At 73.5% G+C, this 57,671-nt stretch carries 46 protein-coding genes and 2 tRNA genes (1 of these 48 cut by a window edge); 25 read left to right on the top strand and 23 right to left on the bottom strand.

Features of this window, described 5'->3' with window-relative positions; genetic code table 11:
* Positions 1–334 precede the first annotated feature (334 nt).
* From FRADC12_RS08915 to ligD, 4 genes are all read right to left on the bottom strand, one after another.
* A complete protein-coding gene (locus FRADC12_RS08915; protein ID WP_045876314.1) occupies positions 335–562 on the bottom strand; it encodes a DUF3107 domain-containing protein in 228 nt (75 codons plus the stop codon).
* Between the two features lie 241 nt (positions 563–803).
* Positions 804–1,427 carry a TetR/AcrR family transcriptional regulator gene (locus FRADC12_RS08910; protein WP_045876313.1) on the bottom strand — a complete coding sequence of 208 codons (624 nt, stop codon included), beginning with the start codon at positions 1,425–1,427 and terminating at the stop codon, positions 804–806.
* Positions 1,428–1,573: 146 nt separating this feature from the next.
* Complete coding sequence (locus FRADC12_RS29400; protein ID WP_045879286.1) at positions 1,574–1,774, bottom strand: hypothetical protein; 201 nt, start codon at positions 1,772–1,774, stop codon at positions 1,574–1,576.
* A 228-nt stretch (positions 1,775–2,002) separates the two neighbouring features.
* The gene (gene ligD, locus FRADC12_RS08900; RefSeq protein ID WP_084010530.1) at positions 2,003–3,004 is read right to left on the bottom strand and encodes a non-homologous end-joining DNA ligase; all 1,002 of its coding nucleotides are present in this window, start codon (positions 3,002–3,004) and stop codon (positions 2,003–2,005) included.
* A 272-nt stretch (positions 3,005–3,276) separates the two neighbouring features.
* On the opposite strand from ligD, the gene ku reads away from it, so the two are divergent.
* From ku to FRADC12_RS08885, 3 genes are all read left to right on the top strand, one after another.
* On the top strand, positions 3,277–4,320 hold the full coding sequence (gene ku, locus FRADC12_RS08895; protein ID WP_045876312.1) for a non-homologous end joining protein Ku: 1,044 nt from the start codon (positions 3,277–3,279) through the stop codon (positions 4,318–4,320).
* A 474-nt stretch (positions 4,321–4,794) separates the two neighbouring features.
* Entirely contained in the window at positions 4,795–5,970 is a 1,176-nt protein-coding gene (gene moeZ, locus FRADC12_RS08890) for an adenylyltransferase/sulfurtransferase MoeZ (RefSeq protein WP_045876311.1), read from the top strand.
* Between the two features lie 133 nt (positions 5,971–6,103).
* On the top strand, positions 6,104–6,652 hold the full coding sequence (locus tag FRADC12_RS08885; protein WP_232303683.1) for an MGMT family protein: 549 nt from the start codon (positions 6,104–6,106) through the stop codon (positions 6,650–6,652).
* Positions 6,653–6,766: 114 nt separating this feature from the next.
* Here FRADC12_RS08885 and FRADC12_RS08880 read toward each other — a convergent pair whose 3' ends face one another.
* Positions 6,767–7,516, bottom strand: a complete 750-nt coding sequence (locus FRADC12_RS08880; RefSeq protein ID WP_045876310.1) for an SDR family NAD(P)-dependent oxidoreductase — start codon at positions 7,514–7,516, stop codon at positions 6,767–6,769.
* A gap of 122 nt (positions 7,517–7,638) precedes the next feature.
* Here FRADC12_RS08880 and FRADC12_RS08875 point away from each other — a divergent pair, with 122 nt between their 5' ends.
* Together FRADC12_RS08875 and FRADC12_RS08870 are read left to right on the top strand one after the other, a co-directional pair.
* Positions 7,639–11,019, top strand: coding sequence for an ATP-dependent helicase (locus FRADC12_RS08875; RefSeq protein WP_045876309.1), 3,381 nt, complete (start codon positions 7,639–7,641; stop codon positions 11,017–11,019).
* On the top strand, positions 11,016–14,720 hold the full coding sequence (locus FRADC12_RS08870) for an ATP-dependent helicase (RefSeq protein ID WP_052710769.1): 3,705 nt from the start codon (positions 11,016–11,018) through the stop codon (positions 14,718–14,720). Before FRADC12_RS08875 ends, FRADC12_RS08870 begins: the two co-directional genes overlap by 4 nt.
* On the opposite strand, the gene FRADC12_RS08865 is transcribed toward FRADC12_RS08870, so the two are convergent.
* A complete protein-coding gene (locus tag FRADC12_RS08865) occupies positions 14,717–15,493 on the bottom strand; it encodes an endonuclease/exonuclease/phosphatase family protein (protein WP_045876308.1) in 777 nt (258 codons plus the stop codon). The genes FRADC12_RS08870 and FRADC12_RS08865 overlap by 4 nt on opposite strands.
* Positions 15,494–15,624: 131 nt before the next feature.
* Between FRADC12_RS08865 and FRADC12_RS08860 the strand changes: the two genes are divergently transcribed.
* The gene (locus FRADC12_RS08860; protein ID WP_502685239.1) at positions 15,625–16,761 is read left to right on the top strand and encodes a PucR family transcriptional regulator; all 1,137 of its coding nucleotides are present in this window, start codon (positions 15,625–15,627) and stop codon (positions 16,759–16,761) included.
* A 40-nt stretch (positions 16,762–16,801) separates the two neighbouring features.
* Here the strand turns inward: FRADC12_RS08860 and FRADC12_RS08855 are convergent, their stop codons facing one another.
* Positions 16,802–17,800, bottom strand: coding sequence for a nucleoside hydrolase (locus FRADC12_RS08855; RefSeq protein ID WP_045876306.1), 999 nt, complete (start codon positions 17,798–17,800; stop codon positions 16,802–16,804).
* A gap of 300 nt (positions 17,801–18,100) precedes the next feature.
* On the opposite strand from FRADC12_RS08855, the gene FRADC12_RS08850 reads away from it, so the two are divergent.
* Positions 18,101–19,399 carry a M16 family metallopeptidase gene (locus tag FRADC12_RS08850; protein ID WP_045876305.1) on the top strand — a complete coding sequence of 433 codons (1,299 nt, stop codon included), beginning with the start codon at positions 18,101–18,103 and terminating at the stop codon, positions 19,397–19,399.
* A 70-nt stretch (positions 19,400–19,469) separates the two neighbouring features.
* Positions 19,470–20,807, top strand: coding sequence for a M16 family metallopeptidase (locus FRADC12_RS08845; protein ID WP_045876304.1), 1,338 nt, complete (start codon positions 19,470–19,472; stop codon positions 20,805–20,807).
* A 59-nt stretch (positions 20,808–20,866) separates the two neighbouring features.
* Here FRADC12_RS08845 and FRADC12_RS08840 read toward each other — a convergent pair whose 3' ends face one another.
* Complete coding sequence (locus tag FRADC12_RS08840) at positions 20,867–22,216, bottom strand: ANTAR domain-containing protein (protein ID WP_502685238.1); 1,350 nt, start codon at positions 22,214–22,216, stop codon at positions 20,867–20,869.
* Between the two features lie 149 nt (positions 22,217–22,365).
* Entirely contained in the window at positions 22,366–22,605 is a 240-nt protein-coding gene (locus FRADC12_RS08835) for a mycoredoxin (RefSeq protein ID WP_045876302.1), read from the bottom strand.
* A 181-nt stretch (positions 22,606–22,786) separates the two neighbouring features.
* On the opposite strand from FRADC12_RS08835, the gene FRADC12_RS08830 reads away from it, so the two are divergent.
* The 4 genes from FRADC12_RS08830 to FRADC12_RS08815 all read left to right on the top strand — a co-directional run bounded on the left by FRADC12_RS08830 (position 22,787) and on the right by FRADC12_RS08815 (position 28,099).
* Positions 22,787–24,979 carry an ATP-dependent DNA helicase UvrD2 gene (locus tag FRADC12_RS08830; protein WP_045876301.1) on the top strand — a complete coding sequence of 731 codons (2,193 nt, stop codon included), beginning with the start codon at positions 22,787–22,789 and terminating at the stop codon, positions 24,977–24,979.
* A gap of 276 nt (positions 24,980–25,255) precedes the next feature.
* The gene (locus FRADC12_RS08825; RefSeq protein WP_157488747.1) at positions 25,256–25,774 is read left to right on the top strand and encodes a hypothetical protein; all 519 of its coding nucleotides are present in this window, start codon (positions 25,256–25,258) and stop codon (positions 25,772–25,774) included.
* Between the two features lie 110 nt (positions 25,775–25,884).
* Positions 25,885–26,160, top strand: a complete 276-nt coding sequence (locus FRADC12_RS08820; RefSeq protein ID WP_283215138.1) for a WhiB family transcriptional regulator — start codon at positions 25,885–25,887, stop codon at positions 26,158–26,160.
* A 337-nt stretch (positions 26,161–26,497) separates the two neighbouring features.
* A complete protein-coding gene (locus FRADC12_RS08815) occupies positions 26,498–28,099 on the top strand; it encodes an alkaline phosphatase family protein (RefSeq protein WP_045876298.1) in 1,602 nt (533 codons plus the stop codon).
* 21 nt (positions 28,100–28,120) lie between these two features.
* On the opposite strand, the gene FRADC12_RS08810 is transcribed toward FRADC12_RS08815, so the two are convergent.
* The 4 genes from FRADC12_RS08810 to FRADC12_RS08800 all read right to left on the bottom strand — a co-directional run bounded on the left by FRADC12_RS08810 (position 28,121) and on the right by FRADC12_RS08800 (position 33,478).
* Positions 28,121–29,734, bottom strand: coding sequence for an ABC1 kinase family protein (locus tag FRADC12_RS08810; RefSeq protein WP_045876297.1), 1,614 nt, complete (start codon positions 29,732–29,734; stop codon positions 28,121–28,123).
* 74 nt (positions 29,735–29,808) lie between these two features.
* Entirely contained in the window at positions 29,809–31,008 is a 1,200-nt protein-coding gene (locus FRADC12_RS08805; protein ID WP_045876296.1) for a thiamine biosynthesis protein ThiF, read from the bottom strand.
* A 225-nt stretch (positions 31,009–31,233) separates the two neighbouring features.
* Positions 31,234–31,395: a DUF5679 domain-containing protein gene (locus tag FRADC12_RS32100; protein ID WP_198152834.1), complete on the bottom strand. Its 162-nt coding sequence runs from the start codon at positions 31,393–31,395 to the stop codon at positions 31,234–31,236.
* Between the two features lie 718 nt (positions 31,396–32,113).
* On the bottom strand, positions 32,114–33,478 hold the full coding sequence (locus tag FRADC12_RS08800) for a zinc-dependent metalloprotease (RefSeq protein ID WP_045876295.1): 1,365 nt from the start codon (positions 33,476–33,478) through the stop codon (positions 32,114–32,116).
* Between the two features lie 173 nt (positions 33,479–33,651).
* Between FRADC12_RS08800 and FRADC12_RS08795 the strand changes: the two genes are divergently transcribed.
* From FRADC12_RS08795 to FRADC12_RS08785, 3 genes are all read left to right on the top strand, one after another.
* On the top strand, positions 33,652–34,206 hold the full coding sequence (locus tag FRADC12_RS08795; RefSeq protein ID WP_084010528.1) for a molybdenum cofactor biosynthesis protein MoaE: 555 nt from the start codon (positions 33,652–33,654) through the stop codon (positions 34,204–34,206).
* Between the two features lie 77 nt (positions 34,207–34,283).
* On the top strand, positions 34,284–34,856 hold the full coding sequence (locus FRADC12_RS32095) for a hypothetical protein (protein ID WP_045876294.1): 573 nt from the start codon (positions 34,284–34,286) through the stop codon (positions 34,854–34,856).
* 85 nt (positions 34,857–34,941) lie between these two features.
* Complete coding sequence (locus FRADC12_RS08785; RefSeq protein WP_045876293.1) at positions 34,942–35,982, top strand: YlbL family protein; 1,041 nt, start codon at positions 34,942–34,944, stop codon at positions 35,980–35,982.
* A 147-nt stretch (positions 35,983–36,129) separates the two neighbouring features.
* On the opposite strand, the gene FRADC12_RS08780 is transcribed toward FRADC12_RS08785, so the two are convergent.
* Positions 36,130–36,639, bottom strand: a complete 510-nt coding sequence (locus tag FRADC12_RS08780) for a PPA1309 family protein (RefSeq protein WP_045879281.1) — start codon at positions 36,637–36,639, stop codon at positions 36,130–36,132.
* A gap of 248 nt (positions 36,640–36,887) precedes the next feature.
* Between FRADC12_RS08780 and FRADC12_RS08775 the strand changes: the two genes are divergently transcribed.
* Positions 36,888–39,890, top strand: coding sequence for a UPF0182 family membrane protein (locus FRADC12_RS08775; protein ID WP_045876292.1), 3,003 nt, complete (start codon positions 36,888–36,890; stop codon positions 39,888–39,890).
* A gap of 89 nt (positions 39,891–39,979) precedes the next feature.
* A tRNA-Met gene (locus FRADC12_RS08770) sits at positions 39,980–40,056 on the top strand.
* Positions 40,057–40,130: 74 nt separating this feature from the next.
* Here FRADC12_RS08770 and FRADC12_RS08765 read toward each other — a convergent pair.
* A complete protein-coding gene (locus tag FRADC12_RS08765) occupies positions 40,131–42,128 on the bottom strand; it encodes a primary-amine oxidase (RefSeq protein WP_045876291.1) in 1,998 nt (665 codons plus the stop codon).
* A gap of 193 nt (positions 42,129–42,321) precedes the next feature.
* On the opposite strand from FRADC12_RS08765, the gene FRADC12_RS08760 reads away from it, so the two are divergent.
* A tRNA-Met gene (locus FRADC12_RS08760) sits at positions 42,322–42,398 on the top strand.
* Between the two features lie 58 nt (positions 42,399–42,456).
* Here FRADC12_RS08760 and FRADC12_RS08755 read toward each other — a convergent pair.
* Positions 42,457–43,056, bottom strand: a complete 600-nt coding sequence (locus tag FRADC12_RS08755) for a TetR/AcrR family transcriptional regulator (protein ID WP_045879280.1) — start codon at positions 43,054–43,056, stop codon at positions 42,457–42,459.
* A gap of 93 nt (positions 43,057–43,149) precedes the next feature.
* On the opposite strand from FRADC12_RS08755, the gene FRADC12_RS08750 reads away from it, so the two are divergent.
* Positions 43,150–43,473, top strand: coding sequence for a DMT family transporter (locus FRADC12_RS08750; protein WP_045876290.1), 324 nt, complete (start codon positions 43,150–43,152; stop codon positions 43,471–43,473).
* 144 nt (positions 43,474–43,617) lie between these two features.
* Here FRADC12_RS08750 and FRADC12_RS08745 read toward each other — a convergent pair whose 3' ends face one another.
* The gene (locus tag FRADC12_RS08745; RefSeq protein ID WP_045876289.1) at positions 43,618–45,036 is read right to left on the bottom strand and encodes an aminotransferase class III-fold pyridoxal phosphate-dependent enzyme; all 1,419 of its coding nucleotides are present in this window, start codon (positions 45,034–45,036) and stop codon (positions 43,618–43,620) included.
* A gap of 239 nt (positions 45,037–45,275) precedes the next feature.
* On the opposite strand from FRADC12_RS08745, the gene FRADC12_RS08740 reads away from it, so the two are divergent.
* Positions 45,276–45,764 carry an Lrp/AsnC family transcriptional regulator gene (locus FRADC12_RS08740; protein WP_045876288.1) on the top strand — a complete coding sequence of 163 codons (489 nt, stop codon included), beginning with the start codon at positions 45,276–45,278 and terminating at the stop codon, positions 45,762–45,764.
* Between the two features lie 387 nt (positions 45,765–46,151).
* Positions 46,152–46,430 (top strand): hypothetical protein, encoded by a 279-nt coding sequence (locus tag FRADC12_RS08735; protein WP_045876287.1) that lies wholly within the window; start codon positions 46,152–46,154, stop codon positions 46,428–46,430.
* A 42-nt stretch (positions 46,431–46,472) separates the two neighbouring features.
* Here FRADC12_RS08735 and FRADC12_RS08730 read toward each other — a convergent pair whose 3' ends face one another.
* The gene (locus FRADC12_RS08730; protein ID WP_084010527.1) at positions 46,473–47,849 is read right to left on the bottom strand and encodes an NAD(P)/FAD-dependent oxidoreductase; all 1,377 of its coding nucleotides are present in this window, start codon (positions 47,847–47,849) and stop codon (positions 46,473–46,475) included.
* A gap of 442 nt (positions 47,850–48,291) precedes the next feature.
* Between FRADC12_RS08730 and FRADC12_RS08725 the strand changes: the two genes are divergently transcribed.
* From FRADC12_RS08725 to FRADC12_RS08715, 3 genes are all read left to right on the top strand, one after another.
* Positions 48,292–49,722, top strand: coding sequence for a gamma-aminobutyraldehyde dehydrogenase (locus FRADC12_RS08725; RefSeq protein ID WP_045876286.1), 1,431 nt, complete (start codon positions 48,292–48,294; stop codon positions 49,720–49,722).
* Positions 49,723–49,845: 123 nt separating this feature from the next.
* The gene (locus FRADC12_RS08720) at positions 49,846–51,087 is read left to right on the top strand and encodes an alpha/beta fold hydrolase (RefSeq protein ID WP_045876285.1); all 1,242 of its coding nucleotides are present in this window, start codon (positions 49,846–49,848) and stop codon (positions 51,085–51,087) included.
* Between the two features lie 417 nt (positions 51,088–51,504).
* On the top strand, positions 51,505–51,648 hold the full coding sequence (locus FRADC12_RS08715; RefSeq protein ID WP_232303682.1) for a hypothetical protein: 144 nt from the start codon (positions 51,505–51,507) through the stop codon (positions 51,646–51,648).
* Between the two features lie 320 nt (positions 51,649–51,968).
* Here the strand turns inward: FRADC12_RS08715 and FRADC12_RS08710 are convergent, their stop codons facing one another.
* The 5 genes from FRADC12_RS08710 to FRADC12_RS08690 all read right to left on the bottom strand — a co-directional run bounded on the left by FRADC12_RS08710 (position 51,969) and on the right by FRADC12_RS08690 (position 57,296).
* The gene (locus FRADC12_RS08710) at positions 51,969–52,694 is read right to left on the bottom strand and encodes a glycerophosphodiester phosphodiesterase (protein WP_045876283.1); all 726 of its coding nucleotides are present in this window, start codon (positions 52,692–52,694) and stop codon (positions 51,969–51,971) included.
* 13 nt (positions 52,695–52,707) lie between these two features.
* A complete protein-coding gene (hisN, locus tag FRADC12_RS08705; protein ID WP_157488746.1) occupies positions 52,708–53,574 on the bottom strand; it encodes a histidinol-phosphatase in 867 nt (288 codons plus the stop codon).
* 185 nt (positions 53,575–53,759) lie between these two features.
* Positions 53,760–54,842: a ribosome small subunit-dependent GTPase A gene (rsgA, locus tag FRADC12_RS08700; protein WP_045876282.1), complete on the bottom strand. Its 1,083-nt coding sequence runs from the start codon at positions 54,840–54,842 to the stop codon at positions 53,760–53,762.
* Between the two features lie 65 nt (positions 54,843–54,907).
* Positions 54,908–56,224, bottom strand: coding sequence for a 3-phosphoshikimate 1-carboxyvinyltransferase (aroA, locus tag FRADC12_RS08695; RefSeq protein ID WP_045876281.1), 1,317 nt, complete (start codon positions 56,222–56,224; stop codon positions 54,908–54,910).
* Between the two features lie 223 nt (positions 56,225–56,447).
* A complete protein-coding gene (locus FRADC12_RS08690; RefSeq protein ID WP_045876280.1) occupies positions 56,448–57,296 on the bottom strand; it encodes a class I SAM-dependent methyltransferase in 849 nt (282 codons plus the stop codon).
* 309 nt (positions 57,297–57,605) lie between these two features.
* Here FRADC12_RS08690 and FRADC12_RS08685 point away from each other — a divergent pair, with 309 nt between their 5' ends.
* Positions 57,606–57,671, top strand: the start of a protein-coding gene (locus FRADC12_RS08685; RefSeq protein WP_232303681.1) for an alpha/beta hydrolase family protein. Its footprint extends 687 nt past the window's final position; only the first 66 of its 753 coding nucleotides appear in the window; the start codon lies at positions 57,606–57,608; the stop codon falls past the right edge of the window.

Here is a 57,671-nt window from a genome sequence, read left to right as displayed (position 1 = left end):
GGACTGGCCGCCGATCAGGGGGCGAGCAATCATTCCGGCGTCCGTTATGTGGCGTATGTCTGGGCGCCTCTTCTAGATCACCCGAGGCTCTCCCGAATTGGCCAGCAGGATCCACTGGGGGCCCAAAACAGCGATCAGCACACCCGTGCGCCCCGGCGGGAAGTAAACCAGCGGAAGGCAGCCCCAGCGGGACGCATCCCAGATCCCGGCCCTGGACCAGCGCGCGCCCCCGGACTCCGACATCGCCCCCGAACCACGTTGGGGAGGGCGCTCAGCGCCCGACCCGGTGAAGCGGCCGGCGGGCGCTCCGCGCCCGTTCCGGCCGCTTCACCCCTTAGGCGGCGCCGAAGCCGACGCGGCGGGACTCCGCCTCCGCGATCTCGACGTAGGCCAGTTTCGCGACCGGTACGACCACCCGGCGGCCCTTCTCGTCGAACAGGGAGAGCAGCCCGTTGTCCGCGGCGAGGGCGGTGGCGACCGCCTCGGCGACCTGGTCCGGGGTCTGAGCGCTTTCGAGCACCAGCTCTCGGCCGACGTTCTGCACGCCGATCTTGACCTCCACCGGGATGACCTCGCCTTCGTTAGCGCCGCGGGAGGGTGTCCCCCCGGGACGGGCCTGGTCCGACGGCGTGACGGCCGACGGACGTTCACAGGTAACACCGACGATCACAGGACACACTATGGCCCCGACGCCGTGTGTGACCGGGCTGGGTCGCCGTGTTCGCCGCTGGCAGAGCGGCCGGGTTGTCTCACCGGTCGGCGACGAGCGCCGGCCGCCCACCCGGCGGCGCCCGCCGCGCCGATCAGGCCCGCGGGTAGCCGCCGATGCCGTGCCAGGCGAGCTCGCTCATCGTCTCGATCGCGCGTTCGGAGGAGACGGTGCCGCCCCGGACCAGCCACCAGCGTGAGCAGGTCTCCGCGAGCCCGACGAGGCCGACGGCCAGCAGGTCGGCCTCGTCCTGGGTAAGGCCGGTGTCGGCGGCGATGGTCGCCGCGATCGACCGGACGCACTGGGCGAACGCGTCCTCGATCCGCTCCCGGACAGCCGGCTCGCTGCGCAGGTCGCTCTCCAGCACGAGCTGATGGGCGCCGCTGGGGTCGTTCACGAAGTCGAAGTACGCGCGGATCGACCGCTCGACCCGCAGCTGGTTGTCCGTCGTCGAGTCGAGCGCCTCGCGGACGCTGGTGACCAGCTTCTCCGCGTGCTCGTCGACCAACGCCAGGTAGAGCTCAAGCTTGCCGGGAAAGTGCTGGTAGAGCACCGGCTTGCTGACGCCGGCCCGTTCCGCGATCTCGTCCATCGCGGCGGCGTGGTAGCCCTGCGCAACGAAAACCTCACGCGCGGCCCCGAGCAGCTGGAAGCGCCGGGCCGTGCGGGGGAGCCGGGGCGTTCTGCCTGAGCGTGGCGCGGCCGGATCGGCGGTCACCAGCGCACCTCCTGTTGCTCGATCCCGACAACACTACAGACCCGGGAGCCGCGCGTGGCCCCCGGAGCCTGGGGTGCGGGGCCTGCAACAGGCTATCGGCGGAACCGACCAGGCCGGCGGCTCCACGCCCGTCCGAGGCCGATCGCCTACCGGTAGGCGTCCTCGTCGTCTTGGACCTCGACGGTCTGCTCGACGGCGTCGTACTCGTCGGCCTCGGAACCGTCATGAACGTGCGTCGGCTGCGGCGGGTCGTCGGGCAACACCTGGCGGGCCTGATCGACGGCGTCCGCGGCAGGGACGTCGACGGGAACCTGCATCTCGGTCGGGAGCTCGGTCGGTGCGGTCATGAGGCCCTCCCCGTCGTGGCGGGATCTCTCGCCGGCTGGTGTCGCGATCATCGAGCTGCCGAAGCACGGCATACCCGCGCGGAACCTCGGCATACCCAGGTCGCGTTCGGCCTGAACGTGCCTGATTCGCCGGCAGCGGCCGGCTGGGCCGTCGTCCTTCCCGTCGGATAGATCCGCCGGTTCGGTCACCGCGTCCGGTTCGTCCGTGGCCAGCGGACGGCCCGGACGTCAGGTCGCCGCGGGCGGGGGGCCGAGCAACGGGGCGAAGAGGTCGCCGTGGGCGGCCACCCGGTCGAGGACCTGGGCGGCGGTGAACACCAGGTCCGCGGGCTGGCGGGCGTTGGCGACCTCGTCCCAGGTGACCGGGGCCGACGCGGTCGGCGCGGCGCGGGCCCGCAGCGAGTAGACGGAGACCGTCGTCTTCGCCGGGTTGTTCTGTGACCAGTCCAGCAGCACCCGTCCCGGGCGCAGGTCCTTGCGCATGTTGGAAACGACGAGGTCCGGATGGTCCCGGGCCAGTCGTTCGGCGACGACGTGCATCTCGTCGCGCACCTTCATGCTCTCGCGCCCGTCGTCGACCCGGCCGTAGACCTGGAGCCCCTTCGAGCCGCTGGTCTTCACGCACAGCGGCTCGGGCATCACCTCGCGCAGCAGCAGCGCGACCCGGGCGCAGTCCAGGACGGTCGTCCCGGGGCCGGGGTCGAGATCGGCGACCACGAGGTCCGGCCGCCGGGTGGAGACGCGCCACATCGGGGTGTGCATCTCGATCGCGGCCAGGTTCGCCAGCCAGACCAGCGTCGGGCGTTCCTCGGCGACCAGGTAGTCGATCGTCCCCCGGTTCTTGCTGGAGCCGGGGGAGGGCAGCGTCGCGGTACGCACCCACTCCGGGCGGTGCGACGGAGCGTTCTTGCTGAAGAAGCCGGCGGCGCCGACTCCCTCGGGGAAGCGGACGACGGTCAGCGGGCGGTCGTCCAGATGCGGCAGCAGGACGGGGGCGATCTCGGTGTAGTAGTGGATCACCTCGGCCTTGGTGGTGCCGGCCGTCGGGTAAAGCACCTTGTCGAGGTTGGAGATCTTGAGCCGGCGGCCGTCGACCTCGACGGCGCTCGGGGCGCCACGGGGGGCCTTCCGCGCGCTCCCGCCGTCCTTCGTGGTGGTGCCGGCGCCCGAGGCCTCGCTCGGGGACTCGCGGCTCTGTCCGGGTCCGCTCGCACCGCCTGCCTCGCCCATCCCCGCCTCCCGGGCACTGCCCTCGCGTGGTGGTTCTCGTCACGGCCAGCTGGCGGTTCCACGTTCCCACGTCGACCCGGCCCGATCCACGGTCTGTCTCGCGATGTCTCGTGATCCTCCGGGCGTCCCGCCGAATGGCCACGGAGCGGCGATGAGTAGGGCCGTTCGGCTGCGTCAACCCAAACAGCCAATTCTCGTCCCTCTTCGCCGGTCAGGCGGACAGGACGCGCCGGGTGGCTCACGATGGGGTTGGAGCGACGTTAGGGGCGAACATGCGTTCGATCTGGAAGGGTGTGATCAGCTTTGGGCTCGTCTCGATCCCCGTGAAGCTGTACTCGGCCACGGAGGAGCGGGATGTCGCCTTTCACCAGGTCCGACGTTCGGACGGGTCCCGGATTCGCTACAAGCGGGTCGCGGCGTCCGATGGCGAGGAGGTGCCGTACTCCGAGATCGCCAAGGGCTACGAGCTGCCGGACGGCGAGACGGTGGTCCTCACCGACGACGACTTCGCGAACCTGCCGCTGTCGACGTCGCGGGCGATAGACGTGCTGGAGTTCGTCCCGCTGGACCAGGTCGACCCGATCTACTTCGCGAAGAGCTACTACCTGGAGCCGGACAAGACCGGCGCCAAGCCCTACGTACTGCTGCGTGACGCGCTGGAGTCCTCCGGCCGGGTCGCTCTGGTGAAGATCGCGCTGCGCCAGCGCGAGCAGCTCGCGACGCTGCGGGTGCGCGACGGCGTCTTCGTGCTGGAGACCATGCTGTGGCCGGATGAGGTCCGCGCCCCCGGCTTCGGGTTCCTCGACGAGGAGATCAAGGTCCGGCCGCAGGAGCTCGCGATGGCCAGCTCGCTGATCGAGACGCTGGCCGGCGACTTCGACCCGACGCGGTTCACCGACGAGTACCGCGCGGCACTCACTGAGATGATCGATGCCAAGATCGCCGGACGGGAGATCATGACGGCTCCGGCGGCGGAGGCGGGCGAGCCGGCCGGCGACCTGATGGCCGCGCTGCGCGCCAGCATTGAGGCGGCCCGGGCCGGGCGCCCGGGTGGCGATGCCGCGCCGGCGGGCGAGCCGGAGCCGGCCGCGTCCACGCGGGCGAGCAGGCGTGCGCCGCGGGCTGCCGAACAGCCCGACGCCGAGACGTCAGCCCAGGATGCCGAGGCCGGCGCCGACGACGCGGCGCCGACGGCGAAGGCGAAGCCCGGCGGCAGGAAGACCCCGCCGAAGAGCGCGCCCGCCAAGATCGGGCCGAAGACCGCGGCGAACGGCGCCAAGGAACCAGCCAAGACCCCGGCGCGCCGCTCCGCCTGACCCGCGGTGTCCAGCCGGCGGTAGGCCGGTCCGGCCGCCCGCGGTCCGGCCGCCCGCGGTCCGGCCGCCCGCGGTCCGGCCGCCCGCGGTCCGGGCCGCCTCCGGCCGGTCCAGCCGCGTCCGCCGGTCCGCCGCCTCTGGTCGGCCGGTCCGGCAAGATCGCTGTCCTGGTCTCCCCCTGGTTGCGAACCATCCGCCTGAACGGCCGCGCCAGGGCGCGAACGGCGATCTTGTCCGCTGGTCGCGCTGGTAGCGCTGGTAGCGCTGGTAGCGCTGGGCCGCCGTGGCGGTCGGGAACATGTGACCGGCGGCGTGCGCTGCAACGGAGCGGATCGTCGTCCCCCGCGGGGTGCGACGGCCTGTTGCCCAGCGGCTTCGCCGGCCCGTGATCTCAGGGCGGGCCTGCGGCGCTCAGACGTATGGCATCGTCGTGGGGACGCCTCAGCCGGCGATGCCGAACCGCAAGGAGCACGCGTGTCCCTTCCGCCTCTGGTGGCGCCCGCCGACGGGCTCTCCGTCGACGAGGTCCGCCGCTACTCCCGGCACCTCATCATTCCGGATGTCGCGATGGACGGGCAGAAGCGCCTGAAGAACGCCAAGGTGCTGGCGGTCGGCGCGGGCGGCCTGGGATCTCCGACGCTCATGTATCTCGCCGCCGCCGGCGTCGGAACGCTCGGCATCGTCGAGTTCGACACCGTCGACGAGTCGAACCTGCAGCGCCAGATCATCCACGGCCAGTCCGACGTCGGCCGCTCCAAGGCCGAGTCCGCGCGCGAATCGGTCCTGGAGATCAACCCGTACGTCAACGTCGTGCTGCACGAGACCCGGCTCGACGTCGACAACGTCATGGAGGTCTTCAGCCAGTACGACCTGATCGTCGACGGCACCGACAACTTCGCGACGCGCTACCTGGTCAACGACGCGGCGGTGCTGCTCGGCAAGCCCTACGTCTGGGGCTCGATCTACCGGTTCGACGGCCAGGCCAGCGTCTTCTGGGCCGACCACGGGCCGTGCTACCGCTGCCTGTACCCGGAGCCGCCTCCGCCCGGGATGGTCCCCTCCTGCGCCGAGGGCGGTGTGCTCGGCGTGCTCTGCGCGTCGATCGGCTCGATCCAGGTGACCGAGGCGATCAAGCTGCTGACCGGGATCGGTGACCCGCTGGTCGGGCGGCTAATGGTCTACGACGCCCTGGAGATGAGCTACCGCACGATCAAGGTCCGCAAGGACCCCGAGTGCCCGCTGTGCGGGAAGAACCCGTCGATCACCTCGCTGCTCGAGGACTACGAGGCGTTCTGCGGCGTCGTCTCCGAGGAGGCGCAGCTCGCCGCGGCGGGGTCGACGATCACGGCCGGCGAGCTCAAGGAGTGGATCGACGAGGGCGCCGCGATCGAGCTGATCGATGTCCGCGAGCCCGCGGAGTGGGAGATCGTGCGGATTCCGGGCGCCAAGCTCATCCCGAAGGGGGAGCTGCCGGCCCACCTGTCGGAGCTGCCGCAGGACAAGCGGGTCGTCGTCTACTGCAAGTCGGGTGTCCGCTCGGCTGATGCGTTGGCCACCCTGAAGAACGCCGGCTTCTCGTCGGCCGTGCACGTCCAGGGCGGCGTGACCGCGTGGGCCACCCAGGTCGACAAGACCCTCCCGGTCTACTGACCCCTCGCGTCCCGAAGGGGCCTCGGCGTCGCGCCGAGGCCCCTTCTCGGTTGTCGTTCCCGTCTCGTGGCCCGGCGCCCTGGCGCGCCGGCGGGTTCGGGACCTGTCGGACCTGGCTGGCATGCTCGCCCGTATGAGTGGTCGTCGGTCAGACCAGCCTGAGCGGGACGGGCACCGGCCGGATGTGGCCGGGTCGGACGAGGCGGCGCCGGGCCGGCGCCGATCGGGCGAGAACCCGTCCGGCGAGGACCGGTCGGGCAAAGCAGGGCCGGGCCGGCGCCAGTCGGCCGCGGCCGCGGCCGCGGCGAGCGCGCCGGCAAGCGTGTCCGCGGGGCTGGGTACCCGGGTGCGGGTGCATGTCGACGGCCGGCCGGGGGAGTATGCGGTCGCGGTGCTCGACACGGTCGCGCGGATACCGCCCGGCAAGGTGATGACCTACGGCGACGTGGCCGAGTACGTCGGTGGCGGCACCGGCCGGCACGTCGGCGCGGTGCTCGCCCGGTTCGGCTACCAGGAGGACGTGCCCTGGCACCGCGTCATCCGGTCGACGGGAGAGCCGAACCCGACCGCCCCAGCGGAGGCGATCGCGCTGCTGCTCGCGGACGGCACGCCGCTGCGCCCCGGCGGCGAACGCGTCGACCTTCCTACGGCCCGCTGGGACGGCGTGCCCACTGCGGACTGAACAGCGAACCGGTCCTGCCTTGTGGTCGTGACAGCAGGTAGGACTCGACGCCGCGAGGCGTGCGGTGGGTGGGTGAGCCCGTGCGGGCACTGGGCCGCCCGGCCGGCCCGTGGGTCAGCGGGCGGTGTAACCGCCGTCGGCCAGGTAGACGCTGCCGGTCACGATCGAGGAGCGGTCGGAAAGCAGGAACAGGACGACTTCGGCGACCTCGTCGACGGTGGCGAACCGTGCCATCGGGGCGAGCAGGGCCGCGCCGCGCATCTTGCGGCCTTCGCCCTGGCTGAGCATGGCCGTGTCGACGAAGCTCGGCGCGACCGCGTTGATCCGGACATTGCGGGTCGCGTACTCCAGCGCTGCCGTCCTGGTCAGCCCGATGACGCCGTGCTTGGCCGCGACGTAGGCGGCGGTGTCCGCGAAACCGACCGTGCCGAGCACTGACGCCATGTTCACGATCGATCCGCCGCCCGCAGCGAGCATCGCGGGGAGCTCGGCCCGCATGCAGTAGAAGACGCCGTTGAGGTTCGTCTCGACGACGCGGCGCCAGTCGTCGACGGGAATCTTCTCGATCGGGCTTCGGGGCAGCGAGATCCCGGCGTTGTTCACGGCCAGGTCCAGCTTCCCGAAGGTCCGGGTCGCCGCGGCGACGGCGTCCGCGACGGCGTCCGGGTCGGTGACGTCCAGGCCGAGTGCCAGGGCCGGCGTGCCCGAGCCCGCGATCTCGTCGGCGACGATCTTGGCGGCGGCCTCGTCGACGTCGGTGACGACGACGCGCGCGCCGGCCGCGGCCAGCCTGCGGGCGCAGGCCGCGCCGATACCGCCGCCCGCTCCGGTCACCAGCACGACCTTGTCCGCGCACTCTTCCATGCACAGCAGACTCCCACAGTCACCGGTTGCGATGGCCGGCCGGCCGTGCCACCCGCGCGCTGGCCGGGTTCGGCGGCTGAGGCGGTCGGGAAACTGTCGGTGGCACGTGGTCTCCTTGATTCGTGACCAGCTCGCCCAGCGCCGTCCGGCCGGCCCGGCCCGTCGTCCTGACGCGGCCGCCCGCCGCCGCGCGGCCGCCGCGCTACCGGCTCGACCGGTCCGCGCCGACGCGCTGGCCGGCGCGGCCGGCGGGGCTCGACGATGCGCAGCGAGCGGTCGTGGAGCATCCAGGCGGGCCGCTGCTGGTGCTCGCGGGACCGGGCACGGGCAAGACCACGACCCTGGTGGAGGCGGTCGCCCACCGGGTCGAGGCCGGGCTCGATCTCGGGTCGATCCTCGTGCTCACGTTCAGCCGGCGGGCCGCGCGCGAGCTCTCCGAGCGGATCACGGCCAGGGTCGGCGTCGCGCTGGGTGGCCAGGTGGCCTGGACGTTCCACTCCTGGTGTTACGCGCAGCTGCGCGCCCATCCGCTGCCGGGCGACCCGGCGCCGCGGCTGCTGACCGGGCCGGAACGGTTCACCCGGCTGCGCGAGCTGATCGACGGCTCGCGTGAGCTCGGCCGGCCGGGCTGGCCGGCGCCGCTGGAGGTCTGCCTGCGGACCCGCGGGTTCGCCGAGGAGGTCGAGGCACTGCTCGCCCGGGTCCGCGAGGTCGGCCTCGACCCAGCCGGCCTCGAGGAGCTCGCCGCCCGCGCGCACCGGCCCGACTGGGCCGCGCTCGCGCGGTTCTACACGGACTACCTGGACAACCTCGGCTACGACGGCGCGCTGGACTACCCGGAGCTCGGTCACCGGGCGGCGCGGCTGGTCGAGGACCCCGAGCGCGGCCAGCCGGTTCGGGACCGCTACCGGGCGGTCTTCGTCGACGAGTACCAGGACACCGACCCGGCGCAGGAGCGGCTGCTCGCGGCGCTGACGGCCGGCGGTGGCGACCTGGTCGCCTTCGGCGACCCGGACCAGTCGATCTACGCCTTCCGCGGCGCGCGGGTGCGGGGCCTGCTCGACTTCCCCGACCGGTTCCGCCGGGCCGACCGGTCGCCGGCTGACGTGCTGGCGCTTGGGGTGTCGAGGCGGATGTCCCCGCCGGTGCTGGCCGCGAGCCGCGAGGTCGCCAGCCGGCTGCCGGTGTCCGGGCTGCCGGTCTGGGCGTTGCGGGCGCATCGCCGCCTCGCCCCGGCGGAGCCGGACCGGGCCGGCCAGGTCGAGGCGCTGTCCTTCCCGTCGGAGGGTGCCGAGACGGAGGCGATCGCCGACCTGCTGCGCCGCGAGCACCTCATCCGGGCAGTGCCCTGGCATGAGATGGCCGTGCTGACCCGCTCGGCCGAGGCGCTGCCCGCGGTCGCGCGCGCGCTCACCGCGGCCGGCGTGCCGGTGGACCTCGCCGGCGACGAGCCGCCGCTGGCCGAGCGGCCGGCCGCGGCGCTGTTGCTCACCGCGCTGCGCTGCGCCGACGACCCGGGCTCGCTGACCCCCGCGGACGCCCGCGCACTGCTGCTTTCCCCGCTCGGCGGCGCCGATCCCGCCGGTCTGCGTGCCCTCGGCCGGGCATTGCGCGACCACGTCCGCAGCACGACCGTCGAACCCGCCGCCGCTGGCGGCGCAGATTCCGCCGGCGCCGCCGGGTCGCCCGAGGGGTGGCCGGCCGGGCTGGTGTCCTCGGCCGAGCTGATCCGGGACCTCGTCGCCGATCCAGGGTCGCTTCCCGGCCCGGTACCGGCCGAGCTGGCCCGGCCAGCCGTCCAGGTGGGGAGTCTGCTGGCCATGGTCGGGCGCCGGCTGCGGGCCGGTGCGGCCCCGCAGGACGCGCTCTGGGCGCTGTGGGAGGGCACCGCATGGCCGGCGCGGCTTCGCCGGGTGTCGGCCGGCGGCTACGGGGCGGCCCGGCGCGCGGCGGAGGGCGACCTCGACGCCGTCGTCGCGCTGTTCGACGCGGCGGCCCGGCTCGGCGAGCGCCGCGGGCCCGGCGGCGGCGCACCCGGCCTGATCGCGGACCTGACCGGCCAGGACTTCGCCGCCGATGACCAAGCCGGCGCCGAGGTCCGCCCGGACGCTGTGCGGCTGCTCACCGCGCATCGCGCCAAGGGCCTCGAGTGGGAGGTCGTGGTGATCCGCGGCGTCCAGGACGGCGCCTGGCCGGACCTGCGCGCGCAGCACTCCCTGCTCGGCACCGAGCAGCTCGACGCGCCGCGGCGCGGGGGCCTGCGCCCGCCGGAGACCCCGCGTGACCGGTGGGCCGAGGAACGCCGGCTGTTCTACGTCGCGGTCACCCGGGCTCGCCGCCGCCTGGTCGTGACCGCGGTGGACGCCGTCGGCGAGGACGGCGCGCGGCGCAGTGAGTTCCTGGCCGAGCTCGGCGTGCGGATTGCCCCCGGCGCGTCCTGGACGCCCAGGCCGCTGACGCTGCCCAGCCTGGTGGCCACCCTGCGCCGGCTCGCCACCGACCCGGCGGCGACCCCGGCGCTGCGCCAGGCCGCCCGCCGCCGGCTCGCGGGCCTCGCGGCCGTCACCGACCACGCGGACCGGCCGCTGGTCGTCGGCGCGCACCCTGACCGGTGGTGGGGCGCCCGCGAGGAGACCGCCTCCGACGTGCCGGTGTCCGCGCCGACCGAGCCGATCCCGCTGTCCGGGTCCTCGCTGTCGAGCCTGCGGGACTGCTCGCTGCGCTGGTTCCTGGAGCACGAGGCGCACGCAGGCCAGCCGGCCACAACGGCGCAGAGCTTCGGCCGGGTCGTGCACGCGCTCGCGGACGAGGTCACCGCCGGGCGCACCCCCGCCGACCTGGCGGCCCTCGACGCCCGGCTCGACCTGGTCTGGCGCCAGCTCGCCTTCGAGGCGCAGTGGCGCTCGGACCAGGAGCGGACCGCCGCCCGGCAGGCGCTCGCCCGGTTCCTCGGCTGGCACGCGGCCGAGCGTGGCCGCGCCGTCCTGGGCTCCGAGGCGCGGTTCGGCATCGACCTGACCGTCGACGGCCGCCCGGTGCGGCTGCGGGGCTCGATGGACCGGATCGAGCTTGATGACGGCGGCCGAGTGCACGTCGTCGACTTCAAGACAGGCCGGACGGCCGTCAGCCCACGGGAGGTCGCCGAGCACGTCCAGCTCGGGACCTACCAGCTCGCCGTGCGGGAGGGTGCCGTCCACGACCGGGTCACCCGGCGTGACGGGGAACCCGTCCTGCCCGGTGGGGCCGAGCTCGTCTACCTGCGCCGAGAGGACGGCGAGGACAGGACCGGCCCCGGCGCGCCCGGCGATCCGACTGGCCGGCCCCAGATTCAGCGCCAGGACGCACTGCCAGCGGGCCGGTCCTGGATCGATGAGCTGGTAGGCGACGCCGTACGCACGATCGCCACCGAGGCGTTCGCCCCGACCCCGGGCCCGGGCTGTGACTACTGCTCCTTCCGGCGCGCGTGCCCGGCGCTCGTCGAGGGCAGGCAGGTGGTCACATGAGCGAGCAGCCAACCGCAGGGCAGGCGCCGTCGCCCCCCGCGCGGCCGGGATTGCCGGGCGGCGCACGCCCGCTCGCGCTCCTTGGCTGGTCCACGCCTTCTCGCCGGGCCGACCTGCCCGTCCAGCTGACCCTGACCGGCGAGGCGGAGCCGGTCGGACCAGGGCCGTCCGCCGACCACGATGACCCGCCGCCGCCGGAGGTCGGCCCCCGGCGGTGGCTCACCAGGGAAGGGCTGCGCGAGCTGCTCGGCGTGCCGTACACCGAGGAGCAGCTCGCGGCGATCTGCGCGCCGGCCGAACCAGGGGTCATCGTCGCCGGCGCGGGCTCAGGAAAGACGTCGGTGATGGCTGCCCGGGTGGTCTGGCTGGTCGGGCACGAGCGGGTTCCGGCGGAGTCCATTCTCGGCCTGACCTTCACCCGCAAGGCCGCCGCCGAGCTGAACGACCGGATCGGCGCGGCGCTGGCGAGGCTGCGCCGCTCTGGCACCGACCCGGCCGGCGTGGCGACGGCCCCGGGCGTGGCGACGGCCCCGGGTGTGGCGACGGCCCCGGGTGTGGCGACGGCCCCGGGTGTGGCGACGGCCCCGGGTGTGGCGACGGCCCCGGACGGCGGGCCGGTCACGGCAGCGGGTGGGCTCGCGGACGCGGACGCCGTGGGCGAGCCGGCCGTGTCGACCTACAACTCGTTCGCCAGCAGGCTCGTCGCCGACCACGCGCTGCGCCTGGGCCTGGAGCCCGACTGCGCTCTGTTGCCGGCAGCGGCCCGGTACCAGCTCGCCGCGCACGTCGCCCGCGGCTACCCCGGCCGCATCGAGGCGTTCACGGGCTCGCTCGCGGCGCTCGTCTCGGCCGTGGTCGCGCTCGACGGCCAGTGCGGCGAGCACCTCGTCGACCCGGCCGAGCTGATCGCGTTCGACCGGCGCTGGCTGGCCGACGTGCTGGCCGCGCTGAACGAGGCCGCGGGCCGGCCGAAGACGGCCACCCTGTCGGCCGACCTGCGCCGGCTGGCCCGGGCGGCGCGGCGGCGGATCGAGCTGGCCTGCCTGGTCGTCGAGTACCGCGAGGCACGCCGCCGCCGCGAGCTGCTTGACTACGGCGACCAGATCCGGCTCGCGGCCGAGCTGGCCGAGCGAGTGCCCGAGGTCGGGGACCTGCTGCGCCGCCAGTTCCAGGTCGTGCTGCTGGACGAGTACCAGGACACCTCGGTGGCCCAGCGCAGGCTGCTCGCCGGCCTGTTCGGCGGCGGCCACCCCGTCACCGCCGTCGGCGACCCGGCCCAGGCGATCTACGGCTGGCGGGGCGCCTCGGTCGGCAACCTCAGGCTGTTCCCCGAGCATTTCCGCCGCCTCGACGGCGGCCCCTCGCAGGTCTACCAGCTCACCGTCAACCAGCGCAGCGGTGGACGGCTGCTCACCCTCGCCAACGCCGTGGCCGCGGGACTGCCCGTCGACGCCCGCAGCGGCACGCTGCGCCCACGCCCGGCCGTGGCCCTCGCCGGCGAGACGGTCGTGGCCCTGCACACCAGCTGGGCGCAGGAGACCGCCTGGGTCGCCGGCCAGCTCGCGCAGCGGCTGCGCGCCGCGTCGCCGGGGGACCCGTGGGAGCCGGGGCCGAGCTGCGCGGTGCTGGCCAGGTCCTGGGCCGACGTACCCGCCCTGGTGGACGCGCTGACGGCCGTGGGACTCCCGGTGGAGGTGCTCGGGCTCGGCGGCCTGCTGACCAAGCCCGAGATCGCCGACATCCGGGCCATGCTGGAGGTGCTGGACGACCCGACCGCGAACCCGGCGATGACGCGGCTGCTCAGCGGGCCACGGCTGCGCCTGGGCCCGCGTGACCTCGCGGCGCTGGGCCGGCGCGCGGCCGAGCTGGCCCGTGCGGGGCTGCCCGGCCAGCCCCGGTCGGTGCCCGCCCCGGTCGATCCCCTCGCCGAGGCGGTCGCCGACGTCGACCCGAGCGACGTCGTGTCGCTCGCCGACGCCCTGGCCGACCCGGGCGAGGAGGTCTCGGCCGAGGCCACCCGCCGGCTGCGCGCCTTCGCCGGGGAGCTCGCCGAACTGCGCGGGCACGTCGGCGCCGGGCTGGTCGAGCTGGTCCACCGGGTGGTCGAGACGACCGGCCTGGACGTCGAGCTGGAGCTGGCGGCCCCTCGTGGCGGCCGGGGCCGGGAGAACCTGGCCGCGTTCCTGCGGGTCGCGGCCGAGTTCGAACGGTCCGCGGCCGGATTCGACGACGCGAGCGGCCGGGCGTCGCTGACCTCGTTCCTTGGTTTCCTGGGCGCCGGCGAGCGGTACGAGCGGGGCCTGGACGCCGACGTCCCCAGCACCGGCCGGGCCGTGCAGGTGCTCACCATGCACGGCTCGAAGGGCCTGGAATGGGACGTCGTCGCCGTCCCGAACATCAGCCGGACCGCCTTCCCGGACGCACAGCCCGGCGACCGGTGGATCACCACCCCGGAGGTCCTCCCGACGCCGCTGCGCGGGGACGCCGCAGAGCTGCCGGTGTTCGAGGTCGCCGCCGGCCGGGCCGCCTTCGACCGGTTCGCCCGCGAGTGCCGGGAGCAGGCCGAGCAGGAGGAACGCCGGCTCGCGTACGTCGCGTTCACCCGGGCCCGCTGGACGCTGGTCGCCAGCGGTCACTGGTGGGGCCCGACGCAGAAGCTGCCCCGCGGTCCGTCGCCCTTCCTGCTTGAGCTCGCCGAGCACGCGAGCGGCGAAGGCAACGGGCGGGTCGACCACTGGGCCGACACTCCGCTGGCGAAGACGAACCCGTCGCTGGAGACACCACCGACCTTCACCTGGCCCGCACCTCTGAACCCGGTCGAGCACGCGGCCCGCCGGGAGGCGGCGGACGCCGTCCACGCGTTGCTGGTGCGCGCCCCGGCCGCGGCCCGCGTCGCCGCCGCGAGAGCCGTCGGCGGTGCGCGCGCCCCTGTCCCCGCCGATCCCGCTGCCGGCGGCCCGGCTGTTTCCGCCCCCGGCGCCGACGAGGATCCCTCGGTCCGGGACGACCGCGCCGGGATGACGGCGCAGGAGCGCGCGCTGCTCGCCGAGCTGGACCAGGAGACCCGGCTGTTGCTGGACGAGCAGCTGACCGCTCGCGCCCCCGCCCGGCTGGTGGCGCTGCCCACCGGCCTGACCGCCACCCAGGTGATGAAGCTGCGCGCCGACCCGGAGGGGCTCGCACGGGAGCTGGTCCGCCCGATGCCGCGCCGGCCCGTCCCGGCCGCGAACCGGGGTATCCGCTTCCACGCCTGGGTCGAGGAGGTCTTCGAACACCGCCCGCTGCTCGATCACGAGGACCTGCCCGGTGCCGAGGACGAATTCCTCGACGACGCCGAGCTGCGGGCCCTCAAGGACGCCTTCCTGGCTGGTCCGTACGGTGCCCGCCGGCCGTATGCCGTCGAGGCGCCGTTCGAGCTGCCCCTCGGCGGCCGGGTCGTGCGCGGCCGGATCGACGCCGTCTACGACCTCGGTGCCGGCCGCTACGAGGTGGTCGACTGGAAGACCGGCAGCACCCCGGCCGATCCGGTTCAGCTCGCCCTCTACCGCCTCGCCTGGTCACGCCTGCGCCGGATCCCCGCACACCAGGTGGACGCCGCGTTCTACTACGTCCTGACGAGCCGCGTGGTCCGTCCCGACCTGCTGACCGAGGACCAGCTCATCGAGGTGCTCGGCGCGGCCGGGCTGGGTCCGGTCCACTAGGCGAGGTCGACCACGAGGGCACGGTGGTCGGAGATCGGCGTGTGGCGGACCTCGACGGCCACGACCCGCGGGACCGGGCCGCGCCCGAGGACGTGGTCGAACTGAACCCGGGGCGCGTGCGCCGGGTAGGTGGGAGCGGCCGCCAGCCGTCGCCAGCCGGTCAGGGCCGTGGGCAGCGGACCGGGCAGGTTCAGGTCGCCGAGAACGACCGCCGGGGCGCCGGGGGAGCCCAGGGCGCGGACGAGGCGGCGCACCTGGCGGGCGTTCCAGCCGGGAACGAAGGACAGGTGCGTGGCCGCGACGGTCAGCGGGCCGTCGGGGGTCGCCAGCTCGGCGATGATCGCGGCCCTGGGCTCGTCGTCGAGCAGGATCAGCCGTGGCCGCCCCTCCGGGCCGGGAACCGCGACCGGCGCGCGCACCGGCGCCCGCCCGAGCTCCATCACCCGCCAGCCACGCACCGGCAGACGGCTGACCAGCGCTATCCCGTAGGCCGGCTCGCCGTCCAGCCGTGGCCCGGTCGCGGGCCGCCAGGACTCTCCGGGGGTGCCGTACACCGTCGCGGCGAACCGGCGTCCCGCCGGCCCGGCCCCGATTGCCTCGGCGGCGAGCGCGCACAGGTCGGCGCCGCCGGAACGCGGCTGGCCGAGGTCAACCTCCTGCAGGGCCAGGACGTCGCAGTCCAGCGAGGCGACGGCCGAGCGGAACCGGACCGGGTCGACCGTCTCGTCGTTCATCGACCGGCCGTGCATCAGGTTGAACGTCCCGAGCCGCATGAGCCGCGACCGTACCCGACCGCTCTGGGCGGGCCCGGTCGGGTGGCTACTGTGGCTGTGTGGATGCCGCTGTTCCGACGGGACAGTTTCCGGTCGGTCTGGGAACCCTGCTGAGCTCGGAACTGGCCTCGGTGGGTGAGGACATCATCGACGCGATCGCCGCCGAGGTGCCGGCCTATGCCCGTCCGCTGGAGGGTCGGTTCGGGCTGGGGGTGCGGGCCGGGGTCGCCGAGGCGCTGCGCCGGTTCCTGTCGATCGTCGACGGCGGGCCGGGCGATTCGGCGGACGTGGCGGCCAGCCGGGAGATCTACGTCCGGCTCGGGCACGGTGAGTTCCACGCCGGCCGCTCGCTGGACAACCTGCTAGCCGCCTACCGGATCGGCACCCGAGTGGCCTGGCGGCGGTTCGCCGAGGCGGCCCGGCTGCGCGGCGAGCTGGACGCCGTCGGCCTGGTGTCCCTGGGCGAGACGCTGTTCGGCTACATCGACAGCGTCTGCGCCGCGTCGGCCGAGGGCTACGCGCTGGCCCAGTCCGCGGATGCCGGTGCCCGGGAGCGGCTGTGGGACCGGATCGGTGATCTGCTGTTGTCCGGCGCCGACCCGGCGACCGTCGAGGACATCGCCCAGGCCGGCTCGCTGCGCCTGCCGGAGACCGTCGCCGCGGTCCTGGTCCCGGCGCGGGCCGGGGCCGGCGGCCGCCGGCAGCCCGGCCTGCCGACGGGCTGCCCGAGCACGACCCACGGCGCGGACCTGTGGCTGTTCGTGGCTGGCGGCGAGGTCCGCGGGCCGCGGCTGGCCGGCCAGCTCGCCGGCCGGTCGGCGGTCGTCGGTCCGACGGTGGTGTGGCCGCGCGCCGCGGCGAGCGCCGAACGGGTCCGCTGCGCCCACGCCGCACGCGCCGAGGGGCTGCTTCCGGCCGATCCCGCCGACGGGCCGCTGTTCACCGACGACCATCTGGCCGCGCTGTTGTTGAGCCGCGCCCCGGACCTGCTCGCCGATCTGGCCCGTAGCCGGCTCGCGCCACTCGACCGCCTGCCGGAGCGCAGCCGGCGCCGCCTGGCCGTCACCCTGCTGCACTGGCTCACGCTGCACGGCCAGCGTGGGCTGATCGCCGAGCGGCTGCACATCCACCCGCAGACCGTCCGGTACCGCGTCCTGCAGCTGCGCGAGCTTTTCGGTGACGCGCTCGATGACCCGGACGCCCGCTTCGAGCTGGAGCTGGTCCTGCGCGCCGGCGCGGCGGGGTTCACCCCCGAGGAGAACCAGTGAACCCGGGCCGCGCGGGTTCCTGGCACCCCAACCGCGAAGGTCAGGCGGACTCGCCCGCGAGCTGGCGGACAGCCGCGCGGAAGTAGTCGACGTCGACGGTCAGGCCGACCGCGACCGGAGCGCCGATGCCCCCGGCGTTGCCGTCGGGCCCGCTTCCCGTGGCGGGCGCCGGCTGCGGCGCCGTGCCGACGTGGCGCCAGGCCAGCTGGCGCAGGTCGACGACGGTCTGGCCCCAGGCCGCGCTGCCACCGGTGTCGACCTCGACGGGCAGCAGCTCCACGCCGAGGACGTCCGGCCGCACGGCCGCCATCGCGGCCAGCAGGTCGTGGCACGGCGTCTCGCCCTCGGCACACAGGGTGCCGGCGTTGCGGCGGTAGAACGACAGCGGTCCGTGCAGGAAGGCGGCGGCCGCGGTCTGCCGGCGGGCGAGCGCGCCGAACTCGACCTCGCGCAGCGTCGCCTGGTGCGTGACGTTGAGACCGACCATCACGGGCGGCGCCGCCCATTCGGCCGCCAGCGAGACGGCCGCGGCCAGCGGGTCGTTCGCGACGTTGGCCTCGGCGCTCGGGCGGGCGTTGCCCTCCGCGTGGGTGCTGCCGCCCATCAGCGTCAGCCGGCTCGACCGGGCCGCCGCGGTGTCGGCCCGGACGGCCGTGGCCAGGTTCGTCATGGGTCCCAGCGTCAGCAGCGACGCGCCCCGGCGCATCTCCTGGACCAGCACCTCGACGGCCGGGGTGTCCTGGTCGGCCCCGCGGCGCGGGTCCGGGAGGCCGACGTCGCCCAGCCCGTCCTCGCCGTGGATGAAGGTCGGCCGCGGGACGTGCGGCGCCGGGCCGGTCGGGTTGGCGCCGAGGTGGACCGGCACGTCCGGCCGCCCGGCGGCCTCGAGGATGATCCGCAGGTTGCGTGCGGCCTGCCGCACCTCGACGTTCCCGCCGACGGCCGTGACGGCGGCGATCTCGACGTCCGGCCGCCCGCACAACCACACGATCGCCGCCGCGTCGTCGATCCCGCCGTCGCTGTCGATGACCAGCCGCATCCGGCTCACCCTCCCACCGCCCGTCCGGGCTCCGCCTGCCGCGCCCGGCATCGCCCGGCCGTCCCCTCCATCCTCGTCAGGGTGCCTGGGGGCTTGTCGGGGTGTCGCCCGTGGCGTCGCCGCGCGGATGGCCACGCGCCGGCCGCGGTACGACGAGCCCGGCCGGTGCGACGAGCCCGGCCCGTGGACGGCCCGGGCCACACCGCAGGCGGCCAACCGGTGCCGGCGGACCCCCTCGGGGCAGTAGCGTGGCCAGATGTGTCCTCACGTACCGGCACCGGCCCGACGGCGTCAGCCACGATGACCTCCCTGCCCTCGCCCGCCTACCCCCTGGAGAAGTCCCGGCTCGACAACGGGCTGCGGGTCGTGCTCGCCCCGGACTCGACGGCGCCCGTGGTGGCCGTCGCGGTTCATTACGACGTCGGTTTCCGGTCGGAGCCCGAGGGCCGGACCGGGTTCGCTCACCTGTTCGAGCACATGATGTTCCAGGGCAGCGAACATGTCGGGAAGGCCGAGCATCCGAAGTATGTGCAGGCAGCCGGCGGCATTTTTAACGGTTCGACGCACCCGGACCACACGGACTACTACGAGCTGCTTCCGGCCGGCGCTCTCGAGTTGGCGCTGTTCCTCGAAGCAGACCGGATGCGAGCCCCGAAGATCACTCGGGAGAACCTGGACAACCAGATCGCGGTCGTTCAGGAAGAAATCCGGGTAAACGTGATGAATCGCCCATATGGCGGCTTCCCGTGGATCACTCTGCCGCCGGTCGCGTTCGATACCTTCCCAAACGCGCACAACGGTTACGGCGACTTCAGCGAGCTTGAGGCGTCCAGTCTCGACGATGCCGAGGACTTCTTCGACAAGTTCTACGCGCCCGGCAACGCCGTCCTCACGATCGCCGGCGATTTCGCCGTCGCGGAGGCGGCGAAGCTCGTCGAGCGGTACTTCGGCGACATCGCGGCCCGCGCGGTCCCCGAGCGGCGCAGCTTCGCCGAGCCGGTCCGGGCGCGGGAGCGGCGCAGCCAGCTCGTCGACAAGCTGGCGCCCCGACCAGCCCTCGCGATCGGCTACCGGACGCCCGACCCGGACACCGACCTGACGGCCTTCCTCGCCCACTTTCTGCTGACCGACGTGCTGACCAGCGGCGACGCGAGCCGGCTGGAGCGCCGCCTGGTGCAGCACGACAGGTCCGTCATCGGGATCAGCAGCTACGTGGGCACGTTCGGTGACCCGTTCGACCAGCGGGACCCGCTGCTGCTGACGATCGAGGCCCGTCACCCGGCGGAGTCGTCGGTGGACACGATCATGGGCGCAATTGACGAGGAGCTCGACCGGGTCGCCACCGACGGGCTCGACGACGGCGAGCTGGAGCGGGTCCGCGCCCGGGTGGCCTCCGGCCTGCTGCGGGAGGCCGACGACGCGCTCGGCCGGGCCCTGGCCTTCGGCGCGTTCGAGCTGCACCGCGGCCGTCCGGAGACGCTCAACGAGCTGCCCGCCCTGCTGTCGGAGGTGACCGCGGAGGCGGTCTCGGCAGCGGCCGCCGCCCTGCGCACGCAGGGCCGTTCGGTGCTGGAACTGCAGGCGGGGGCGACGGCGTGACCGGCCACCAGCGTGGCCCGGTCGCGGGCCGGCCGACGGCGGGAGCCATGACGACAGGGCGGGGAAGCCGATGACGACGACGACCGGGCGCGCGAGCATCATCCCGGCCGTCCGCCCGACACTGCCGGCCGAGCTGCCTGCGGTGGCGGAACGGATACTGCCCAACGGGCTGCGGGTGCTGGTGGTCGCGCGCGACAGCGTGCCGCTGGTCGAGCTGCGGCTGCGTATCCCGTTCGCCGGCCTGGGCGCCGACCACGCCGCCCGCGCCGAGCTGCTCACCGAGACGATCTTCACTGGGACCGCGCGGCGGGACCGGGTCGAGATCGCGACCGCGGTGCAGGCGCTCGGTGGCGCCCTGTCGACCGGTGTCGACGCCGACCGGCTGGCGATCGTCGGCTCGGCGCTGGCGACGAACCTGAACCCGCTGCTGGGCATCCTCGCCGAGGTGCTGACGGAACCGACCTACCCGGACGACGAGTTCGTCGGCGAGCGCGACCGGGTGGTCGAGGACGCCACGATGGCGCTCAGCCAACCGGCGGTGATCGCCCGGGAGGCGCTGCTCGGGCGGATGTTCCCCGGGCACCCCTACGGCAGCGCGCTCGTCGAGCCGGCGATCCTCGCCGAGGTCGGCGTCGGCGCGGTCCGCGACCTGCACGACGCCCGGATCTCGCCGCGTGGCGCGATCCTCACGCTCGTCGGCGACGTCGAGACGCAGGCCGCGCTGGACGCCGTCAGTGCCGCGCTCGGCGGCTGGACCGGCGGTGAACCCGAGAAGATGCCGACCGTGCCGACCCTGGCCACCGGCCCCATAGTCATCGTCAACCGGCCCGGCGCGGTGCAGACCAACATCCGCCTGGGTGGCGTCGCCCTCGACCGCTCCGAGCCCGGCTACCCGGCGCAACGGCTGGCGAACACCATCTTCGGCGGCTACTTCAGCTCCCGGCTGGTGGACAACATCCGCGAGGACAAGGGCTACACCTACTCGCCACGCAGCTCCGTCGACCACTACCTCGCCGGCTCCCGGTTCACCGTCGCCGCCGACGTGGCGACCGACGCGACCGGCCCGGCGATGGTGGAGATCCTCTACGAGCTCGGCCGGATGGCGGTGCTCGCGCCGTCGGCCGACGAGCTCGAAGCGGCGCGGCAGTACTCGGTCGGGACGATGGCGCTCGGCAGCGCGACGGCCGCGGGGCTCGCGTCGACGCTCTCCGGGCTCGCGGGAGCGGGAATCGGGGTCGAGTACCTGCGTGACCACCCGGCCGCGCTGACGAAGGTGACCGCCGAGGAGGTGCTCGCCGTCGCCGGCGGCCTGCTCGCGCCGACGAAGCTGGTCGCCGTGCTTGTCGGCGACGCCGAGAAGATCACCAGCGCGGTCGCGGCCCTCGGCGCGGTCACCACGGCCGGCTGACCGGGCGCCCGGTCTGGACGTGCTGGCTTCCCCGTGGGCGACCGCGGGGAAGCCCCTGCTCAGTGCCGGCTTGGGGCTGGTCGCGGCGGCGTCGGCCGCGGCGTCGGGCCACCTGGGCCGGGACCGCCGGCGGCGCCGGGGCCCGGCCGCCCGCCGAGCTCGCCCGGCAGGGTGACCCGCGGGTCGCTGACTGATTCGACGACCTGGCGGGCCAGGTCGTGGACCCGCCGTCCCATGCCGCGTGCCGTGCGCCGCAGCCGCTCGAACGCGTCCCGCGGCTTGATGTGGTGACGTTCGGCCAGCACGCCGATCGCTTGCTCCACGATGACCCGGGAGGCGAGTGCGTGCTCCAGCTGCACCACGGACAGCCGCAGCTTCTCGATCTCACCGAGCTCGCGGTCGGCGCGACGCGGGCGGCCGGGCGGGTTCAGGTCCTCCGCCAGCAGGTCGGCGAGCACCATGGCCGAGATCAGGTCTCCGACCGGCCGGACATCCGTCCCCGGTCCCTCCACGACCCAGCCCGCACTGGTGCGCCGCAGCCGTAGCTCGGCGCCGGGCTCGGGCATCGCGGCGGGCGGCGCGCTCGGGGGCTGCGCTGGCCGGGCGACTGCCGCGCGGGCTGGGGGACTCGGCCGGGGCCCCGGCCTGGGCGGCGGGCCCGGCCGAGGTGCCCGCCCCGCCCCGAACGGCATCGGCGATCCCGCGGCCCCCGGCGGAGGTGGCGAGCCGGCGGCGCCGGGTGGGGGTGGCGAAGCGGCGGCCCCCGGCGGGGTCGGGATGGGGGTTTCGCGCCCAGGACCGGGCGGCGGCGCGGGGGTGGTGCTCGTGGGTGGCATCGGCATCGATCCCGTCGACGCGGGCGGCGTCGGTGCCGCCTGCGGTGTCGTAGCCGGGAGGGCCAGCCCGGGTTGCGCCGGCGCCGGGCCGGGGCCCTGGCCGGCGGAAGCTTCCGGCCCCACTGGTTCCGGCCCTGCCGCTTCCGGACCGGCATTGGCCGGCTGGCGGACGGCGCCGGCCGGCCAGGCCGCGCCCAGCCCGTCGGCGATGCCGCGCAGCAGTGGCAGCGCGGTCGGCGCGATGTCGACGCCACCCCGGTCCAGCCCCACCAGCAGCCCGGCCAGCTCGCCCGCGTCGGTCAGCACCGGGACGACGACATGGCTGCGCACCCCGAGGCGCTCGTGCTCGTCCGTGTCCACCAGGCTCGCTTCGGCGGCGCCGGTGCCGATGGCCGGGGCACCGTCGAGGACGCGGGCGACCAGGCTCGCCGCGCGCGGGACCTGCGTGCCGGGTTCAAGGCCGGGCAGCGTCCCAGCGACCTGCAGATAGGTGGCCGTCGTCGTGGAAATCTCCACGAACGCGGTCGCCTCCATGTGGTGGAGGGCCTGCGCGGCCCGCGCTGCAGCGTCCACTGTGCTGCGCGCCTGTCCTGAGGGTGGTGACGACACAGGCCGAACTCTCCCACAAACTTCACGGGCAGTGACGGACACCGTCCCATGAGCCGGCCGTGTATGCGTCCGGAGGGCGTCGAGCGCCGATTTCTCGTTGCTCTGCGTATCCGTTATGCGGCAGAAGTGACTTTCTCGGTGACCTGGCGGAGGGACGGATTCGTCATCACGGTCCCATCCGGGAAGACGACCGTGGGTACGGTCGCGTTGCCGTTGTTCGCTTCGCGGACAAGTTGCTCAGCCGTCGGGTCGGACTCGATGTCGACGACCTGATGGCCGATGCCTGCGTCGTCCAGCTGCCGCTTTAGCCGCTTGCAGTAGCCGCACCAGCTGGTGCTGTACATCGTGAGCACTGTCGTCCTCTCGCCGTCCGCGAAGGCACACCGTACGCCGCGCACATTGGCTGCCTCGCCCGCCAATACGCGCGGGGCCGCGGCCCGGTGCCCGGCCGCCCGGGAACGGACGGCCCGTGAGGACAAACCCGCTCCCGGGCCCGGAGCTTCCCGCCAGTGGGGGTGACTACCGTGTGAACGCATGTCCGGTGAGCTGTCCGCCTCGTCCCGCCCCAGCACCCAGGCACCGGCGCCGCGGCCGGCCGGCGGCGACGCGGTGGCCGAGTCCGACGGCTGGGGCCTGGACCCGGAGCAGCGCGCGGCGGTGTTCGCGCCGCTGGGGCCGGTGTGCATTCTCGCCGGCGCCGGGACCGGCAAGACCAGGACCATCACCCGCCGGATCGCGCACCTCACCGGCCAGGGCGTGCCCGGCGGCCAGATTCTGGCCGTCACCTTCACCACCCGGGCCGCCGGCGAGCTGCGTGCCCGGCTGCGCGGCATGGACGTCGAGGGCGTGCAGGCGCGGACCTTCCACGCGGCCGCGTTGCGCCAGTTGTCCTACTTCTGGCCGAAGGTCGCCGGCACCGCGCTTCCGTCGCTGGTCGACAGCCGGATCCCCCTGATCGCGAAGGCGGCCGGCGGGCGCCGGCCGGACCGCTCCGAACTGCGTGACCTCGCCACCGAGGTCGAGTGGGCGAAGGCGACCATGGTGACCCCCGAGGACTACCCGGTCGCCGCCGGGAAGTCGGGTCGGGACACCGTCTGGCCGCCGGACGCGGTCGCGGCGCTGTACGCCGGCTACGAGAAGGCGAAACGGGCCGCCGGCGTGCTCGACTTCGACGACCTCCTGCTGCTGACGGCTGCCGTCATCGAGGAGCACTCCTGGGTCGCCACCGAGCTGCGCACCCAGTACCGCCACTTCGTCGTCGACGAGTACCAGGACGTCAACCCGTTGCAGCAGCGGGTGCTGGACGCCTGGCTCGGCGACCGGGACAGCCTGTGCGTCGTAGGCGACCCGAACCAGACCATCTACTCGTTCAGCGGCGCCTCGCCGCGTTACCTGGTCGAGTTCCCGCGCCGCTACCCGGAGGCGACGGTCGTCTCGCTGGTCCGGGACTACCGCTCGACGCCGCAGGTCGTCGCCCTGGCCAATGCCCTCCTCGACGGCACCGGGCCGGCGGGGACGGTGGCCGGCGGGCCTGGCGGCTTGGCGGCCCCCGGCGGCTCGGCGCAGGTGCCCGCGCGCAGGCCGGCGCTGGTCGCGATGCGCCCCCCGGGGCCCGAGCCGGCGCTGCTGGAGTGTGCGGACGAGGCGGCCGAGGCGAAAGCGGTGGTCGCCCGCATCGGGGCGCTGCTCGCCCTCGGCGTGCCGGCGAGCGAGATAGCCGTGCTGTACCGGATCAACGCCGCGTCCGAGGCCTACGAAGAGGCCATCGGCGCGGCCGGCCTGCCGTACCTGGTGAAGGGCGGCGAAAGGTTCTTTGACCGGCCGGAGGTCCGGGACGCCATCCGCCTTCTGCGGGCCGCGGTGCGCTCGGCCGAGGCCGACCGCCCCGCCGGGCTCGCCGAGGTCGTCGCCGACGTGCTGCGCGCGGGCGGCTGGCGGGCGACGGCGCCGACGGCCGGCGCCGAGCGGGAGCGCTGGGAGAACCTGGCCGCGCTGCACCGGCTCGCCGTCGGCCTCGCCGCCACCGAGCCTGAGGCCGGCCTGGGGCGGTTCGTCGCCGAGCTGGCCGACCGGGCCACCCACCAGCACGTCCCCACCGTCGAGGGGGTCACGCTGGCGTCGCTGCACGCGGCGAAGGGCCTCGAGTGGGACGCGGTGTTCCTGGTCGGCCTGGCCGACGGGATGGTGCCGCTCGTACACGCCCAGAGCGACGAGGAGATCGAGGAGGAGCGCCGCCTGCTCTACGTCGGGGTCACCCGGGCCCGGGTGCACCTGACGCTGTCGTGGGCGCTGGCCCGGACCGTGGGTGGCCGGCCCCGGCGGCGGTCCCGGTTCCTCGACGGGCTGCGCCCCGCGCGGGCCCGCCCCACGCCGGCCCGGGCCGCGCGGGACGAGCGGGCCGGCGACGTCCGGGCCCGCGTCCGGGCCGCGGTGCGCTGCCGGGTGTGCGGGCAGGCGCTCAGCGGGGCCGCGGCGCGCGCCGGCCGCTGCGAGACCTGCCCGAGCCGGGTCGACCGGGCCCTGCTGAACCGGCTGCGGGCCTGGCGGGCGGCGAAGGCCGAGGAGCTGCGCCAGCCAGCGTTCGTCATCCTGACCGACGCGACGCTGGAGGCGATCGCCGAGAGCCGCCCCGCTAGCCCCGCCGACCTCGTCGCCCTCCCCGGCATCGGCCAGGTGAAGCTCGACCGTTACGGCGCGGAGGTGCTGGCGCTGGTGACCGGGGTCTAGACATCTTGGTGACGCTCCGCAGGTTCTCGCTCGCGGATGGTTGATCAGTGCCCTCCCAGGTCGGGCGCTGATCGCGAGTCGTGTCGGGGGCGCGACTCGAAAAATAAGTTGTCGCGATGCGGGCGTCCCCCTACCGTTACCCGTGAACACCGCAGCGGGTGAACGCTGAGCGCTGGGGCCCGACCGGTCCGCGGCGCGCGTCCCGGCTCCGGGTGCAGGACGAGTCGACCGATGTCGGCCGCGGAAGCGGTCCGGCCACGCGAAAGGAGATGCCCCGTGCTGAACATGCCTATGGCGATCTCTGGCGTCGGCTGTGACCACGACGGCAAAGCCCTCGCGCGGATGCGGCCGGCCGATGCTCCGGCGGCTCAGATGAGCGGGCGTCTCGGCTCGGACCGGGTGCCCACGTCGCTGGCGATGACCGGCGCTCTCCGCTCGGGGCTCGCGCTCTGGCGTGACGCGTCTGGCCTCAGTGACGCCGTCGAGGCTGGCTGGCTGGCTCTCGGTGCCGCTGGGACCGCGGCCGACCACCCGCAGGTCGCGACGGCGGAGCTGCCGGCGGCAGGCGCATGGACGGGCGAGAGCTGGCGCGGCGTCGCACAGGCGCGGAAGTCCGCGGCCATGCCGGTCCTCGAGCAGGCAGCGCGCCTTTTCCGGGCCGCCGCTCCGATCACGCAGGACACGTCTGCCGCCCGCGAAGCGGCCACGTTCGCCCACCTCGACCAGGCCAAGGCGTCCAACCGACGCCAGCACGTACGCAGTAGGGGTCCGTCTCCGACGGAATCGCCGGCCTAGCGCCGGCAGCAGGCCCGAACCCGAGGCCGCGGACCCCACTGGGGACCGCGGCCTTTGTGTTTTGCCCTTCTGACCGCACCGAAGAGATTCCCGTGTCGGAGGTGACACCGGTGTTCGACCCCTCGATCATGGCCCGGATCGAGCTGGAGCGTCTCTCGCTACCCTGCTGGGACGCTGACCCCGACCTGTTCTTCGCTGAGTCCCCGACGGACGTCGAGACCGCGAAGGCCATCTGCATCGACTGCCCAGTCCGGCTGGCCTGCCTGTCGACCGCGCTCGACCGGAACGAGCCGTGGGGCGTGTGGGGCGGTGAGCTCGTGGTCACCGGAGTAGTGGTCCCGCGCAAGCGTCCCCGTGGGCGCCCCCGCAAGGTGGTCGCGGCCTGATTGCAGGCCGCGGCTCCCTGACCCAGCCAGCCGGAACCACTCCTACCAATCCAGTTCCGTCGACGAGGCTCTCCACCAGCTGGCCGTCGGCCACCCCAGTCCGGGGCGGCCGGCGGCCAGCGCCGTCTCGTCTGGATCCACCCGCTCACCTCGGGGGCGAAAGGGGCAACCGGGTGAGCCCGGGCAGGGTGGTTCGGCGCTTTCGCGGCCCGATGACCACGGCGAGGACGTGCCACAAACGGACGGTTCGCGCGGCACCAGTTGTTCGGTGTTTCGCCCTTTGCGGGCGATAGTCAGGTCGCCTGTTGGTGCAGTGGGTAACAGTAGTGTTTCGCTCGTGCCAAGCAGCGAGCGGACCTATGCCGTCCGAACCGGTTCCGTGCAGCCCGGAGCCGTGCCCAGCCCGTCCGAGGCCCTCGGCCCGGCCAGCTCACCCCGCGCGGGCCAGGCGGCGGCCGTCGCCGTGCTGACCGCCCCCGACCTGGCGCACATCGTCGACCTGGTCGCCTGGGTGGCGGACGGCTGGCTGCACGTCGCGAACGCGGCGGGTTCCGCCCGGCTGCCGGTGACGGCTCCCCAGGACGCCTGGCAGGTACTGGCCGGCCGCAACCCGGTCGGGCGGCAGGACCCGCTGCACGGCGTCCCGCGCGCCACGGCGCTCGCCGACCCGTCACCGCCGAACGAGCGCAACTCCTACCCGCTCGCCGGGCCGCGCCTGCTGTCGGTGTTCGCCGACCCGACCCGCTCGCCCGACCTGGTCGTCGTCCACACCGCCGGCCACTACTGGCCCGACCGGGGTGGCCACCTCGGCGAGCACGGCTCGCTGGACGCCGGCCAGTCCCGCGCCCCGCTGCTGTTCTCCGGCGCCGGCGTGCGCGCCCGCGGCCTGCTCGCGAGGCATGCCCGAGTCGTCGACCTCGCCCCGACCCTGGCCGCGCTCGCCGGCGCCCCGATGCCGGACGTCGAGGGCACGCCTCTCGCCGAGCTGCTGGAAGCGGAGCTGTCCGCCGCGCCGCCGCGGCACGTGGTCGGTCTGCTCTGGGACGGCACCAACTGCAGCGACCTGCTGGAGCTGGTGAGCGAGGGCGAGCTGCCCAACGTCGCCCGGCTGCTCGGGCGAGGCTGCGCGCTGACTGGCGGCGCGATCGCCGAGTTCCCCAGCGTCACGCTGACCAACCACACCTCGGCGTTGACCGGGGTCGGGCCGGGCCGGCACGGGATCCTGAACAACGTCTACTTCGACCGGGCCTCTGGTGAGCAGGTCGTCACCAACGAGGTGCGCGTCTGGCACAAGGCCTGCGACCAGCTGCGGCCGGGCGTGCGGACCGTGTTCGAGGCGATCGGGGCCGCGCGGCCCGGGGCGATGACCGCCTGCGTGAACGAGCCGATCGACCGCGGCGCGACCTACTCGACCTTCGAGCTGGTCCGCGCGATGGAGAGCCTCGACGGCCCCGGGGGCATCGCCGACCACCTGCCGGCCGACGACGGGGATCCGCACACCAGCCACGAGTGGACCGCCGCGGACTCGGACTACGCCTGGTCGAGCCGGGTCGACGCGCTGGGGCTTCGGCAGATGCTCGACCTCTGGGCGACCGGCGAGCCGCCGGCCTTCACCTGGTGGAACACCACCGCGACCGACACCGGCCACCACGGGGGCGGCCCCTACTCGCCGCAGTCGCGCGCGTCGATGCTGGACGCGGACCGGCGCCTCGGCGCCTTCCTCGACCTGGTCGAGGCTCGTGGGCTGACGGAGCAGACCGCGGTGGTGCTCACCGCCGACCACGGCAGCGAGGCGGCCAGGACGAGCTGCCTCGGTGACTGGGACGAGGCCCTGCGCGCCGCCGGCATCGACTTCCGGGACGAGGGCTACGGATTTCTCTACCTGGGGGAGGCGGCCGGCCCACTCCCGCCCGAGCCGCGCCGGTCGGCCGAGGGGTGAGCGCCGCGGCGCGCCTGGCCGTCAGGTGTCCAGGCCGCGGGAGGTCTCGGGTGGCTCGGGCTCCCGCTGGCGCGGCGCCTTCGCGGTGCGGGGCGCGCGCCGCGGCTGTGGTGGGCTGAACAGCAGCGGACCCGGCTCGGGCGCCTCGGCGTCGGCCCGCGTGCCTGCCACCGCGAGAGGGAGCTTGCGGCCCGGCCGGTTCGCCCGGGCCGCGTGCCGCGCGGCGGTCGAGCCCGGCGGCGCGAAGCCGGGCTGCCACCGCTCCATCTCCGCGCGCAGCCCGGCCGTCGCCTCCAGCTGGCAGAGCAGGCCGATGCCGCTCATCGTGACGCGGTGGATCAGCAGGTAGGACGCCGGCAGGTTGAGCTGACGGGAGACCTGGGCCGCCGGGGAGCGCCAGTCCGCGAGCCGCAGCGCCTGTTCGCGCAGCCACGCCCGCGAGAAGGTGAACTCCTCCTCGGTGAGCGCGTCGAGCAGTGGCCCGAGGCTGGCGAGGAACTCGTGCGCGTCGATCGTCGCGTTCGCCGGGATGAAGCCCTCCCGGCGCAACCCGTCGAGCACCGCGGCGGTGGCCTTGTCCTCGGCGGCGCCCTCGTCCCCGGCGGGCGCGTCGGCCTCGACGACGGAGCCGGCGGCGTCCGGGGATGTGGCCGCGCCGTGGTGGGCCGCCAGGGCGAGCCTGGTGAGCCGGCCGATCACCTCCGGCATCCCGTCTGGCAGCTGCTTGACCGCGCCGAAGTCCAGCACGCCGAGCCGGCCGTCGGCCAGCAGCCTGAAGTTGCCCGGGTGTGGGTCGGCGTGCAGCAGCCCGGCGCGGGCCGGGCCGGACCAGAGGAACCGGCACAGCATCGCGCCGGCCCGGTCACGCCGGTCCTGCTCACCCTGCGCGATGACGTCGGCCAGCGGGGTGCCGTCGAGCCACTCGCTCACGAGCACGTGGTCGGCGGCGGCCACCGGCCACGGGATCACGATGTCGGGGTCGCCCCGGTAGGCCTCGGCAAAGGCCTGCTGCCACCGGGCCTCCAGCCGGTAGTCCAGCTCCTCGGCGACGCGGGCGCGTAGCTCCTCGATCAGCGGCTTCACGTCCAGACCGGGGGCGAGCACGCCGAACAGCCGGGCGACCCGCCCAAGCTGGGTGAGGTCGGACAGCAGGGCCGGCCCGGCCCCCGGATATTGCACCTTGACGGCGACCGAGCGCCCGTCGGACCAGACGGCCCGGTGCACCTGGCCGATGCTGGCCGCGGCGGCCGGGCTGTCGTCGAACGACCGGAACAGCGCGCGCCAGTCGGGACCGAGCTCCGCGGCCAGCACCTTGTGGATGGTCGCCGCGGGCAGCGGCGGCGCCGCCTCCTGGAGCTTCGTCAGCGCCGCACGGTACGGGCCGGCGACCTCGTCCGGCAGGGCGGCCTCGAAGACGGACAGCGCCTGGCCGAGCTTCATCGCCCCGCCCTTGAGCTCACCGAGCACCCGGAACACCTGCTCGGCCGTGCGGCGCTGGACCTCGGTGGCCACGGCCTCGGCCGGCCGGCCGCCGAGCCGGCGGCCGACGCCGAGCGTGGCCCGGCCGGCGTAGCCGATGGGCAGGGTCGCGAGCCGGGCGGTGCGGACCACGGCGCGGCGCGGTATGTCGGACACCGCTCTATCGTCGCTGCCGACGGCCGATTCCGCGCGAGCTCGGCCGGAACGGTCATCCTGGCGAGTGGGATTGGTCACTCGGTGGTCGCTGAGCAGGCCTGTGCGGTGGCGGTGCGCGCTGTTCGGCAGGGACAGTCCGGGTGCAGGCGCCAGGTGCGCCGCCGGATCCGCCAGTCGGGGGTGGCGATCTCCAGCGTTCCCCCGGCGGTGGCCGGAACGGAACGGCCGCCGGCCCAGCCTGAGCCTGGAGCCGGTAGCGCCGGCCCGGTGGGGCATGCGGCTCGGGCCGGTCCCGCGTCGACGAAGGCCAGCGCCTGTGCCGCGGCGAGCGCGCCGACGAGGGTGGCCAGCGTCACCTCGCAGGCATCCGGGCCCGGCTCGGCGCGCCGGGCCAGCTGAAGCGCGAGCAGCGGCCAGGCCGCGTCCGCCGCGAACCGGTGCAGGTGCTGGCAGTGCAGGCACGGTGTCAGCCCCGGAACGACGAGGGGGCCGACAACGCCGGTCGTCTCCCGGATGCCGGCCAGCAGGTGCGGGACCGCCCGGCGCTCCAGCTCCAGCGACTCGTCCGGCCGCAGCACGGGCAGGCCGACCGGTGCCAGCACGAGCAGGTCTGGTTGGAAGGGCGCCGCGGCGCCGGTCAGCACCGGTGGGCGGGCCACCCGGGCGAGCGCGGCCATCGTCGCGACCGCGCGCGGCCGCCCGACGTCGTCGAGACCGAGGCCGCCCGGCGCGACGTCGGCCGGGCCGGTGAGGCCCGCGTCGTCGACCACGACGCGTCCGACGCCGGCGGCCGCGAGCAGGGTGGCGATCTGTGCGCCGACTCGGCCGGCGCCCTGGACGCGGACCCGGGCGAGCCGGCGGTAGGCGAGCACCCGGCGGGCACCGTTCGGGTCGGCGGTGGCAAGCGACAACGCGGCCAGGTCGGGCCGCAGCCGGTCTCGCTCGGTGGCGCTCAGCGGTGGGAGCGCGGCCTCCCGGGTGCCGGTGGGGCCGTGGCCGGATCTGGCAGCGGGGTCGAGGCCGCCGGCGCCCTCCGGGGTGGCGTCGTCGAGCAGGCCGGCCTCGCTGAGGAGGCGGACCAGCGCGGCGGTGGCGGGGTCCCCGTCGTGGGCCAGGCGGGTCTGGGTGCGCGAGCCGTCCAGCGCCGCGAGCGCGGCGGCGTGCGCGGGCGTCACGTCGGGAAGCACGAGTGCGCGGGACGGGTCGACCCCGAGCTGCAGGGTCGACCCGTCCCGCCACAGGCGGCGCAGGCCGGGCTTGAGTACCGGGCGCAAGGGCACCTCCTCGCCTGGCCGGCGCCGCCCGGTCTAGGGCCGGGCGGCGCCGGCCAGGACCGCCGACGATGCCGGCGGCGGCCGGCGAGACCCGCTGGTCCCGCCAGCCGTGCGCGGCTCGGAGCCGCACGTTCGCACACAGAGCCAGCCCTGACACGTAGCTCGGTCACGGCCTCGCCCGGCGGCCGCTTGACACCTGTCCGGTGTTGGTCGCTGGCGCCGGACTCAGGCCCTGCCGAGGATCCGGTTGATCGTCGAGCCACAGACCGGGCAGGTCCCCCGGGCCATCCGGCGGCCGGACTCGCTGATCCGGATCTCGCCCTCGTAGCTGCGCTTCTCCTTGCACTTGACGCAGTAGCCCTCGTAGCTCGCGGTGCTGTCGGCCACGCGGTCTCCCTTCCCAGGTCCGCGCCCGGCCACGTCGGCGGGTGCGGACGCCCAAGTGATGCTCTGGACAGATGCTCGAAGACGGTCGCGCCCAGGCCTTGATGCGCCGAGGCCTTGATGCGCCGAGGCCTTGGTGCGCGCCGGGCCGCGTTGGTGAGCGTCAGCCGGCGGCCGGGCCGGGCGGGATCCCGGTCATCTGACCGGGCCGTCTCCAGCGACGCGGGCCGAGCCCGGCCACGTCGCCCACCGCCCCGAATCCGGAACCCGTCGGTCTGGCCCGGTATTCGTGCGGCTGCGGAATTCATCCTGCCCAGGCAGGCTTTGGGCGCCGTCGGCGGGCAGGCGTGAGGGGTCCTGGCCAACCGCGCGTTCGGACGGCGGTGACCGCCCGGCGCGCGAGCCTAGGGTGCGCCGTTCCCTGACGGCGCGCGGACCGCGGCCACCGCGACGGCGGAGATCGGGGGTGCGCCGACCACGCAGCGCGCGAAAAGGAAACCCCCGGTAGATCCGACCTCTCCCAGCTTCCCCTTCTGGGAGAGATCGGCTACCGGGGGTTTCTCATCGATGACGCTAAGGCGATGTGGTCGGGGCGTCAACGTTCCGAAAGCCCGCCCGAAACCGGGTGGCCAGCAGGTTGAAGCAGGTTGGCACCCGTTGACCCACAGGTGTCCGCCCCGGGACGCCCTCCGCTCGGCGATCAGCGGCTGTTTATGACCCTCTACTCGGCGGACTTGGAGCCCGGCTCGTCGGGCGGCGCTTCGCCGAGCTTCTCGATCTCCGCGATCGGGTCGAGGGTGCTCGCCGACGCGCCTGAGACGAACCCGTCCGGGTTGCTCAGGTCGTCGGCCGACGGCAGCAGGTCCGGGTGGCCCCAGACGGCGTCCCGCCCGTCGGCGCCCCGCGCGGCCCGCAGCGCCTCCCAGAGCGCCGCGGCCTCCCGCAGCCGGCGTGGCCGCAGCGACAGGCCGACCAGGGTGGCGAAGGTCTGCTCCGCCGGCCCGCCCTCCGCCCGCCGGCGGCGCACCATCTCGCGCAGCCGCGGGGCGGACGGGAGGTGCTCGGCGGCCGCGGTGTCGGTCACGTGGTCGATCCAGCCCTCGACGAGCGCGAGCGCGACCTCGAGGCGCCCGAGCGCCGCCTCCTGCTCCGGGGTGGTCGCGTCGGCGAAGACGTCCTCGCCCAGCGCCTCGGAGAGCTTCTCCGGGTCGGTCAGCATGCTCGGGTCGACCATCCGCATCATCTGACCGAGCGCCTCCTGGTCGACCGTGATGCCGCGGGCATACTCCTCGACGGTGCCGAGCAGGTGCGCGCGCAACCACGAGACATGGGCGAACAGCCGGGTCGCGGCCGCCTCCCGCAGCGCCAGATAGATCCGGATCTCCTCGGCGTCGACGCCGAGCCCCTCGCCGAAGGCGGCGATGTTCGCCGGCAGCAGCGCGGCCGTCCCGGAGGGCGCCAGCGGCAGGCCGATCTCGGTCGACGAGACGACCTCGCCGGCGAGCGTGCCGATCGCCTGGCCCACCTGGGCGCCGAACAGCATCCCGCCGACCCGGTTCATCATCTCGACGACCGGGCCGCCGGCCGCCATCAGCGCGCCGAGGTCCAGGCCCGGTGGCAGGCCGGCGGCGAGCTCCGGCGGGAGCCCACCCGCGTCGCCCAGCTGCGCCAGGCCGCCGGACAGGCCGGTCCGCATCGCCTCGACGACCCTGGCCGCGACCGGGTCGCACAGCTTCTGCCAGATCGGCAACGTCGCCTCGATCCAGCGCACCCTGGTCCAGGCCTGTGCCCGCGCCCCGCCGGCCGGCAGGGCCGTCACCGGGTCTATCCAGACGTCCGCGATCCGCAGCGCGCCGGCCGCGGCCTCCTCGTCGGCGGCCGTGACCTTCGGATCCTCGGTGCCGACCGTCCGCACCGCGATCTGTTTGGCGAGCTCCCAGTTGACCGGGCCGCCCTGCCAGGACAACAGCTTCTCGAGCTCGGCGAAGAACGGCGCGGCGCCTCCGAACGGGCCGAACGGCCCCTGGCCGCCGCCGCTGTCGCCGCCCCCGCCGGGGGTGAAGCCGAACGGAAACTGGCTACTCATCAGACCCGGACCCTCGCTACACGCTGTGCGGACTACAGACTGTGCGAACTAGACCTGTGCTGGACTACGAGCCCTACTCGACACGAGTCGTGCGGACCTGAATCCGCGGACATGTGTCCACGGTAGTCCGATCAGAAGCCGACGGCCGAGCGCGCGCCGGATACCGTCGGTAGATGGACATCTCCCTGCCGGCCCCGATGGTGCGCGCGGATGCCCGGCCGCTCGTCGTCGCCGCGCTGCGGGACTCGCCGCTGTCCGTGGATGAATGCCTTGCCGCGGTCAAGCTGCCGGAAGCGGGCGGAACCGCCCTGTTTGTTGGGACCATCCGGGACCACGACGGCGGAAGGTCCGTGGTCGAGCTGGAGTACACGGCCCACCCGTCCGCCGGACGGGAGCTGGTCGCCGTCGCCCGCGAGGTCGCGGACGGCCTCGTTCCCGCGACGGAGGCCTGGGCCGACTCGCCCGGCCAGTCGCACCGGCCCGATGACAGGCACGACCACGGGGGCCGCCAGGCCGCTCGGCTCGGCCTGCTGGCCGTGGCGGTGCACCATCGGACCGGCCTGCTGACGATCGGGGACATCGCGATCGTCGCCGCCGCGTCCGCCGCGCACCGGGCCGAGGCGTTCGTCGCCTGCAGGCAGCTCGTCGACGAGGTCAAGGCCCGGGTGCCCATCTGGAAGAGGCAACAGTTCACCGACGGCACGTCGGAATGGGTAGGCGCCTGCTGACGGGGCACTTAGGATGCAGGTGGGGCTAGGACAGAGATCCCCGTCTTTCCTACTCCCGGATCGATGGCGAGGCCGCCATGTGGGTGTTGCTCATACCGGTCGTGACGTTGCTGGTGGCGCTGCTGTGGGGCGCGCTGCGCGGCCACCCGAGGCGTGCCCGGGAAGCCGCGACGATCGAGCGTTACCGCCGGATGGTCACGGCCCTGGAGCGCCCGGTCGTCACACCCGGTACGCCGGTCGACGCCGGTACGCCGGTAGACGCCGGTACGCCGGTAGACGCGGGTGAGGCGCCAGCCGTCGGCGACGACTCGGAGAGCAGGCATCTGCGGGTACCGGACGTCCTGCGTGGGCTTCGCCGGTCCCCGACACAGCCGGGACAGCCAGGACAGCCGGCCGGACGAGCGCAGACCCGGCCGGTCGAGACTCTGGGCGCCGACCTCTCGGCGGACCGCGACCCGGTCTACCCGGGGGACCGGGACGCCCCGCGAGCCGCGGCCCAGCCGCCGGCATCCCCGGTCACGCAGCCGGACGCGGTCATTCCGGCCACCCGGGCGGTCGCCGACACCACGGTCATCGACGAGCCCGAGCGTCCGGCCCCCATTGGCCGCGAGGTCTCGGCCGCGGCCGAGGCTCCCGCCGACAGCGGCTGAACCCGGGAGCCACCGCGCGGGCACTGGTATGCCGAGAAGCGACCGGAATCGGTCGCGAGCCGGTGCCGTACATAGGATGCGGGGCATGGCGCGCCGGACTCAGACCCTGCTCGTCGCGGCCGTGCTGGCGCTGGTGCTGGGCATCGCGGGGCTGTGGCTTCCGGTGCCCTTCGTGACGCTCGCGCCCGGGCCCGTCACCGACACCCTCGGTAGCGTCAAGGGCGTGTCGTTGATCGACGTGGAGGGCCGCGCGACCTACCCGACGAGTGGCCGGCTCGAGCTGACCACTGTCGAGGAGACGCCCCGGCTGAACCTGCTCGGCGCGCTGGAGGACTGGCTCGACGACGACCGCGCGGTGGTCCCTCGGGAGCTGATCGAGCCGCCCGGCACCAGCCAGGAGGAGATCCAGCAGGAGAACACCCAGGCGATGCTGGACTCGCAGACCGAGGCCACCGTCGCCGCGCTCACCCAGCTCGGGATCAAGCCGACCGGTACCGCCGTCGTCGTCTACGCGGTCCCGTCCGGGTCACCGGCGGCCGGCAAGCTCAACTCGGGCGACGTGATCACCGAGGTCGACGGGGTGGCGGTGCACTCGCAGGACGAGCTGAAGGCCCAGATCGCCAAGGTCAAACCGGGCGAGGACGTGAAGATCGGCTATCAGCGCGGCTCCGGCGCGACCGCGCTCGCCGCCGTCACGACCAAGCCGTCGCCGGACGACGGGAACCGCCCGATCATCGGCATCACGACGACCGAGCGGCAGCTGTACCCGTTCACGGTCCGGATTCGGCTCTCGGACGTCGGCGGGCCGAGCGCCGGGCTGATGTTCGCCCTGGGCATTGTGGACAAGCTGACCCCCGGTCAGCTCACCGGCGGCCGGGTCATCGCCGGTACCGGCACGATCGACCAGACCGGCGAGGTCGGCCCGATCGGCGGCATCCAGCAGAAGATCCTCGGCGCCCGCGGCTCCGGCGCCTCGGTGTTCCTGGTCCCGTCCGGCAACTGCGCCGACGCCAGGCGGATGGCCCCGCACGGCCTCACCCTGATCAAGGTCGACACCCTGGCCAGCGCCCTCGACGCCCTCAAGAAGCTCGGCACCCCCCAGCAGGCATCGATCCCTGCCTGCTGAGGCGATCGGCCGGAAACCGGCGCTTGCGCGCCTGCGGCCGCTCCGCCTGGCTCGGGCGCTAAGCGCCCTCCCCGATGTGGTTCGCGGCCGGGGGACGACGCTGAAGCGGGCGCCTGTCCAGGGTCGGAAGCTGTGGTGCGTTCCGTATCAAAGGAACGTGGCGAACAGGCCGTCGACGAGGGCGTCGGCGACGTCGGGGTCGACGACCACCTCGGTGTCGTCGACCCGGCGGCGCAGGCAGGACGAGTAGGCACCCGAGCGGGTCACCGCGACGGCGACCCGGACGTCCTGGCGCTCGGGATGCGTGGTCGCCCAGACGTCGATCTCGTAGTCCTCGTACGGGATCTCCTCCTCGGCGCTCGGCGGCAGCAGCACCAGCTCCGTGACGAGCACGCAGCCCTCGACCTCGGCCGGCCAGCCGATCGTCGACAGCACCTGCTCCAGCGGCCCCTCGGGCAGGTCCTCCTGCTCGATCGGGGTCAGCGGCCGGGATGCCGCGTCGCCCAGATGCTCGGACAGGCTCGGGTCATAGGCCAGCAGGTCCGTGGTGTGCGCGAGCGCGTAGAGCCGGCGGGGCTGGTTCCAGCCGGCCGCGGCGACATATTCCTCGAGCTCGAGCACGACCTCGGTCAGCTCCGGGAGTCTGGGGCTCGTCACGAGGCCCATCCTCTCCGATCGCCCCAGACGCCTCACCGGGCGCCCCGGCTGCTGGCGTAGGTTGCCCTTAGAGGGTCAAAGCCGCACCGCCCGTAGACACCCGGGTGAGGCGTGCGCCGGCCCGGACACATGGGATCACCGAACGCACGGGGGCACAGTGGGCGAAAGCCCGCCGAGAGCCCACAGCCGCACGGAGGATGCACGTGGCAGCAGAGCCGTCCGCGCGAGGAGCTTCGGCGCCGGGGGGAATGGCCCGTCGGCTGATCGTGGCGCGCCTTCGCGTGATCGTGCCGCTGCTCGTCCTGCTGGTGCTGGTGATCCTGTTCGTTCTGCTCACCCCCGTCTACACGGATCTGTTGTTCTACCGGTCGGTGAACTTCAGCAAGGTCTTCACCACCGTCCTGTGGACCCGGGTGCTGTTGTTCGTGCTGTTCGGCCTGGTGATGGCCGTCGTGATCGGCACGAACCTGGTGCTGGCGTACCGGCTGCGCCCCCCGCTGCGCCCCCTCTCGGTGGAGCAGCAGAACCTCGAGCGCTACCGGTCGGCCCTGGAGCCGCACCTGGTCGCCGTGCTGCTCGGGGTGGCCGCGCTGTTCGGCCTGGCCGCGGGCCTCTCGGCGTCTGGCCGGTGGCGGACCTGGCTGCAGTGGGTCAACGGGCAGAAGTTCGGCGTCAGCGACCCGCAGTTCCACCGGGACGTCAGCTACTACGCCTTCACATATCCGTTCCAGCGGTTCCTGCTCGGATTCCTGCTTTCGGCCGTGGTGCTCTCGCTGCTGGTCACGACGATCACCCACTACCTGTTCGGCGGCATCCGGATCCAGTCGCCGCGGCACGGCGACGTGCGTATCGAGACCGAACGGGTCAGCCCGGCGGCGAAGGCGCACCTGTCCGTCCTGCTGGGCCTGCTCGCGCTGCTCAAGGCGTGGGCGTACTACCTGGACCGGTTCGGGCTGGTCTTCTCCTCGCGCGGTGTCGTCTCCACTGGCGCCGGCTACACCGACGTGCACGCGGTGCTGCCCGCCAAGCTGATCCTGCTGTTCATCTCGCTGGCCTGCGCCGGGCTGTTCATCTACAACATCTTCCAGCGCGGCTGGACGCTGCCCCTGCTCGGCGCCGGCATCCTGGTGCTGTCCGCGGTGGTGATCGGCGGCATCTATCCGGCGATCGTCCAGCAGCTCCAGGTGAAGCCGAACGAGGCGTCGCGGGAGGCGCCCTACATCGCGCGCAACATCGCCGCGACCAGGGACGCCTACGGCATCTCCAGCGTCATGCCGCAGAACTACCCGGTGGCGACCAAGCTGACCGCGACGGCCGTCGCGAGCGACCCGGGCACGGTCTCCAACGTGCGGCTGCTCGACCCGAACAAGCTGTCCAAGACGTTCAAGCAGCTCCAGCAGTTCAAGGGCTACTACGGCTTCCCGGACACCCTCGACATCGACCGGTACACGGTCGGCTCCACCACCCGGGACTACGTCGTCTCGGTGCGCGAGCTGGACCAGAGCGGGCTGGCTCCGTCGCAGAAGAACTGGATCAACGAGCACCTCACGTACACCCACGGCAAGGGTTTCGTCGCGGCCCCGGCCAACAAGGTCGAGGGCGGCAAGCCGGACTTCCAGGTCGGAGACCTGCCGCAGACCAGCCCGTTCGACATCACCGAGAACCGGGTCTACTTCGGCGAGATGTCACCGGACTACTCGATCGTCGGCACGAAGCAGCAGGAGATCGACGGGCCTGGCGCCGCGCAGGGCAGCACGACGACCACCAGCTACACGGGCGACGGTGGGGTGTCGATCGGCTCGTGGTTCGACCGGGCGGTCTTCGCGGCGCGGTTCGGCGAGAAGAACATCCTGTTCTCCTCGGACATCACCGCCCAGTCGCGGATCCTGTACGAACGCAACCCGCGGGACCGGGTCGCGAAGGTCGCGCCGTGGCTCACCCTCGACGGGGACCCGTACCCGGCGGTGGTCAACGGGCGGATCACCTGGATCCTCGACGGGTACACCACCTCCGACGGCTACCCGTACTCCGAGCGCAACGCGCTCGGCCAGGTCACCGCCGACGCGGTCAGTGGGCAGAACCGCGCGAAGCAGGGCACGGGCGACGTCAACTACATCCGCAACTCGGTGAAGGCGACCGTCGACGCGTATGACGGAACGGTCACCCTCTACGCGTTCGACGAGTCCGATCCCGTACTGAAGACCTGGATGCGGGCGTTCCCCGGCACGGTCAAGCCGGCCAAGGACATTCCGGCCGAGCTGCGGGCGCATTTCCGTTATCCAGAGGACCTGTTCAAGGCCCAGCGCGACGTGCTCGCCGACTACCACGTGACCGACCCGCGGGCCTTCTACTCGCAGGAGGACTTCTGGGACGTCTCGCCCGCTCCGGACGACCAGAACACCGACCAGCCGCCGTTCTACGTCTACAGCCAGCTCCCTGACCACAAGACGCCGTCGTTCAACCTGACCTCCCCGCTGATCTCGCGAAGATCCTCGAAGCTCGCCGCGTACGTCGCCGTCTCCAGCGACCCTGGCGACTACGGCAAGTTCACGGTGCTGCGACTGCCCCAAGGCGTGACGATCAGCGGCCCGGCGCAGATGCAGAACCAGATCGAGACGAACAGTGAGGCCGCCTCGAAGCTCACGCTCTGGCGCGGTGGCCTGTCGAACACCACGATCCAGACGATCGAGGGAAACCTGCTGACCCTGCCGGTCGCCGGCGGACTGGTGTACATCGAGCCGTACTACGTGCAGGCCAGAGGGTCGGCCGGGTACCCGACGCTGCAGGGGGTCGCCGTCGCCTTCGGCGACAACATCGCGTTGGAGGACTCGCTGGAACAGGCGCTGGACACCGTGTTCGGCCCGGGCGCGGGTAAACCGGCGGCCGGCGCCGGCAGCGGGACCGGCGCCGCGGGGGTCGATACGACTGGCACGTCGACGCAGCCGCCAGCCGGCTCCGCGACCCCGAACCCGTCGCTCACCCCCGCGCCGGGGACGACCCTGAGCCCTGACCTCGTGGCCGCGATTGGGGCCGCGCAGGCGGCCACCAAGGCCGGCCAGCAGGCTCTCGCCAAGAACCCGCCGGACTGGACCGCCTTCGGGGCCGCGCAGAGCGACCTGGCCAAGGCCCTCGCCAGCATGTCGGCGCTGAGCGGCTCCGGCACGCCCAGCCCCAGTGCGGCGCCCCCGTCCGCCACCGCCAGCCCTACGGCCAGTCCCAGGGCCAGCCCCACGACCGGCCCGTCGGGCTAGCCCTCGTCAGGTGACGTCCACGTAACGGCCAGCTCACCGCCCGCGTTTTGACAGCTCCCCAACCGCGTCTGATACGGTGTCCTTAACGACGCGGGGTGGAGCAGCTCGGTAGCTCGCTGGGCTCATAACCCAGAGGTCACAGGTTCAAATCCTGTCCCCGCTACCACATGGCGAATGGCCGGTTCCTTCTGGAACCGGCCATTCGCATTTCCGCGTTCTGAATTGCCGCGGTGCCGCTCATCAGTGGCAGGTGCACAGTCCCTCGGCGCAGTGGGAGCAGCCGGTGCCGGCGGTGTGGCAGACCGGCTTCTCCGGCGGGAGGTCGAGCATCGGGTTGCCGTCGAAGAAGCCGAACGGCTTCAGATGAAAGCCGACCCTGGTCACCGGCATGACCGGCCAGTCCTCCGGCCGTACGACGTGGTGAGCGCCGGCCGTGTACCAGAGCACGACGTCGGCGTCGGTCAGCGGCCGGTCGGCCTCGACATATCGGCTCACGCCGTCGCCGCTGACGTTCTGGGCGACGTAGTCGCCGGCGGCGTACCGCTGGGCCGGGTCGTAGGCGGTGACCCACAGCTGCTTGGTGGCGAAGCCGCCGCGCCTCGACTGCTGGGAGCCGTCGACCCACAGCGGCGCCGTGTACGCACCGGGCTCCAGCTTGTACGCCGTCGGGGCGCCCAGCCGGGAGGTCCGGTCGGCGCTGGTGATCAGCCACGAGCGCCCGTTCAGTGGGTTGCCGTCCCGCCCGCCCGCCGCCTCCGACGTGATCGCGGTCCGGACCGTCCGCCAGGCGTTCCCGTGCGGGTTCGCGGGGCCCATCGGGCCGGCCGAGCAGGAGTCGACCTCGAAGACGCTGTTCCGGTCGCCGTCGACGCGCATGTCCAGCCGGATGCTGAAGTAGTGCTCGTGGTTGGGCGCGTAGAGCCCCGGCGCGATCAGGGTGCCGTACTCCGGGTCCGAGGGCAGCTCGCAGGCACCGGTCGACAGGACGCCCGTGAGCTTGATCTCCAGCTCGATAGAGCCGTCGAGGTAGAGGTTCCAGTAGAAGCCGTACTCGTAGTTCCCCACGGTGGCGAAGAACGAGATGACCAGCCGGCGGTTGCGGCGCACCTCGCCGCGCAGGGTGCGGAAGTCGGTGTGCTTCCAGCCGACGGAGGCGTCCTCCTCGTGCATGCAGATCGCGTTGGGGATCGTCGTCGGCTCGCCGTCCTGGTCGTTGACGACGCCGTCGAAGTAGAAGATCTCGCCGAGGCAGTCGCAGCCGAGGGTGAGCGAGTTGGCCAGCCAGCCCAGGCCGTACTCGCCCATGTCGAAGACGTTCTTGTTCCAGTGCGTCGGTGCCGGGTCGCCGTACGGCACATACATCTCGGCGACCGAGGCCCGGTAGAGGACCGGGCGGGTGACCCCGGCGTCGACGTAGCCGACGTCGTGCAGCACCAGGCCCTCGCGCGGGGTGAACCCGATCCGCAGCCGCCAGTTCGCCCAGGCGACGTGGTGCCCGGTGACGGTGAAGCTCGGCCCGTCCGGCTGCGTGATCACGATCGGCCGCAGCGGCTCGCGCAGCTGGGTGAAGCCCGTGACGTTGCCCGGCTCGACGAGGAGGTCGGGCTCGTAGTTGCCGCCGAGCGGGGGCAGCGGGACGACGCCGTGGTCGATGACGTCGATGACCTCCATGGTGTCGAGGTCCACGACCGCGATCAGGCCTTCGACCGGCCGGGCGTACCCGTTGTCACGCGGCGAGCTGCGTACGAACGTGAGCGGGCGCAGGATCCGGCGTAGCGCGGGATCGTCCTCGGGGCCGGTGTGGCCGGCGGCCCACGGGTCGACCATGCAGAGGCTGAAGTCGCTGACCCCGCGCCTGCGCATGGCCGCCTGCCAGCGCGGGTCGGCGCGCACGATCTCCTCGCACACCATGAACTCCGCCTGCGTGGTCGGAGCCTGCAGGCCCTCGGCGACCCGCCACGAGACGACCAGGCCCCGGGTGAGCGAGACGACCGCCTCGTAGGTGCTGCGCGTCTTCGGATTGCGCAGCAGGATCGCGACCTGCCGGTCCCACGGGGCTGCGGGCACCCAGGCGACGACGTCCGCCTTCGGCGGCTCGGCCAGCTCGACGTAGACGAAGCGGGAGCCTTCGACGAAGACCTCGGACGCCGTCAGGATCGCGGCGGCCGCGGCCACCTCGTCGGCGTCGAGTGGCTCCAGGGGATGGCCTGAGATCGCGACCGTGTCTGCGCTGGTCATGAGGTCGGTCCCTTCGGGGCGGGGTGGCCCACGCTAGGACACGCCTGTTTGCCCGCCGCGCTCGTCGCGTTTCAACCAGGGAAAACAGGTATGGCCGCCGCGCGCCCGGGACCGAGGCCGGCGTCGCCAGAAGTCCCGGGTGGCGATCAAGGTTGGCACCCTGATTCATCGGGTAGAGTGACGTCAACACCGACGCGGGGTGGAGCAGCTCGGTAGCTCGCTGGGCTCATAACCCAGAGGTCACAGGTTCAAATCCTGTCCCCGCTACCATCTGATCAAAGGCGTTCGTCTCGTTGAGGCGGGCGCCTTTGGTCATTTGTGGAGTCTTCTAGCCGACGGACGTCGTCGCCTCCGGGCGGCCGAGGGCCGTCAGGTCACGGCCGGCGGCAATCGCCTGGGCGGCGGCCGCGAGGTCGTCGACGCCCATGGCAAGCTCATCGGCCCGGTCGGTGCTCAGGTCGAGGTGGAATCCGTACAGGCTGGAGTCGACGAGCCGGACGACCCGGGCGACCCGCTCCGGGGGTGCTCCACAACGGACCAGGTAGTCCTCCAGGGCCCGCACCCATCGGTCGTTCGCCTCGCAGACGATGGCGGCGAAGCGTTCCTGACCGATCAGCCCGGTCGCCGCCGCCTGCACGTAGATGTCCGTGCAGCGGTGGAGTGGGTCGGTCTGTAGGGCCGCCCACAGGGCGTTGACCCCCTGGCGTACGCCGGTGACACCGGGAAGCGCGTCGACGGCGTCGATCGCCCGGTCCTCCGCGCGGGTGACGACGGCCGCGACGAGCTCATCGCGGCTGCCGAAGTGGTAGATGAGCATCCGGTCGCTGGTGCCGATCGCCGCGGCGACCGGGCGCAGCGTCAGACCGATGAGGCCATGCTCGAAGACATGGTCGGTGACCTGGTCGAGCAGGTCCTCTCGTCGCCCCATGAGGCCCACATCGTAGGCGTGTCGCATCCGCGACTCTGAACGTAGCGACCGCTACGCTACACTTGTAGCGATCGCTACGTTCGGAGGAACGTCATGTACGCAGCCTTTGCCCTGCTCATCGCGGCGATTGGCAGCGAGGTCACGGCCACCGCGCTGCTCCCGCGCGCGGAAGGCTTCAAGGACCCGTTGTGGTCCGCCGTCGTGCTGGTCGGCTACGGCCTGTCGATCTGGCTGCTTGCCCGGGTGGTCCGAACCCTGTCGGTGTCCGTGACCTACGCGATCTGGGCGGGGGTCGGCACCGCGGCTGTGGCCGTGGTCGGCGTGTTCTTCCTCGGCGAGTCGATGAGCTGGATCAAGACGATCTCGCTTGCCCTGATCATCGCCGGCGTGATCGGCCTGAACCTGGTAGCCGGATAGGCGGGACGTAACCCAGGTCCTGGCCCTGGAGAAGCGTCGCCCTCCGCATTTTTCCCCTGGCCCGGTTCACGTTGGTGAGGGCGTCCAGCGCCCGAGCCGGCGGACCGGGCAGAGGCGCGGAGCGCCGTCTCTGCCCGGTCCGCCTCAGCTGGTCAGGTCCTTGGCCATGGCGTCGAGGCTTTCGAGGTAGCGGTCGACGTCGGCGTCGGTGTGCTGGACGGAGAGAGTCCACTCCTCCTCGCGGCCGGGGGCCATGAGGACGCCCCGGTTGGCGTTGTACAGCCAGGCGAGCTCGGGCAGCTCCGCGTTCTGGTGCTCCATGAACGAGGTGTAGTCCCGGATCGGGGCGTCCGTGAAGTGCACGCAGCCCTTGGACGAGATGCCGACCGTGTAGCCCGCGATGCCGTAGCGGCCCAGGATCTCGTCGCAGCCGGCGATCAGACGGTCGTTGAGCCGGTCCAGGTGGACATAGGCCTCGGGGGTGAGCACCTCGGTCAGGCTGGCGCGGGCCGCCGCCATCGACAGCGGGTTGCCGTTGTAGGTGCCGACCTGCTTGACCTTGTCGGAGGCGACCACTTCCATGATCTCGTCGGTGGCCCCGATCGCGCCGGACGGCAGACCGCCGCCGAGCGCCTTGGCCAGCGTCACCATGTCCGGGGTGACGCCGAACCGCTCGGTCGCGCCGCCGGCCGCCACACACAGGCCGGTCTTCACCTCGTCGAAGATCAGGACGATGCCGTGCCGGCGGGTGATCTCCCGGACCGCCTCCAGGTACCCGGGCTCGGGCAGGATCACGCCGAGGTTCATCATGGCGGCTTCCATGATCACGCAGGCTGGCTTGCGGCCTTCGGCGATCAGCCGCTCGATCCGGGCCTCCATCGCCGGTGCGTCGTTGAACGGCACCGGGATGGTGAGGTCGATGACCGCCTGGGGGATGCCGGCGCCGTAGCCGAGCGAGTTCATGTTGTCGGCCGGGCCGATGTCCGAGTACGGCGCGCCGATCGAGACCATCACGTAGTCGTGGTGGCCGTGGTACGAGCCGAAGATCTTGACGATGGTCTCCTGGCCGGTCACACCGCGCGCGATCCGGATCGCGTCCATCGTCGCCTCGGAGCCCGAGTTGACGTAGCGCCACTGCGGCAGCCCGAACCGTCGGGCCAGCTCCTCGCTGACGATGACCGAGTCCTCGGTCGGCATCGCGAAATGGGTGCCCAGGCCGACGCGCTCGGTAACGGCCCGGATGATCGCCGGGTGCGCGTGGCCCTGCACCATCGAGCCGAAGCCGTTGTGGAAGTCGGAGTACTCGTTGCCGTCGACGTCCCAGACTCGGGCGCCCTTCCCGTGGGTGAGGTAGATCGGCCACGGGTCGCGCGACTGGTAGGACGACGGCACCCCGCCCGTCATCGTGCGCATCGCGCGCTCGTGCAGCGCGCCGGAGCCGGGCGTGGCCGCGGCCAGCCGTGCCTCCTCCTGCTCGGCCAGCCTGGCGATCCTCCCGGCGGGCGCCGCCGCCTCGACCGTCGTGGATTCGGTTGCAGCCGTGGTCGTTTCAGCCGTGGTCACGGTAGCCCTCCAAGACCCGCGTTGAGCAGTCTCAACGCTGAAAGCGTAGCCGATCGGACGGCTCTACGAGGGAATCCGCAGGAACTACCCGATATGACTGCCGCATCGTGGCGGTCACGGCAAGGTCATACGATTGCAACCGCCATCGCGCCGTGGGTCACCGTCCCAGGACGTACCGACTCCGATGGCCACAGTGCGGGGCCGGCCGGCGGCCGGACGCGCGGGCGAGGAGGAACCCGGTGCAGACACGCAAGGCGCCAGGTGGCCGCGCGTTGGCCGAACCGCTGCTGGACGACGTCAACAAGGCGATCATCGAACAGCTCCAGCAGGATGGCCGGCGGTCGTACGCCGCGATGGCCGCGGCGGTGGGACTGTCCGAGGCCGCGGTCCGCCAGCGGGTGCAGCGCCTCCTGGACGCCGGCATCATGCAGATCGTCGCGGTGACCGACCCGTTGCGGGTCGGGTTCAAGCGCCAGGCGATGATCGGCGTCCGCGTGACGGGCGACACCCGGGTGGTCGCCGACGCGCTGGCCGTGCTGCCGGAGGTCGACTACGTCGTCATCACGGCTGGGTCGTTCGACCTGTTGCTGGAGATCGTCGCCGAGGACGACGAACACCTGATCTCGCTGGTCAACGACCACATTCGCGCGCTCCCGCAGGTTCGCGAGACGGAGACCTTCGTCTATCTGCGCCTGGTCAAGCAGACCTACACCTGGGGCGTCCGCTAGCCGACGCCCGGAGGGCGCCGGCCTAGCGGACGCCGGTGGCGACTGGTGGCCGGACGCCGTGGGGTGTCCGGCCACCAGTCGCCAGTCGGGCGCTGAGCGCCCTCCCACGTTTGTTGCCAGCTGGCGTGGATGTTCGTGGTCGGCCTCCAGCGGAGGTCGGGTTCTTTGGTCGCGTTGGCGGGCCTGGTCCAGGGCGTCTGGTTGCGTCGGATCTGCTGGTGGCTGGATCGCCGTTTCGGTCGCGGGTCAGGGCCTCGATTTGGGGACGCATCGGGAAAAGGTTCACGTGAAACAACTGATGCACAACCAGTGGATCGGCTTGGGAGTCCGACTGGGGTAGGGCGGCCGGACCAGGCCTGGCTCGCCCAGGGATGGATGGGACGGCCCATGGCACTGGTCGAGCGTGACCCGTCGGACAGGACACTCGTCACCCACGTCGGCGGTGCGGAGATCACCGTCAGGCCGGAAGCGCCGGCCGGCGCCGGGGAGGCGCCGATCGTGTTGCTTCGGCTGGTGTCGCCGATGTTCGACACGTTCGCCGTCGCGTACCTGGCGCCGATCGAGGCCGCGGCGCTCGCGCGCGCCCTGCTGGCCGCCGCCGAGGCCGCCGACGGCCGCCCCGGCGGCGGTGCCGCCCATGGCTGGAGGAACCGGCCGTCCCACTAGATCCCTCCTGCGCCCAGCCTTCCCCGGTCGGGGCGAGTTGGCTCAGTGGCCGGTGAGCAGCTCCAGCGCCTTGCCGAGGTGGGAGGGGCGGCCCGTGCGGTTCTCGCGTGCGTCGGTCGCGGCGGCGCCCATCCGGCCCGCGTTGATGCCCAGCCAGCGCAGCGGCTCCGGCTCCCACTGCCGCGGGGTCCGGTTGACCCAGGGCAGCTTGGTGTTCGGAGTCTCGTGCCCGGCGATCAGTTCGGCGAGGGTCCGGCCGGCCAGCGCCGCCGCGGCGACGCCGTCGCCGACGTAGCCGCCGCCGCTGCCCAGACCGGTCGTCGGGTCGAAGCGCACGGTCGGGGTCCAGTCGCGCGGCACGCCGAGCGGGCCGCCCCAGCGGTGGGTGATCTCGGCTCGCGCGGCGGCCGGGAACAGCGTGCCGAGCGTCTGGCGCAGGTGCTCGAAGACGGTGTCCTCGCGGTCGTAGGCCGGCTTGATCCGGGAGCCGAGGTGGTACGGCGCGCCCCGGCCCCCGAGCACGATGCGCCCGTCGGCGGTGCGCTGGGCGTAGATGATCAGATGCCGGTTGTCGTTGAGGGTGAACCGCTCCCGCCAGCCGATCTCGTCCCAGACGGCGGCCGGCAGCGGCTCGGTGGCGATGATCAGCGAGTAGAGCGGGGCGATCTCGCGGGAGCAGCCGGGCAGCTCTGGCGTCCAGGCCTCCGTCGCGCGGATCACCGCGTCGGCGCGGACCGTGCCGCCCGCGAGGTCGACCCGTCCGGCCGAGATCCGGCGCGCGGCGGACTCCTCGTAGATCGAGACGCCGCGCCGCTCGGCCGCCTCGGCGAGGCCGCGGACCAGCTTGGCCGGGGACAAGGCTGCGCAGTCCGGGTCGAAGGTGCCACCGAGCGCGCCGGCGACGCGCACCCGGGCCGCGACGGCAGACGCGTCCAGCCAGCCGTCACCGGCGTCGGTCCGCAGGCGGGCCGCCTGGGCCGGCGTGGTCGCCAGGCGCAGGTAGCCTGCCTTGGCGAAGTCGCAGTCGATGCCCTCCGCGGCGGTGGTCAGGCCGACCTCGTCGATGGTCGCCGCGAGCGCCGGTCGCATCGCTTCGGCCAGCGACGCGACCGGGAACAGCGCCGAGCACCAGCCCCCGTTGCGGCCGGAGGCGCCGAACCCGGCGACCTCGCGCTCGACCACCACGATCCGCTTGTCCGGCGCGAGCCCGGCAAGATGGTAGGCCGTCCACAGCCCAGTGAAGCCGGCGCCGACGATGCACACGTCCGCGCTGACCGTGCCCGCCAGCGCGGGGCGCGCGGTCACCGGTGTGGCGAGCTGGTCGGTCCAGAGCGAGGCCACGAGGCCCGCCGAGGGCGGCGTCTTGCGGCCGGGCAGCAGCCCGGCCGTGCGGCGGAGGAACCGGCTCGCGTCAGCCACGGTGGCTGCCTACCCTTCGTAGCGATACACGCACCGGCTCTCATCCAGCCTGTCGCCGAACGGGGTGCGTCATCTGTGCCTGATTCTCGTCGTCGCCTCGTCCCGCCCGAGGGCTGGGCCGCCGCCGGATCACTGCCGGCGCTCCGCTGCGCCCGGCATCCGGCGGCTCCGCGTCGGCCCGGCGGGGCGCGGCTCCGGAGATCCCTCCGGTGAGATACCTCCACAAGCACGGTATCCGTGCTCTAGTCTGCCTTAGACCGCCGACTTCGACCGTACTACCCCGGTTTGGAGACGGCATCCGTATGTCTGGCGCAGGTCGGGCGTGTTTCGTGAACCGGGATGTGGCAGGTCCGCCGGGCCGGCGTGGGACCGTCGTGACGAACAGCGCGGCGGGTGTCACAACAGGCGTGGTCAGCAGGACGTCGGGGACTGGAGAGGTCGGATGGGCGAGGTTCTGAGCAACTTCATCGGCGGCGAGTATGTGCCGACGGCCGACGGCCGGACGATGCCGGTCATCGACCCGTCGACCGGCGAGAAGTACGCGGAGGCGCCGCTGTCGGGCGCCGCGGACGTGGACAAGGCCATGGCCGCCGCGGCGGCGGCGTTCGAGGGCTGGCGGGACGCGACGCCCAGCGAGCGGTCCAGGGCGCTGCTGAAGCTCGCCGACGCGATCGAGGAGCGGGCCGACGACCTCGTGGCGGCCGAGGTGCGCAACACGGGCAAGCCGGTCGGGCTCACTCTCAGCGAGGAGATTCCGCCGTCGGCCGACCAGGTCCGGTTCTTCGCGGGCGCGGCCCGGCTGCTGGAGGGCCGCTCGGCCGGCGAGTACATGCACGGCCACACGAGCTACGTGCGGCGCGAGCCGATCGGGGTCTGCGGCCAGGTCACCCCGTGGAACTACCCGTTGATGATGGCGATCTGGAAGATCGCTCCCGCGATCGCGGCGGGCAACGCGGTGGTGCTCAAGCCGTCCGACACCACCCCCGCGAGCACCCTGCTGCTGGCCGAGATCGCGGCCGAGTTCCTGCCGCCCGGCGTGCTCAACGTCGTCTGTGGCGACCGGGACACCGGCCGCGCCGTGGTGGCCCACCCGACGCCCGCGATGGTCTCGGTGACCGGCAGCGTCCGGGCCGGCATGGAGGTCGCCAAGGCGGCCGCGGACGACCTGAAGAAGGTCCACCTGGAGCTCGGCGGCAAGGCGCCGGTCGTCGTGTTCGACGACGTCGACCCGGCGAAGGTCGCCGAGGGCATCGCCGGCGCCGGCTACTTCAACGCGGGCCAGGACTGCACGGCGGCGACCCGCGTGCTTGCCGCGCCCGGTATCTACGACGACCTCGTGGCGGCCCTCGGGGACGCCGCCCGGGCCACCAAGGTCGGGCCGCCGTCGGACGAGGACGCGGCGTTCGGCCCGCTCAACAACGCCAACCAGTTGGCTCGCGTGTCCGGCATGGTCAGCCGCACGCCGGAACACGCCCAGGTGGTCACGGGGGGTGTGGCGCTGGACGGGCCCGGGTACTTCTACCCCCCCACGGTCATCGCCGGCCTGCGGCAGGACGACGAGCTCGCCCAGTCGGAGGTCTTCGGCCCGGTGGTGACCGTGCAGCGGTTCTCGGATGAGGACGAGGCGGTGCGGTGGGCCAACGGCGTCGAGTACGGGCTGGCGTCCAGCGTCTGGACGACCGACCACGGCCGGGCGATGCGGGTCGTCCGGCGGCTCGACTTCGGGGCGGTCTGGGTGAACACCCATATCCCGATCGTGGCCGAGATGCCGCATGGTGGTTTCAAGAAGAGCGGATACGGCAAAGATCTGTCGATCTACGGGCTCGAGGACTACACGCGGATCAAGCACGTCATGCACAATCTCGAGTTCTGAGGCTCGCGGTGGCCCTGATGGGCTGAGCCCCGCGGGCGCGAGGCGGCCGGCGACGGGCGGCGCGGCGGGTCATCCCTCGCGCCGCCCCCGTCCCCACCCCGGGGGGAAAGGCGAGTGGTCGCAATGCGGACGGCCGACGGGGACGAGACGACTGGCGCGGGCGGGGCGTCGCTGCCGGTCGCGGGCGCGGGTGGCGACCGGGCTGTCGAGGCCGGTCGCCGCCAGGCCGCCGCGGTCCGCGCGCCTGGCGTCAAGGCGACCGGCGCCGCGGGGCGCAAAGACCGGCTTTCGCCCCGGTTCCTGACCGTTCACGGCCATCGTCGGGCCTATCTGCGCGCCGGGCGCGGCTCCCCGGTCCTGCTCATCCACGGCATCGGGGACAGCTCGGCGACGTGGCTCCCGGTCCTCCCGGGACTTGCCCACCGGCACACGGTCATCGCCCCTGACCTGTTGGGCCACGGCCTTTCCGACAAGCCGCGCGGTGACTACTCGGTCGGCGGGTTCGCCTGCGGGATGCGGGACCTGTTGACGGTCCTCGGCATCGAGCGGGTCACGGTGGTGGGGCATTCGCTCGGTGGCGGCGTGGCGATGCAGTTCGCCTACCAGTTCCCGGAGCGGTGTGAGCGGCTGGTCCTGGTCGGGACCGGCGGGGTGGGACCGCAGGTCAGCCCGTTGCTGCGGCTGGCCGCCTCGCCCGGCGGTGAGGCGCTGCTCTCGCTGCTGCGGCTACCGGCGGCCCGGCTCGCCGGGCACGGGGCGATCAGTGCCCTCGGCCTGCTGGGCACCGATCTCGGCCGCGACTCGGACGAGGTGGCCCGGGTCTTCGGCGGGCTCGCGACCGGGCAGGCGCGGGCCGCGTTCCTGCGAACGCTGCGTTCCGCCGTGGACGCGCGAGGCCAGGCGATCACGATGCTGGACCGCTGTTACCTCGCCGAGGGCATGCCGACGTTGATCATGTGGGGTGCGCACGACGCGGTCATCCCGGTCGAGCACGCGCGGATTGCCCACGAGGCGATGCCGGGCAGCCGACTGGAGATCTTCCCGGAGGCCGGTCATTTCCCGCACCACACCGACCCGGACCGTTTTCAGGCTGTCCTTGCCGATTTCTTCGCGACCACGCGGCCGGGCGGCCATACCGTTCGGGAGTGGCGCGCGCTGCTGCGGTCGCGAGCCCTGCCGCCGGACGCGCCGGCCGAGGAAGCCGCCCGGCCGGCCTCGGAGCCGAGGGCCCGGCCCGACGATTCCGGAGGTCAGCCGGGCCCCGCGGGCCGAGCCGAGCCCGCGGGCCACCTCGAGCAGCCAGCCGGCGTCGAGCGGGATGCCGGCCGAACCGACCGGACCGGGCGTCTATTCAAAGCCGGCTGACGTGCGCGCTGATATCCCGAACGAACGGTTGGTGATCTTCCGTGGCGCCGGCCGTCAGGAGAAGATCGCGTGAAGCTCGGGCAGGGTGGTGACAAGCGGCACGGGTATGTTCCACATTTGGTCCCGAGGAAGCGCTACCGTAGAGCAAGCGGCGTCGGTCACTCGCATCGGTCGTTGGGAACCAGCTCGCCGGGCACCAGTTCGTGGCACAACAGTTCGCGGCGAATGCGACCTTCGTTGGTGACGGCTGCAGACACGGTCGGGTCACCTTGTTCGCCGTTGGCCCACCGGCCCCGCAATGTCTGCCCTGGGGGGAGACCCCCGGACGCCCCGATGGAACTATTCGGAGGTCGATCCTTGGCACGCCGTGCACGTCTCAGCTGGCCCGAGGAACGTCGTGACTCGAGCGAGGTTGTGGTGACCCGCTTCGACCCGGGCCGCGGCTGGACTCTCGACCAGGCTCGTGACCTGGTACGCCAGGGCTACTCGGTGGATAACGTCGCACAGCGGACCGGCTTTCCGGCGCAGATGTTGAAAGTCGCCGTGGTCGACGAGGGCTGACCGTGCACCGATTCGGCTGACCGTCGCCCACGCCCAACGTCACCCGGGCGACGGGACCTCTCGGGCACCCGTCCGGCGCCCAGCCGACGAGCCTCCTGGTGGATGATCGGGCGCTTCCGTTCGCGGCGCCCGCTTCGTCGACGACGCAGGGATCGGAAGGCCGATGAAAATTGCGTCGCCCGGTAGCGGCCTGATGTCACGCGGGGATCGACGCATGATTCCGGATGCCACCCGCCGGCTCGTCGTTGTTCCTAATACTGACTGGCGGTAGACGGACAATCCACCGGCGGCAATGTGCGCGGGCGTTCGGCGGGTCCCGATCAGGCCGAGCTGTTGGCCGTTGCCGCCACCAACCGGTCGACATGGTCGCTGTAGACCGCGTCTAGGCCGTAGCCCAGCAGCCTGCGCAGGGTCGCCGGCCGCTGGGCGTCCCAGCCGAACGCCAGCAGCCCGTGATCGTGGGCCACACCCGCCATCGCCGCGGTCGGCGCGACCCAGTCCCGTGACCGAAGATTGAGCGCGTTCGCCCCGGCTTCAACCAGCGAACGCGCATATGGTCCGATCCCGCCACTCGCGCGGATCTCGCGGACCGAGGTCGAGCTGACCAGTTGGACATCCGGGTCGAGCTCCCGCCAGGCCCGCAGGCACCCCAGTGGCCCGCAGATCCACAGCCGCCGCACCGCGCCCGCGCCGCCCGCCGCCCGGGCCACCCCGACCACGGCGGCCACCGCCGCGTCGGCCGTCTCGCCCGCCGGGGTCTTCACATCGAGGCTGAACTCGAAGCCGGTGCCCAACCGCTGGTAGAAGGCGGCCAGCGTCGGCAGCCAGCCGGGCAGCCGCCCAGCCGTCAGCTCCGGCACCTTCGCCCGCATCCGGGCTGGCCCGAGCTCTTCGTCGTGGTGCAGGACGGGCACGCCGTCGGCGGTGAGCCAGACGTCCGACTCCAGCCCGGAGGCGCCGCGGGCCAGCGCCCGGTCGAACGCGGCCAGGGTGTTCTCCCGCTGGTACCAGGCCGGCGCTCCCCGATGCGCGAACCCGATGGCCACCGCCGGCTGTCCGTTACTCGGTCTTGAACGAGACGAGCGCGGTGTCGTGCAGCAGGCCGTTCGAGCTGAGTACCGTGCCGTGACCGGCGCCGCGCACCCCGCGCAGGTCGGTGAACCGGCCGCCGGCCTCTTCGACGATGATCTGGAGCGCCGCCAGGTCCCACAGCGACACGACCGACTCGGCGGCGACGTCGACGGCGCCCTCGGCGACCATCATGTGCGACCAGAAGTCGCCGTAGGCCCGGCTCCGCCAGACCTGCGCGGCCAGGTGCAGCAGCTCGGGCAGCCGGTCGCGCTCGGTCCAGCTCTCGATCGACGCGAAGGACAGGAAGGCGTCCTCCAGCCGCGCGACCGAAGAGACCCGCAGCGCCCGGGTGTCGCCGGTGGCGGTACGGGTGAACGCGCCCCCGCCCTTGGCGGCCCACCAGCGCCGGCCCATCGCCGGGGCGCTCGCGACGCCGGCGACGATCTCGCCGTCGACCTCCAGCCCTATCAAGGTGCCCCAGACCGGTACGCCGCGGACGAAGTTCTTGGTGCCGTCGACCGGGTCGAGGATCCAGCGCCGCTTGGCGTCGCCCGCGCCGGCGAGCCCCTCCTCCTCGCCGAGGACGGCGTCGGCCGGGCGGGCGGCCGTCAGCCGTTCGCGGATCATCGACTCGACCGCGGTGTCCGCGTCCGACACGGGGGTGTTGTCCGGCTTCGACTCGACCCGCAGGTCCACCGCCTGGAAGCGGGCCAGCGTGATCTTGTCGGCGGCGTCGGCGAGGCTGAGCGCGAGAGCGAGATCGTCCGCCGGGGTCGGCCAGCTCTCGCCGGTGGGCTCACCCACGGCGCCGGTCGAGGCGGCGGAGACGGCGGCCGCTGTGTCAGACAGCTTCACGCGTAGAGCCTACGGGCCAGCCCGCGCACGAAACGGCTTCTGTGACGGGGCGGACGCCTTTGGCGCCGATCTCCCGCCGATCTGCCTGCGCCGCCCGGGCGGGCCACCGGGTGAGGTCCGGGGCGGCTGGGCCGTAGCGACCTCGGCCGTCCCTGGCTGGAACCCCCGTGCGCGACCGGCCAGGTCTAGGCCGGCGAGCCGCCGCGGGCGGCGAGCAGCCGCCGCAGGCTGGCCAGCCGGGCCGGGTCCGCCCGCCCGGCGCGGACCGCCTCGTCGAGGCCGCAGTCCGCCAGCCCCTCGGCGTGCGTGCATCCGGGTGGGCAGTCCATCGCGGCCTCGGCCAGCTCCTCGAACGCGGCGAGCACCCTGGCCGGGCTGACCGCGCCCAGCCCGAACGAGCGCACCCCCGGGGTGTCCACCACCCAGCCGCCGCCCGGCACCGGCAGCGCGACCGCCGCCGACGAGGTGTGCCGGCCGCGCCCGGTGACCGCGTTGACCGCGCCGATCTCCTGCGCCGCGTCCGGGACGAGCCGGTTGACCAACGTCGACTTGCCGACCCCGCTGTGCCCGAACATCACGCTCACCTGGCCGGTGATCAGCTCGCGCAGCTCGGCGGGATCGACGTCCGGCCTGCTTGTGACGATCGTCACGCTCAGCGGCCGGTACAGCTCGCGCAGCGCGCCGTCGCCGGCGAGGTCGGCCTTGGTCAGGCACAGCACCGGCTCCAGCCCGCCGTCGTAGGCGGCGACCAGGCACCGGTCGATCAGCCCGGTCCGCGGCGGCGGGTCGGCGAGCGCGGCGACGATGACGAGCCGGTCGGCGTTCGCGACGATGGGCCGCTCGGACGGGTCCGTGTCGTCCGCGGTGCGCCGCAGCACGCTGGTGCGCTCGGCCCGCCGCACGATCCGGGCGAGCGCGCCCGGTCGTCCGGACGTGTCGCCCACCAGCGAGACGCGGTCGCCGACCACGACGGGAACCCGGCGCACATCGCCGCCGCGGATCGCCGCGATCAGCGCACCGGCCTCGTCCACGGAGGCGCGGGCCCGCTTGTCCGCGGCCCGGCCGGCCCCCGGATGCACGGCCCGACCGTCGGCGGCGGTGCGCCGGCACGTGTAGCGGCCGCGGTCGACCGCGACCACCACGCCGTCGACCGCGTCGGCGTGCTGGGGCCGTTCGCGGGTGCGTGGCCGGGAGCCCTTGCCAGGCCGAGCCCGGACGTCGTCCTCGTCCAGCTCGCGGCGCCCGGAGTCGCGCCGGACGCCGGTCATCGCCGCTCGCCGCTCATGGTCGCCCGCCGGCCGGGACGCGTTCGCCGGTCACCGCTGTGTGCCACTCATGCAGCCAGCATCGCCGCCCACATCGCCGGAAACTCGGGCACTGTCTTCCCGGTCGTCGCGATGTCGTCGACGGTGATCCCGGGTACCCGGAGCCCGACCACCGCGTACGTCATCGCCAGCCGGTGGTCGGCGAGCGGGTCGAGCCGCGCGCCGCGCAGCGGTGCCGGGCGGATCGCCAGACCGTCCTCGGTGACCGAGATGTCCGCGCCGAGCCGGCCGAGCTGGTCGGCGAGCGCCCCGAGCCGGTCGGTCTCCTGCAGCCGCAGGTGCGCGATACCCCGCAGCCGGGACGGCGAGTCGGCGAGCACCGCGAGCGCGGTCAGCACCGGGGCGGCCTCGCCGACGTCGCCCAGGTCGGCGTCGAGCCCGTGCAGCCCGGCCCCGCCGCGTACCCGCAGGCCCTGGGGGGTCAGCTCCGCGTGCGCGCCCATCGCCTCCAGCAGGCCGGGCAGCATCCGCCCCGGCTGGGTGGTGACCGTGGGCCAGTCCGGGATCGTCACGTCGCCGCCGGTGGCGACCGCCGCGGCGAGGAACGGCGCCGCGCTGTTGAGGTCGGGCTCGATCGCGCGGTCGTAGGCCCGCAGCCGCCCGGGCGAGACCCGCCAGGTCGGCGGCCGGCCCGCCGGATCCGCGGGGTCGCCCGGCTCGGTCTCGACGGTCGCGCCGGCCGCGCGCAGGTCGGTGACCGTCATGTCCAGGTACGGCCCGGACGGCAGCCGGCCGCCGACGTGGCTGACCTCGACACCCTCGTCGTAGCCGGGCGCGGCCAGCAGCAGGCCGGAGATCAGCTGGCTGGAGTCCGAGGCGTCGACGGTCACCGCGCCGCCGGCGATCCCGCCGCGGCCGTGCACGACCAGCGGCATGGTGTCGCCGTCGACGACGGCACCCAGGCCGCGCAGCGCAGTGAGCAGCGGGGTCAATGGGCGCTGCCTCATCCGCGGGTCGCCGTCGAATGTCACGTCGCCGTCGGTCAGCGCGGCGAGCGCCGGGGTGAACCGGGCGACGGTGCCGGCGTTGCCGCAGTCGACCGCGGCCGGCGTCCCGTCCCGGCGGCCCAGTCCGCCGCGGACCACCCACGCGGACCCGTCATGGTCGATCCCGACGCCGAGCGCGCGCAGCGCCCCGGCCATCAGCAGGGTGTCCCGCGAACGCAGCGCCCCGCGCAGCCGCGAGACGCCGTCGGCCGCGGCGGCGAGGGCCAGGGCCCGGTTCGTCCCGGACTTCGAGCCGGGTACCGCCACCACGGCCCGCACGGGGTCACGAGCGGTCGGTGCCGGCCAGGGGTCGGCGGGGGTCCGGGTCGCGGTCGTCACAGCCCCTATCCTGCGGCATCGGCCAGAGACGGCGCTCCGCGCCTCTGGCCGATCGCCTGCTTCGGGCGCTTGGGCGCCCTCGCCAGGGTGATTCTCGGTTGGGGACAAATGCGGAGGTGGGCGCTTGTCCAGGGCCGGGATCTTGGGTCGGTCGCGCTGCCTCTGCGGGATCTTGGTTGGGGTGCGTCTTCTAGTCGGGATCTGGGTGGATTCGGTCGGGAGGCTAGCCGGGGCGGCGTGCTGAGGCTATGAGGTGGATACCGATGGATTCGCCCTCGCGCTCAGCGGCGAGTTCGACCTCGGTCCGGACCAGGGTCGGGAACGACGACATGTCCGCGGCCAGCGCGCGCTTGACGGCCTCCGCGGACAGCACGCTGCGCGGCCGGACCCAGTCGACCTCCAGGCCGGCGCTGGTCAGCACGGCCTTGAGCTCCTCCGGCCAGAAGCACCGGGTGATCGTCCCGTCCTCGGCCGGCACCAGTACGACGTCCGCGCGCGGCACGTCCGACAGCTCCGCCCACCGGTGCTGTTCCGCCAGCCGGGCCAGCCCCAGCAGCAGCGAGTCGACGCACAGCAGCAGCTGGCCGCCCGGGCGCAGCAGCCGGTAGATCTCCTCAAGGGTGGCCTCGGTGGCTAGGCAGAACGACAGCGCTCGGCCCTCGGCGAGCACGGCGTCGAACGAGCCGGGCGCGAACCAGTCGAGACTGCGGGCGTCGCCGGCCACCCGCAGCAGCGCCCCCGGCGCCAGCTGGGAGTCGGGATGCTCGGCCGATCGCCGGACGTCCGCGAGCGCCCGCGCCGGCGCGGGCTGCCTCGGGTCGCCGACGACCCGGATCACCCGGTGACCGACGGCTGCCATCTGGTGCGCGAACCTGTCTCGCTGACCGGACACGTCGAGGACGCGGGACGGCACGGGCGGCAGCCAATCCCGCAGCTGCACGGAGGCGACCTCGTCGTAGAACGACCAGTAGGGGTCGTCGCTGCCCGCGGGAGCCTCACAGACGACCGTGGGCGCGGCGGCGCGGCGCTCCGGGATACCAAGTTCCGGCTCAGCGCCGAGACCAGACAGCATGAACCATTCCTACCCTTCGAAGGGCTGTGATGCGAGGCATGTCACACACTAGAGCCGGAAGTCTCCGACGCCCCCGGACTTCCGATCACCTGCGTCCCGGCGGCCCGGACCGCGCACGGCGAAGCGGCTGCCGCGGGCCGGCCGGCGAGTCGCCGTCGGCTGCCCCGCGCGCCACCATCCCCGCCCGCCCGCATGCCCTCTCCCGCTGACCACGTGTCCGTTCCCGTTCCGCCCTCGGCCGAGCTCGTCCCGACGGGCGGCTCCGAGCCCGCCGTGACCTCGCCTGCCGCTCCGCGCGGCACTACCGCTATGACCACCGAGGCCCGGCCCGAAACCGTCCTATCTGTCGACGGCGGGGCACTGTTCGTGGTTCCC

Source organism: Pseudofrankia sp. DC12 (assembly GCF_000966285.1).
GTDB lineage: Bacteria > Actinomycetota > Actinomycetes > Frankiales > Frankiaceae > Pseudofrankia.
This window is presented reverse-complemented; position numbering and strand designations above follow the sequence as displayed.

Bases quoted from the DNA above. Each gene is read 5' to 3' on its own strand.
- FRADC12_RS29400 (WP_045879286.1), bottom strand. From the start codon at position 1,774: ATGACCGCACCGACCGAGCTCCCGACCGAGATGCAGGTTCCCGTCGAC.
- ligD (WP_084010530.1), bottom strand. From the start codon at position 3,004: ATGGGCGAGGCAGGCGGTGCGAGCGGACCCGGACAGAGCCGCGAGTCC.
- ku (WP_045876312.1), top strand. From the start codon at position 3,277: ATGCGTTCGATCTGGAAGGGTGTGATCAGCTTTGGGCTCGTCTCGATC.
- FRADC12_RS08885 (WP_232303683.1), top strand. From the start codon at position 6,104: ATGAGTGGTCGTCGGTCAGACCAGCCTGAGCGGGACGGGCACCGGCCG.
- FRADC12_RS08880 (WP_045876310.1), bottom strand. From the start codon at position 7,516: ATGGAAGAGTGCGCGGACAAGGTCGTGCTGGTGACCGGAGCGGGCGGC.
- FRADC12_RS08870 (WP_052710769.1), top strand. From the start codon at position 11,016: ATGAGCGAGCAGCCAACCGCAGGGCAGGCGCCGTCGCCCCCCGCGCGG.
- FRADC12_RS08865 (WP_045876308.1), bottom strand. From the start codon at position 15,493: ATGCGGCTCGGGACGTTCAACCTGATGCACGGCCGGTCGATGAACGAC.
- FRADC12_RS08855 (WP_045876306.1), bottom strand. From the start codon at position 17,800: ATGCGGCTGGTCATCGACAGCGACGGCGGGATCGACGACGCGGCGGCG.
- FRADC12_RS08850 (WP_045876305.1), top strand. From the start codon at position 18,101: ATGACCTCCCTGCCCTCGCCCGCCTACCCCCTGGAGAAGTCCCGGCTC.
- FRADC12_RS08845 (WP_045876304.1), top strand. From the start codon at position 19,470: ATGACGACGACGACCGGGCGCGCGAGCATCATCCCGGCCGTCCGCCCG.
- FRADC12_RS08830 (WP_045876301.1), top strand. From the start codon at position 22,787: ATGTCCGGTGAGCTGTCCGCCTCGTCCCGCCCCAGCACCCAGGCACCG.
- FRADC12_RS08800 (WP_045876295.1), bottom strand. From the start codon at position 33,478: ATGAGTAGCCAGTTTCCGTTCGGCTTCACCCCCGGCGGGGGCGGCGAC.
- FRADC12_RS08795 (WP_084010528.1), top strand. From the start codon at position 33,652: ATGGACATCTCCCTGCCGGCCCCGATGGTGCGCGCGGATGCCCGGCCG.
- FRADC12_RS32095 (WP_045876294.1), top strand. From the start codon at position 34,284: ATGTGGGTGTTGCTCATACCGGTCGTGACGTTGCTGGTGGCGCTGCTG.
- FRADC12_RS08785 (WP_045876293.1), top strand. From the start codon at position 34,942: ATGGCGCGCCGGACTCAGACCCTGCTCGTCGCGGCCGTGCTGGCGCTG.
- FRADC12_RS08775 (WP_045876292.1), top strand. From the start codon at position 36,888: ATGGCCCGTCGGCTGATCGTGGCGCGCCTTCGCGTGATCGTGCCGCTG.
- FRADC12_RS08765 (WP_045876291.1), bottom strand. From the start codon at position 42,128: ATGACCAGCGCAGACACGGTCGCGATCTCAGGCCATCCCCTGGAGCCA.
- FRADC12_RS08755 (WP_045879280.1), bottom strand. From the start codon at position 43,056: ATGGGGCGACGAGAGGACCTGCTCGACCAGGTCACCGACCATGTCTTC.
- FRADC12_RS08750 (WP_045876290.1), top strand. From the start codon at position 43,150: ATGTACGCAGCCTTTGCCCTGCTCATCGCGGCGATTGGCAGCGAGGTC.
- FRADC12_RS08735 (WP_045876287.1), top strand. From the start codon at position 46,152: ATGGCACTGGTCGAGCGTGACCCGTCGGACAGGACACTCGTCACCCAC.
- FRADC12_RS08725 (WP_045876286.1), top strand. From the start codon at position 48,292: ATGGGCGAGGTTCTGAGCAACTTCATCGGCGGCGAGTATGTGCCGACG.
- FRADC12_RS08720 (WP_045876285.1), top strand. From the start codon at position 49,846: ATGCGGACGGCCGACGGGGACGAGACGACTGGCGCGGGCGGGGCGTCG.
- rsgA (WP_045876282.1), bottom strand. From the start codon at position 54,842: ATGACCGGCGTCCGGCGCGACTCCGGGCGCCGCGAGCTGGACGAGGAC.
- FRADC12_RS08690 (WP_045876280.1), bottom strand. From the start codon at position 57,296: ATGCTGTCTGGTCTCGGCGCTGAGCCGGAACTTGGTATCCCGGAGCGC.